A 55,792-nucleotide genomic window follows, 5' to 3' on the forward strand; every position below is an offset into this window, starting at 1 on the left:
GGGGCGACGCTCCTACGATCGGCGGAAATGCCGCATTCGTGTGGGGGCCGCGACCTCGCGGCGAATGGTGGTAGCGTTGGAGTGTTGCGGAGTGGCCGCAATCGTTTTCGCGCCGGGGGCGACGCTCCTACGGTCGGCGGAAATGCCGCATTAGCGTAGGAGCCGCGACCCCGCGGCGAATGGTGGTCATACCGCGGTTTCTGCAGGATGGCTGCTATCGATTCGCCCCGAGGTCGGGGCTCCCACGGATCTGAGGGCCCACGCGATCCTGTAGCCGCGACCCCGCAGGCCGGGGGAAAATCACGGCATGGCCGCAACCGTTCGCGCCGCGGGCGACGAGCCTGCGGAGCCCGTGGCGGCTGTTTTCACTTGAGGCTTTCAACCCTGACCGGCACTACGCCGGAGCGGATCATGTCCAGCGACTCCGCCGCCTTGCGCGACACATCGATGATGCGCCCACGCGAGAAAGGGCCGCGGTCGTTGATGCGCACCACCACGCTGCGGTCGTTGTTGAGGTTGGTGACCCTGACCCGGGTGCCGAAGGGCAGCGTGCGATGGGCGGCGGTCATGGCGTTCTGGTCGAAGCGTTCGCCGCTGGCGGTCCTGTTGCCGTGGTGCGCCTTGCCGTAATACGAGGCCTTGCCGTCAGCGCGGTAGTCACCGGGTACACCGCCTCCAAAGCTGCTACAGCCGGCGAGCAGGCTGAACAGCACCAGCAGAACCGATAATCGACGCATTGCTCTTCTCCATTTCCCATACGGCAGACACAAAAACGCCGGGCAACCCCGGCGTTTTCAAATCGCTCAGCCTTCGAGCTTTTTCTTCAGCAGTTCGTTCACTTGCCCCGGGTTGGCCTTGCCCTTGGAGGCTTTCATGGCCTGACCGACGAAGAAGCCGAACATCTTGCCGCGCTTGGCTTCGTCGCTGGCGCGGTACTGTTCGACCTGCTCGGCATTGGCGGCCAGCACCTCGTCGAGCATCTTTTCGATGGCGCCAGAGTCGGTGACCTGCTTGAGGCCCTTCTTCTCGATCACCTCATCCGCCGTTGCGCCTTCACCAGCGGCCAGGGCTTCGAAGACCATCTTGGCGATCTTGCCGCTGATGGTGTTGTCCTTGATACGCAGGATCATGCCGCCCAGTTGCTCGGCGGAAACCGGCGACTGATCGATCTCCAGATTGTCCTTGTTGAGCAGGCTGGACAGCTCGCCCATCACCCAGTTGGCCGCCAGCTTGGCGTCGCCACAGGTTTTCTCGACGGCTTCGAAGTAGTCGGCCAGCTCACGGCTCGCGCTCAATACGCTGGCGTCGTAGGTGGACAGCGCATATTGGCTTTCGAAGCGCTCGCGTTTTTGCGGCGGCAGCTCGGGCAGCTTGCCGCGCAGGTCGTCGAGGAAGCTCTGCTCGATCACCACCGGCAGCAGGTCAGGGCAGGGGAAGTAACGGTAGTCGTTGGCTTCTTCCTTGCTGCGCATGGACTTGGTTTTGTTGGCTGCTACGTCATACAGAACGGTTTCCTGCACGATTTTGTTGCCGGACTCTATTTCGTCGATCTGCCACTCGATCTCGGTATTGATCGCGCGCTCAATAAATTTGAAAGAGTTGACGTTTTTAATCTCGCGACGGGTGCCGAACTCGGCCTGGCCTTTCGGGCGTACCGACACGTTGCAGTCGCAGCGCAGCGAACCTTCGGCCATATTGCCGTCGCAGATGCCGAGGTAGCGCACCAGGGCGTGGATCGCCTTGACGTAGGCCACCGCTTCCTTGGCGGAGCGGATGTCCGGTTCGGAGACGATTTCCAGCAGCGGTGTGCCGGCACGGTTTAGGTCGATGCCACTCATGCCCTGGAAGTCTTCGTGCAGGCTCTTGCCGGCATCTTCTTCCAGGTGCGCGCGGGTGATGCCGATGCGCTTGACGGTACCGTCTTCCAGGGTGATGTCGAGGAAGCCCTTGCCGACGATGGGGTGGTCCATCTGGCTGGTCTGGTAGCCCTTCGGCAGGTCCGGGTAGAAGTAGTTCTTGCGGGCGAAGACGTTACGCTCGGCGATCTCGGCGTCGATGGCCAGGCCGAACTGGCAGGCCATGCGCACGGCTTCGGCGTTGAGCACCGGCAGGGTGCCGGGCATGCCGAGGTCGACCAGGCTGGCCTGGGTATTGGGCTCGGCGCCGAAGGTGGTGGCGCTGGCCGAGAAAATCTTCGATTGAGTGCTGAGCTGAGCGTGGATCTCGAGCCCGATCACTGTTTCCCATTGCATATCTTGATCCTTCCTCAGAAGCCGCTCGGTGCTTGTTTGTGCCAGTCGCTGACCTGCTGGTACTGATGTGCGACGTTCAGCAGGCGGCCCTCCTGGAAGTAGTTGCCGAGCAACTGCACGCCGACCGGCAGACCGTCGACGAAGCCCGCAGGCATCGACAGGCCCGGGATCCCGGCGAGGTTGGCGGTGATGGTGTAGATGTCTTCCAGATAGGCCGACACCGGATCCGCGTTCTTCTCGCCCAGTTTCCAGGCCAGGTTCGGCGTGGTCGGGCCAAGGATCACGTCGACGTCCTTGAAGGCGGCGACGAAGTCGTTCTTGATCAGGCGGCGGATCTTCTGCGCCTTGAGGTAGTAGGCGTCGTAGTAGCCAGCGGACAGCGCGTAGGTGCCGACCATGATGCGGCGTTTCACTTCTGCGCCGAAGCCTTCTTCGCGGGAGCGCTTGTACAGGTCTTGCAGGTCCTTCGGGTTTTCGCAGCGGTAGCCGAAGCGCACGCCGTCGAAACGCGACAGGTTGGAGCTGGCTTCCGCCGGAGCGATCACGTAGTAGGCCGCAATGGCGTGCTGCAGGTTCGGCAGGCTGATGTCCTTGACGGTGGCGCCGAGCTTTTTCAGCGCCTCGACCACGGCCAGGATCTTCTCGCCGATGCGGGCGTCGAGGCCGGCGCCGAAGTATTCCTTCGGCAGGCCGATGCGCAGGCCGCTCAGGGGCTGGGCGAGGGTGGCCAGGTAATCATCCACCGGCTGATCGACACTGGTCGAATCCTTCGGGTCGAAACCGGCGATGGCGCCGAGCAGCAGGGCGCAGTCTTCGGCGGTGCGGGCCAGCGGGCCGCCCTGGTCGAGGCTCGAGGCGTAGGCGATCATGCCCCAGCGCGAAACGCGACCGTAGGTCGGCTTGATGCCGGTCAGGTTGGTCAGCGCGGCCGGCTGGCGGATCGAGCCGCCGGTGTCGGTGCCGGTGGCAGCGGGCAGCAGGCGTGCAGCCACCGCGGCGGCCGAGCCACCCGACGAGCCGCCAGGTACGCGGGTCAGATCCCAGGGGTTCTTGACCGGGCCATAGTGGCTGGATTCGTTGGCCGAGCCCATGGCGAACTCGTCCATGTTCAGCTTGCCCAGGCTCACGGTCCCTGCGGCGGCGAGCTTCTCGACCACGGTGGCATCGTAGGGGGCCTTGAAGCCGGTGAGGATCTTCGAGCCACAGCTGGTCAGCACGCCCTTGGTGCAGAACAGGTCCTTGTGGGCGATCGGCGCGCCGAGGAGCGAATTGTTTTCACCAGCGGCGCGGCGCTGATCGGCGGCCTTGGCCTGCTCGAGGGCGAGGTCGGCGGTCACGGTGATGAAGCTGTTGAGCTGCGGATCGAGCTGTTCGATACGCGTCAGCAGGCTCTGGGTCAGCTCGGTGGATGAGAACTGCTTGTCGGCGAGTGCGCGAGCGATCTCGGCCAGGGTCATTTGATGCATGGCAGGGCGCTTTCCTTACTCGATGACTTTGGGAACCAGGTACAGGCCGCTTTCCACGGCTGGGGCGATGGCCTGATAGGCGTCGCGCTGGTTCGCTTCGGTAACGGCGTCGGCGCGCAGGCGCTGAGTGGTCTCCAGCGGATGCGCCAGAGGCTCGATGCCGTCGGTATCGACCGCCTGCATGCTGTCGATCAGGCCGAGAATGTTGTTCAGGGTTGCGGTGGTGTGTGGCAGTTCGCCTTCACTCAGGCCCAGTCGGGCCAGGTGTGCGATCTTTTCCACCTCGGAGCGTTCAAGCGCCATCGGGTTCTCCTATAAAGGCAGCCACCAGAGGGCTGCCAGTGAAAATATGAGCGGTTGCCATGCACGGGGGGCAGGGAACGGATGCGTCTGGCCGGCGGTCAAAGGCGGCGATATGTGGCTTGGGGCGAGCCTGGTAGCGCATGACAGGGTTTCGCCGCTGTCGCCGCCAGTGTCGAAGATGCCTCAAAGCCGCGGAAAAACAGGCAATCTAACATATTGGTGCCTTGCTCAAAATCCCTGCCGTTGTTAGAGTTTGCCGCACTTTTTTACCTGCGTGTTTTCTTGCGCTGTATCTTTACCCACGCGTTGCCTAGGGTCCCTATCCCATGTTCAAAAAACTGCGTGGCATGTTTTCCAGCGATCTGTCGATTGACCTGGGCACTGCCAATACCCTTATTTATGTTCGCGAGCGCGGCATCGTCCTGAACGAGCCGTCGGTCGTCGCCATCCGTACCCATGGCAATCAGAAAAGTGTTGTAGCCGTCGGCACCGACGCCAAGCGCATGCTTGGTCGTACGCCAGGCAATATCGCCGCCATCCGTCCGATGAAGGACGGTGTGATCGCCGACTTCAGCGTCTGCGAAAAGATGCTTCAGTACTTCATCAACAAGGTTCACGAGAACAGCTTCCTGCAGCCTTCGCCGCGCGTGCTGATCTGCGTGCCGTGCAAATCGACCCAGGTCGAGCGCCGTGCCATCCGTGAATCCGCGCTGGGTGCCGGCGCTCGCGAAGTGTTCCTGATCGAAGAGCCGATGGCCGCTGCCATCGGTGCCGGCCTGCCGGTCGAAGAAGCCCGTGGTTCGATGGTCGTCGATATCGGTGGCGGTACCACCGAAATCGCGCTGATCTCCCTGAACGGCGTGGTTTACGCCGAATCCGTACGGGTCGGTGGCGACCGTTTCGACGAAGCCATCATCACCTACGTACGCCGCAACTACGGCAGCCTGATCGGCGAGTCCACCGCCGAGCGCATCAAGCAGGAAATCGGTACCGCCTACCCGGGTGGCGAACTGCGTGAAGTCGACGTACGTGGTCGCAACCTGGCCGAGGGCGTGCCGCGCAGCTTTACCCTCAATTCCAATGAGGTGCTCGAGGCGCTGCAGGAATCTCTGGCGACCATCGTTCAGGCGGTCAAGAGCGCCCTGGAGCAATCGCCTCCAGAGCTGGCTTCGGATATCGCCGAGCGCGGCCTGGTGCTGACCGGTGGCGGTGCGCTGCTGCGCGACCTGGACAAACTGCTGTCCCAGGAAACCGGCCTGCCGGTGATCGTCGCCGAAGACCCGCTGACCTGCGTCGCCCGTGGCGGCGGCAAGGCGCTGGAAATGATGGATCGCCACACCATGGATCTGTTGTCCACCGAATAAGGCGCACGCCTTTCGCTGCAGCAGTCAGGACGCCGCATGCAGCTCCCGGAAATCAGTCGTCGATGTTTCGGCGCGATGTTTCCGGGAGCGCGGTATCCTGCCATGCGTTGCCGGAGCACCTGGCAAGGGAAAACCACGGACGGCTAGTCCATTCCCTGCGTTCTGAGCCTGATCGGCTGCTGTCCGTGCCCAGGTAGCAACGCGGCTTGCGCTGAAACGTCAACAGACCCTAGCTGCGAGGTAATCGCCATAAAGCCGCTATTCGCCAAAGGTCCTTCGCTCGGTATCCGCCTGTTGGTGTTCGCCGTGCTGTCGTCTGCGTTGATGGTCGTCGATGCTCGCCTGACCGTTCTGCAGTCGGTACGCAGCCAGATTGGCCTGATCGTCGAGCCGGTGTACTGGCTGGGGCGTTTCCCGGTGACCCTGTGGGAAAGCGCGACCCAGGAGCTCAGCTCGCGCAACGAGCTGGCGGCCGAGAACGAGAAGCTCAAGGCCGAGCAATTGATGATGCAGCGTCGCCTGCAGAAGCTGGCCGCGTTGACCGAGCAGAACGTGCGCCTGCGCGAACTGCTCAATTCGTCTGCCCTGGTCGATGACGAGGTGCTGGCCACCGAACTGATCGGTATCGACCCCAACCCCTTCACTCACCGCATTCTCATCGACAAGGGCGAGAAGGATGGTGTCGTGCTTGGTCAGCCGGTGCTCGATGCCCGCGGGCTGATGGGCCAGGTGGTCGAGGTCATGCCGTACACCTCTCGCGTCCTGTTGCTCACCGATACCACCCACAGCATTCCGGTGCAGGTCAACCGCAACGGCCTGCGCGCCATCGCCACCGGCACCGGCAACCCGGAGCGCCTGGAGCTGCGTCATGTCGCCGATACCGCGGATATCCGCGAGGGCGATCTGCTGGTCAGTTCCGGCCTGGGGCAGCGCTTCCCGGCCGGTTACCCGGTGGCGACGGTGACCGAGGTGGTGCATGACTCCGGCCAACCCTTCGCCATCGTCCGTGCCGTGCCGACCGCCAACCTCAATCGCACCCGTTACATGCTGCTGGTGTTCACCGACCCGCGAACGCCGGAACAGCGCGCTACCGAGTCGGCCGAAGCCCAGGAAGAGGTCGACCGCAAGGCGCTCGAAGGCGAAATGCCGTCCGAGGCCATCACGCCGCCTGCCGATGAACCAAGCCCGGCGCCTGCCAACGGTGAGGAGGCCAGCCAATGATCGCTGCTCGCTCGAACAATCTCTGGGTGATCTGGGCCAGCATGGGGCTTGCGCTGTTGCTCAGCGTGTCCACCCTGCCGCGCTTCATGGAGATCGGTCGGCCGCTTTGGCTGGCGCTGTTTCTCACCTACTGGGTGCTGGCCGTACCGCACCGTGTCGGCATGACCAGCGCCTGGTGCGTCGGTCTGCTGGCTGACGTGCTCAACGGCACCCTGCTGGGGCAGAACGCGCTGATCCTCACGTTGACCACGTTCATGGTGCTGAGCCTGCATCAGCGTTTGCGCATGTTCCCCATGTGGCAGCAGAGCATGGTGCTGCTGGTGGTGTTCGGCGTGGCGCAACTGGTGCAGTTGTGGCTCAACGCATTGACCGGCAACCGGCCGCCGATTCTGGTGTTCATACTGCCCGCGCTGGTCAGTGCCCTGCTCTGGCCGTGGGTCTGTACCCTGCTGCGTGCAGTGCATCGTCGTCTGGGTGTCAACTGAAACGCGCTGCGGCGCCTGCTTGTGAGACGTCTGCATGGCAACGCTTTACCTGGCTTCCGCTTCACCGCGCCGCAGTGAGCTGCTGACGCAGATCGGCGTTGCCTTCACCACCCGGATCGTGCCCATCGATGAAACGCCGCAGCCTGGCGAGGCGCCGGCGACCTACGTCGAGCGCCTGGCACGGGCCAAGGCGGCGGCGGTGCTCGATAGCCTGCCCGAGCGTGAGGGTGCGGTGGTACTGGGTTCCGATACCGCAGTGGTGCTCGATGGGCGCATCCTCGGCAAGCCTCTCGACCGTGACGATGCGGTGGCCACGCTGACCGCCTTGTCCGGCCGTGAGCATCAGGTGCTCACCGCCGTCGCGCTGATCAGCGACGAGCGCAGCAGCGCACGGGTGGTGACCAGCAGCGTACGCTTCAAAGCGCTCGAGCAGACACAGATCGAAGCGTATTGGGCCACCGGTGAGCCGCGCGACAAGGCAGGCAGTTATGGTATTCAAGGGTTGGCTGCGGTCTTCGTCAGCCAGATGCAGGGCAGTTATTCAGCGGTGGTCGGCCTGCCGTTGTGCGAGACTGCCGAACTGCTCGCGGAATTCGCGATTCCGTGCTGGCAATGACTGCCAGCGCATAACCCAGAGGTTGCAGGCCGCGATGGGCCGGGCTCGACTGAGTCTGCCGCTGCTTTCAGCTTCATCTCAAGCAGAGATGGGCGCATGAGTGAAGAGATTCTGATCAACATCACGCCGATGGAGTCGCGCGTGGCGGTGGTGGAAAACGGTGTCCTGCAGGAAGTGCACGTCGAGCGCACCCAGCGTCGCGGCATCGTCGGCAACATCTACAAGGGCAAGGTCGTGCGCGTGCTACCCGGCATGCAGGCAGCCTTCGTCGATATCGGCCTGGAGCGGGCGGCGTTCATTCACGCCTCGGAAATTTCCAGCCGTGAAGGCAGCGCGGTGGAAACCATCAGCGCGCTGGTGCACGAGGGCCAGAGCCTGACGGTGCAGGTCACCAAGGACCCCATCGGCAGCAAGGGCGCACGGCTGACCACGCAGTTGTCCATTCCCTCGCGCTATCTGGTGTACATGCCGCGCACCAGTCACGTGGGCATTTCCCTGAAGATCGAAGACGAATCCGAGCGCGAGCGCCTCAAGCAGGTGGTCGCCGACTGCGTGGCCGCCGAAGGCATCGCCGAGGCCGGTGGCTTCATCCTGCGCACTGCCGCCGACGGCGCGCGTGCCGAAGAGATCCTCGTGGACATCCGTTACCTGCGCCGCCTGTGGGCGCAGATCGGCGAGCAGATGAAGAGTGCGCCGACCCCCTCGGTGATCTACGAAGACCTCAGTCTGGCCCTGCGCACCCTGCGCGACCTGGTCGGCCCGCGTACCGAGAAGATTCGCGTCGACTCCCGGGAAACCTTCCAGAAGATCACCGGGTTCGTTGCCGAGCTGATGCCGGAGATCTCCGATCGCCTGGAACATTATCCGGGCGAGCGGCCGATCTTCGACCTGCATGGCATCGAAGACGAGATCCAGAAGGCACTGGAGCGCAAGGTGCCGCTCAAGTCCGGTGGCTATCTGATCATCGACCCGGCCGAGGCGATGAGCACCATCGACGTGAATACCGGCGCCTTCGTCGGCCATCGCACGCTCGAAGAAACCATTTTCAAGACCAACCTCGAGGCGGCCACCGCCATCGCCCGGCAACTGCGCCTGCGCAACCTGGGCGGGATCATCATCATCGACTTCATCGACATGGAGGACGAAGAGCATCAGCGCCAGGTGCTGCGCACCCTGGAAAAGCAGCTGGAGCGAGATCACGCCAAGACCAACATCATCGGCATCACCGAGCTCGGCCTGGTGCAGATGACCCGCAAGCGCACCCGGGAGAGCCTCGAGCAGGTGCTGTGCGAGCCGTGCAGTCACTGTCAGGGCCGCGGCAAACTGAAGACGGCGGAAACCACCTGTTACGAGATCTTCCGCGAGATCCTTCGCGAGGCCCGCGCCTACCAGCCAGAAGGCTATCGCGTGCTGGCCAACCAGAAAGTGGTCGACCGCCTGCTCGACGAGGAGTCGGGCAACGTCGCCGACCTCGAAGCATTCATTGGACGAACCATCAAGTTCCAGGTCGAAACCATGTACTCCCAGGAACAATACGATGTGGTGCTGCTATAACGGGGCCCGGCCGGGCCGGGGCGTGAACTGAATGGAGCGGCTGGGGCTGGCCTTCGCCGCGCTGCTGCGTTGGAGTCTGGGGCTGTGCGCCCTGGGTTTGGTGCTGGCCGCCTTTTACGTGAGCCTCGGTCGTCAGCTGGTGCCGCTGGTCGCCGAGTACCGGGAAGAGGCGCAAGCCCAAGCCACCCAGGCACTGGGCTTGCCGGTCACCATTGGCGCACTCGAAGGTCACTGGAGCGGTTTCTCGCCATTGCTGACGGTGCGCGATCTTCGCCTTGGCGAGGGTGATCAGGGCCTGGCTCTTGAGCATGTGCGGGTGGTGCCCGACCTGCTTGGCAGTCTGATGGCCTGGCAGCCGCGTATCGCCGAGCTGCAACTCGACGGCCTGAACCTGACGCTGCGCCAGGACGCGCAGGGCGCATGGCGCGTGGAAGGTCTGCCTCAGCGGCAGAATCAACCCCCGCTGGACATCGCCAAGGTGCTGCGCCAGTCGCAGATGGTCAGCCGCATTGCGCTCTTCGACAGCCAGGTGAGCGTTCAGGCTCAGGGTCTGAAACCCTTCAGCCTTACCGCCATCAACCTGAGCCTGAGTAATGGCAGCTCTCGCCAGCGTCTGGATGCCCGTGTGCAACTGCCGGACGGTCAGCCACTCGCCCTGCAGGTGCGTACGCGCATGCAGGCCGAGCACTGGCAGGACATGCGCGCCGAGTTCTACCTCAGTGCACCGCAGAGCGACTGGGCCACCTGGCTGCCGCCAGCCCTGACCCGCGAGTGGCACCTCGATCACTTGCAACTCGGTGGCGAGGCGTGGGGGCTCTGGGACAAGCGCAACCTGCAACGTGCCGTCACCCGCCTGCACGCCCCGCAGTTGGCAGGGCGTTATGGCGAGCGCAAGGCCGTGGCACTGAACGACCTGTCCCTGAATGCTTATTTCGAGCGCAACGAGGGCGACTTCGATCTGTTGCTCGACGACTTCGCCTTCAGCCGTGGCGACGACCGCTGGGGCGAGGCGCGTATTGCCCTCGGCCATCAGGCGGCCAGTGGCGAGCAGTCGCAGCGCTGGAGTCTGAGCGCCGATCGCCTCGACGTCGGGCCCCTGGTGCCTTTGGTGGAGGGCCTGGCACCGATGCCGGAAGCTGCCCTGGACCTGCTGCAGACCCTCAAGCCCCATGGTGCCTTGCGCAACCTCAATGCCAGCTTCCGCCCCGAGTTCGAAGGGCCGGAGCGCCTGCAGTTCTCAGCCAATCTGGAGCGTGTCGGCTTTTCCGCCTGGCACGCCTCGCCTGCCGTCGAGAATGGCAGCGGCAGCATCACCGGCGATCTGGGCCAGGGCGAGCTGAAGGTCGACAGCGAAGATTTCTCACTGCACCTCACCACCCTGTTCCCAAAAGCCTGGAAGTACCAGCAAGCCAAGGGCCGGCTGACCTGGACGCTCGACGATCAGGGCTTCACCCTGCGCGCGCCGTACCTGCAGGTGGAAGGCGAGGAGGGCAAGATCGCCGGCGATTTCCTGATTCGCATGCTCAAGGATCCCGAGCGCGAGGACTACATGGATCTGCGTGTCGGCATGCGTGACGGCGATGCGCGGTTCACCGAGAAGTACCTGCCGACGCCAGTGCTCAGTCCGGCCCTGGACGAGTGGCTGAAAACCGCGATTCGCGGTGGCAAGGTGGAAGAAGGCTATTTCCAGTACCAGGGGTCGATCAACCGCAACCCGGATCCTGCCGTGCGCAGCATCAGCCTGTTCTTCGCGGTGCAGGACGCCGAGCTGGCCTTCCAGCCCGGTTGGCCAGCGCTGCACGATGCCCGTGGTCAGGTGCTGATCGAGGACAGTGGCGTTCGGGTGCGCGTCTCCGAAGGACGTATCCTCGACAGCCAGGTGCGTGAGGCCTATGCCGACATCCCTCATGTCGAGGCTGGAGAAACACCGCACCTCAAGCTCAAGGGCAAGCTGCAGAGCAGTGTCGGCGATGGCTTGAAGATCCTTCAGGAAACGCCCCTCGGGGTTGCCGATACCTTCGCCGGTTGGAAAGGCACAGGTGCCCTGAGTGGCGCGCTTGATCTGGATATCCCGCTGCACAAGGGCGAACAGGCCAACGTGGTCGTCGACTTCAGTGCCGACAAGGCGTCGCTGAAAATCAGCAAGCCGGCGCTGGAGCTGAGCGACGTGACCGGAGACTTTCGTTTCGACACCAGCAAGGGCCTTAGCGCACCCTCGATCAGTGCCCGCGCGCTGGGCCATGCGGTGACCGGCAAGGCCATTGCCGATGGCCGGCCCGGTCATTCGCGCAGCCGCATCGAGGCCAATGGCATCATTCCCCTGGCCAATCTCACTGGCTGGCTGGGTGTCAAGCAGCCGTTGCCTGCCCAGGGAAATGTGCCGTATCGCTTGCGCCTGAGTCTCGAGGGGGCGGACAGCCAACTGCGTGTCGACTCCAACCTCAAGGGCCTGAGCATCGGCCTGCCTGCGCCGTTCGGCAAAACCGCCAGCGAGGAACGCTACGCCGACTGGCGCATGACGTTTGGCAGTGGCGAGCAGCGCTACTGGCTCGATTACGCCAATGTCGCCAGCTTTACCCTGGCAGCGCCGCCCGGGCAGTTCAACCAGAGCCGTGGCGAGCTGCGCCTGGGCGACGGCCCGGCGATCCTGCCAACCGCGCGTGGCGTGCGGGTTCGCGGTCGGGTAGCGGAAGTGAACCTGGCGGCTTGGCAAGAGGCCATCAAACCCTACGAGCAGACTTCGCGTCAGGATGCCCAACAACTGTTTACCGATGCCGAACTGCGCATTGGCCGTTTCGAGGGGCTTGGTCAGAAGCTCGACGATCTCGACGTCGGCTTCCGGCCCATCGATGGCGGCTGGTCGCTGAGTGTGGACAGTGCGCTGGCCAAGGGCCGTGTCGACCTGTTCGAGGCCAGTGGTCGGCCTATCGTCGCCGATCTGGAATATGTGCGTCTGCCTGCCGCCAAGCCGAAAACCGCTGATGCGCCGGAGCCCGAGGCGCCGGACCCGTTGGCTGATTTCGATCCGCGGCAGATTCCGGCGCTGGATCTGCGCGTCGCCCATGTGTTCCAGGGTGAAGACGACATGGGCGCCTGGTCGTTGAAAGCCCGTCCGGATGCCCAGGGCGTGCAGTTCAGCGATCTGGATATCAACCTCAAGGGATTACGCCTTGGCGGTGCCATCGGCTGGCAGGGCGTGCCGGGGCAGACGCGCAGCTGGTACAAGGGGCGCATGCAGGGCGAAAAGCTCTCCGAAGTCCTCAAGGCCTGGGGCTACGCCCCCTCGGCGACCAGCGAGAGTTTCCGTCTGGACGCCGATGGGCACTGGCCCGGCTCACCGGCCTGGTTCAGCCTCAAGCGTTATTCGGGCAGCCTCGATGCGGCGCTGCGCAAGGGCCAGTTCGTCGACGTGCAGGGCTCGGCGTCGGCGCTGCGGGTGTTCGGCCTGCTCAATTTCAATTCCATTGGCCGCCGTCTGCGCCTGGACTTCTCCGATCTGCTCGGCAAGGGCCTGAGTTATGACCGGGTGAAAGGCAATCTGAATGCAACGGATGGCGTGTTCGTCACTCAGGAGCCGATCACCATGACGGGCCCGTCGAGCAATCTGGAATTGAATGGCACCCTGAACATGATCGACCAGGGCATCGATGCCAAGTTGCTGGTGACCCTGCCGGTCACCAACAACCTGCCGCTGGCCGCGCTGATCGTCGGCGCTCCTGCCATTGGGGGGGCCCTGTTCATCGCCGACAAGCTGCTCGGTGACCGCGTGGCGCGTTTCGCCAGCGTGCAGTACGACGTCAAGGGCACCCTGCACGATCCGCAATTGACCTTCGACAAACCGTTCGAGAAACCCAACTGACCCTGGAGGCCAGCATGTCTTTCGCCGTGATCCAGATGGTCAGCCAGGACGATATCGCCGCCAACCTGCTGCAGGCCCGTCGCCTGCTCGAAGAAGCGGCCTCCAGCGGCGCGCGCCTGGCGGTGCTGCCGGAAAACTTCTCGGCCCTCGGGCGGCGCGATGCCGCCGACCTGGGGCGTCTGGAAGCCAGCGGTCAGGGCCCTGTGCTGCCCTGGTTGAAACGCACGGCACGTGACCTCAACTTATGGATAGTGGCCGGCACCCTGCCGTTGCCGCCGGCCAGCCAGCCGAATGGCAAGCCAAGAGCCTGCTCGCTGCTGCTCGACGATCAGGGGCAAACCGTCGCCCGTTACGACAAGCTGCACCTGTTCGACGTGGATGTCAGCGACAGCCGTGGCAGCTATCGCGAGTCGGACGATTACGCCCACGGCGAGCAGCTGGTGGTCGCCGATACACCCGTTGGGCGTCTGGGTTTGACCGTATGCTATGACCTGCGCTTTCCTGAACTCTATGGGGCCCTGCGTGAAGCGGGTGCCGAGCTGATCAGTGCGCCGTCGGCGTTCACCCGGGTCACAGGTGCCGCCCACTGGGATGTACTGATCCGCGCACGTGCAATCGAAACCCAGTGCTACCTGCTGGCGGCAGCTCAGGGCGGCGTTCATCCTGGCGGTCGGGAAACCTATGGCCACGCGGCCATCATCGACCCCTGGGGACGCAAGCTGGCGGAACGGGCGGATGGCGAGGCTGCGTTGCTGGCCGAGCGCGATATCACCGAGCAGGCCGCTATCCGCGAGCGCATGCCGGTAGTGCGACACAAACGATTTTTCGCTGCGGCGCAGCCGCGGCAGCCTGATGTGGAGACGTTATGAGCGACATGTTGTTGACCGTCAGCGAGCAGATGCTGAGCCCTGGCGGGCTGACCCTGGAGCATTTGCCGGGGGTACTCGGCGAACTGGCCGGCCCTGGCATCGATGCCGCCGACCTGTACTTCCAGACCCAGGTGTCCGAAACCTGGGTGCTGGAAGATGGCATCGTCAAGGAGGGCAGTTTCAATCTCGATCAGGGCGTCGGCGTGCGCGCCCAGTCCGGCGAGAAGACCGGCTTTGCCTATAGCAATGCGATCACCCCCGATGCCTTGAGCCAGGCCGCCCGCGCGGCCCGTTCCATTGCCCGCGCCGGGCAACAGGGCCGCGTGCAGGCCTTTGCCGCGACCCAGGTAACGCCGTTGTACGCGCCGGAGAACCCGCTGGATGTCCTGGACCGCGCTCAGAAGGTGGAGCTGCTCAAGCGTGTCGATGTGGCTACCCGTACGCTGGACCCGCGTATCAAACAGGTGACGGTGAGCCTCGCCGGTGTCTGGGATCGCATTCTGGTCGCCGCTACCGACGGCAGCCTGGGCGCCGACATTCGCCCGTTGGTGCGTTTCAACGTCAGCGTGATCGTCGAGCAGAACGGTCGTCGCGAGCGTGGCGGGCATGGCGGCGGCGGGCGAACGGACTACAGTTATTTCCTCAATGAGGACCGTGCCATGGGCTACGCCCGTGAAGCGCTGCGTCAGGCGTTGGTCAACCTCGAAGCGGTTGCCGCTCCGGCTGGCACCTTGCCGGTGGTGATGGGCGCCGGCTGGTCCGGCGTACTGCTGCACGAGGCGGTCGGCCACGGTCTGGAGGGGGACTTCAACCGCAAGGGCAGCTCCAACTACAGCGGCAAGATCGGCCAGCAGGTGGCTTCCAAGCTGTGCACCATCGTCGATGACGGCACCCTGGCGCAGCGCCGCGGCTCATTGAGCATGGACGACGAAGGCACGCCTACCCAGTGCACCACGCTGATCGAGAACGGTGTGCTCAAGGGCTACATGCAGGACAAGCTCAATGCTCGACTGATGGGTGTGGCACGTACCGGCAACGGCCGTCGCGAGTCCTATGCGCACCTGCCGATGCCTCGCATGACCAATACCTACATGCTGGCCGGCGAGAGCGACCCCGAGGAGATCATCCGTTCGGTGAAGAAGGGCATCTATTGCGCCAACCTGGGCGGTGGTCAGGTCGACATCACCAGCGGCAAGTTCGTGTTCTCGACCAGCGAGGCGTACCTGATCGAGGACGGCAAGATTACCGCTCCGGTCAAGGGTGCGACCCTGATTGGCAACGGCCCGGAAGCCATGAGCAAGGTGTCCATGGTCGGCAACGACCTGGCGCTCGACAGTGGCGTCGGCACCTGTGGCAAGGACGGCCAGTCGGTACCGGTTGGCGTGGGCCAGCCGACGCTGAAGATCGATGCGATCACGGTCGGCGGAACCGGCGCGTGAAACCGCTACCGGCCTCGAGCCACGCTGCGCGATATCCAGCGCTCGTGGCTTGCGGCGTGTGGCCTGCTGCTGTCTTAACGCAGCCCGCGCTGGGTTTCGTCGAGATCGCGGATGTACTTGAAGATCTTGCGTGACGAGGCGGGAGCCTTTTCCTGAGCCGCTTCATGCTGGGCATGGCGGATCAGCGCACGCAGGTGTTGGCGGTCGGCTTCGGGGTACTCGACGACGAATTTTTCGAGCACTTCGTCGTTGCCGGCGATCAGACGATCACGCCAGCGTTCGAGGTTGTGGAAGCGCTCGTTGTACTGGCGCGTGGAGGCGTCCAGCTGATCGAGGAGCGTCAGGATCGCTTCGATGTCCTGATCGCGCATCAGCTTGCCGATGAACTGCATGTGGCGTTTTTTTGCCGCATTGGCGGTGTGCTTTGGCGATTCTTCCAGAGCACGGCGCAGGCCATCGGTAAGCGGTAGCTTGTTCTGCAGATCAGGCTTGAGGCCTGCCAGACGCTGGCCTAGCTCCTGTAACGCGTGGAACTCACGCTTGACCTGGGTTTTGCTCTTCTCGCCGGAGAAGTCGTCGAGGTAATCAGACATTTTGCGGTGATCCAATGGGAAACGCCGCCATGATAGCAGCAAGTTTCTTGCCGTATGCGCGACCAGAGTCGTTGCCGCTGCGGCTATCGTTCAGGAGTCGTTATGAGTGAAGTGGAAGTAGTCGGGCCGGGTGCACTACCGGGCCTTCAGGCGCAGGTCGAACAGATTCTCGCCGAGGCGAAGAAGCAGGGCGCAAGTGCCTGCGAAGTGGCGGTATCGGTGGAGCAGGGGCTGTCCACCAGCGTGCGCCAGCGTGAGGTGGAAACCGTCGAGTTCAATCGCGATCAGGGCTTCGGCATCACCCTTTACCTCGGCCAGCGCAAGGGCTCGGCCAGCACCTCGGCCACCGGCGAGGCAGCGATCCGCGAAACCGTGGCGGCGGCCCTGGCCATCGCCAGGCATGCATCCGAAGACGAGAGCGCCGGTCTTGCCGACGCTGCGCTGATGGCTCGCGATCTGCCGCAGCTGGATCTGTACCACGCCTGGGACATCACGCCGGAGCAAGCGATCGAGCGTGCGCTGGTCTGCGAAGCGGCGGCATTCGACGCCGATCCACGCATTCGCAATGCCGATGGCACCAGCCTGGGAACTCACCAGGGTTGCCGTGTATACGGCAACAGCCACGGCTTCATCGGCGGCTACGCCAGCACCCGGCATAGCCTCAGTTGCGTGATGATCGCCGAAAGCGACGGGCAGATGCAGCGCGACTACTGGTATGACGTGAACCGTCAGGGCGAGCTGCTCGCCGATGCCGCGAGCATCGGGCGTCGCGCCGCCCAGCGAGCGGTCAGCCGCCTCGGTGCCCGCCCGGTGCCAACCTGCGAAGTGCCCGTGCTGTTCTCCGCGGAACTGGCCACCGGCCTGTTCGGCAGCTTTCTCGGGGCGATCTCCGGCGGCGCACTGTATCGCAAGTCATCGTTCCTCGAAGGAACCCTGGGCGAGCAACTGTTTCCCTCCTGGCTGAACCTCGACGAGCGCCCGCACATTCCCCGTGCCATGGGCAGTGCGGCATTCGACGGCGATGGCCTGGCCACCTATGCGAAACCTTTCGTGGAGGGCGGCAGGCTGGTCTCCTACATTCTGGGCACCTACGCCGGGCGCAAACTGGGTATGCCCAGCACCGCCAACGCCGGAGGGGTACACAACCTGTTCGTCAGCCATGGCGATGAAGATCAGCAGGCGCTGATCAAGCGCATGGGCCGTGGGCTGCTGGTCACCGAGTTGATGGGCCACGGTCTGAACATGGTCACCGGCGACTACTCCCGCGGCGCGGGCGGCTACTGGGTGGAGAATGGCGAGATCCAGTTCGCCGTGCAGGAGGTGACCATTGCCGGCAACCTGCGTGACATGCTCAAGCAGATCGTCGCGGTCGGCAGCGATCTGGAGCTGCGCAGCAATATCCGTACGGGCTCGGTGCTTATCGAGAAGATGACCGTCGCGGGCAGTTGATTCGAGTGGGCGCTGCAGGCGCCCGATCGTCGAGGCGCTGACGTTTTCGTTGCCACCCCTGAAAACGTCAGCGGACTCTGGCTAGCCACGCAATGTGGTGGTGCCCGTCTTTTCACTCTGTTTCCCTAATACTGAACGCAGATGGCGGCGTATTGCCGGCCGTTCGGCCATTTTCTCTTTCTGCATCTTTGCCATTGGGCGCAGCCGCGGTGCTGCGCGACGAGACCAATGGCGCTTCACATCAATTCGGTATTGATTATTCTTTCTATATAGGAATTAATATTATTAGCTTTTAAAAGGTGAGCCATGAGATTTCGCTCGAGCAATACGCCCTGCCTGGATTGTTGGTACTGGCTGGGTTTTCGGATCCGTTGCGGGCTGCTTCCCGATGAACCAAGGCTGCTCGAGTTGCACTGGGCACAGGGGCGACAACTGGTCGAGCATGGCCGTCTGTGCCCCTGGCGGATGTCGCTGACCACCCTGAATCTGCTCATGGATACCGCCTGCGATACGGCGCTGCCCTGGCACTGGCGCAGTGTCTGCCTCGATCACGCCTACCGCTCCCTCTACGCGCTGCAGCACCTGGCGACCAATCGCGATCAGCAACACAGTCTGAATCGCGTTCGCAACCGTCTGGCCACCTTGCGCATGCAGCCCTCTCTTTCGATGTCCGAATTGGCAGAAGGAAATCCCTATGAGTAACACCCGGATAGAACGCGACAGCATGGGCGAACTGGCCGTCCCCGCCGAGGCCCTCTACGGTGCCCAGACCCAGCGTGCGGTCAACAATTTCCCGGTATCGGGGCTGGCCATGCCCAAGGCGTTCATTCGTGCGCTGGTACTGGCCAAGGCCGCCGCTGCCCGCGCCAACGTGGATCTGGAGCAGATCCTGCCTGCCCAGGGCGATGCCATCGTTTCAGCGTGCCAGCAACTGCTGGCCGAGGATTTCATGCGTCACTTCCCGGTGGATGTGTTCCAGACCGGTTCCGGCACCAGCTCCAACATGAATGCCAACGAAGTGATCGCCACCCTGGCCACGGGCATTCTCGGCGAGCCGGTGAACCCCAACGATCACGTCAACTGTGGTCAGAGCAGCAACGACATCATCCCCACCACCATCCATGTCAGTGCCGCCATCGAGGTCAGCGAGAATCTGCTGCCGGCGCTCGGTCACCTGCTCAAGGTGCTCTGCGAGAAGTCTCTCGAGGTGCAGCCCTTCGTGAAGACCGGTCGTACGCACCTGATGGATGCCATGCCGGTGCGCATGAGCCAGGTGCTCGATGGCTGGGCGCAGCAAATCCAGGGCAATATCCAGCTGCTCACCAGCCTGCTGCCCGCCCTCCAGGCCCTGGCCCAGGGTGGTACAGCGGTCGGTACCGGCATCAACGCGCATCCGCGATTTTCCGAACTATTCTGTCAGGAGCTCAATGCGCTGACAGGTCGGCAATTCACCCCCGGCACCAACTTCTTCGCGCTGATCGGCTCTCAGGACACAGCGGTGGCGCTGTCCGGGCAACTGAAGACCACGGCAGTGTCGTTGATGAAGATCGCCAACGATCTGCGCTGGATGAACTCCGGCCCACTGGCCGGCCTCAGTGAGATCGAACTCGAAGCGCTGCAGCCTGGTTCCTCGATCATGCCGGGCAAGGTCAATCCGGTGATCCCGGAAGCCACCGCCATGGTCGCGGCTCAGGTCATCGGCAATGACACCACCATCGCGGTGGCGGGGCAGTCCGGGAATTTCGAGCTGAACGTGATGTTGCCGGTGATCGCTCACAATCTGCTCGGCAGCATCGAGTTGCTGGCCAATGCCAGCCGCCTGCTGGCGGATCGTGCCATCGCCAGCTTCAAGGTCAACGAGCCGAAGCTCAAGGAAGCACTAGGCCGCAACCCGATTCTGGTAACGGCGCTGAACCCGCTGATCGGTTATCAGAAGGCGGCGGAAATCGCCAAGAAGGCGTATCGCGAAGGCCGGCCGATCATCGACGTGGCCGAGGAAATGACCGATCTGGGGCGTGCCGAACTGGAGCAGTTGCTCAACCCGGAACGCCTTACCGAAGGTGGTCTGTAATCGTTGAAACCGCCGCGCAGGTCATCTGGCCTGCGCATTTTCGTCTCAGGGCGAGGAGGCAATCCATGGAGCAGTGGAAGCGACTCATCCAGGCGGGTAACCGCTACTTCGCCGAGGGTTCCTGGGTCGAGGCGCGGGAACAGTATCTGCAAGCGCTGGCGCTTGCTCAAGTGCTGTTCGAGCGCTGGCGGGATGCCGATGCTGCGGTGGCGGCTTTCGTCGTTTCTCAGCACAACCTGGCCGATCTGCAACTGATGATCGGTCATCCGGAAGGCTCCGCGGAGCACCTCTGTGCCTGCCATGAACACCTGTTGCGCTGCATGGACAGTGAGCATCTGTCGCCGTCCTTGCGCCAGGCCGCACTCAATCACAGCGGCCGAACCTACACCAGTCTGTTGAACTTTGTCGCCGAGCACGGGGCCTACCCCCGTACGGATCGATTGTTGGGCGCCCATGCGCCTGGCGATGCTTCACCGGCAGAACGCCCAGCGTCTGTCGTTCGTCAGTACCATTAGAGGAGTGAAAACCATGCCGTATAGCCTGCCTGCTCTGCCTTACGCCTACGATGCCCTGGAGCCGCACATCGATGCGCAAACCATGGAAATCCATCACAGCAAGCACCACCAGACCTACGTCAACAACCTCAACGCTGCCCTGGAAGGCAACTCGCTCGGCGAGCTGCCGGTCGAAGAGCTGCTGACTCGCCTCAAGGACGTGCCGGAAGACAAGCGCGCTGCGGTGATCAACAACGGTGGTGGACATGCCAACCACTCGCTGTTCTGGACCGTGATGAGCACCAGCGGTGGTGGCGAGCCTCAAGGCGAACTGAAAACTGCCATCGACAGCCAGCTGGGTGGTCTGGAGGCTTTCAAGGAAGCCTTCACCAAAGCCGCACTGACCCGCTTCGGCAGTGGCTGGGCCTGGCTCAGCGTGACGCCGCAGAAGAAACTGGTGGTCGAGAGCACCGGTAACCAGGACAGCCCGCTGATGAACGGCAACACGCCGATCCTCGGTCTGGACGTGTGGGAGCATGCCTACTACCTGCGTTATCAGAACCGTCGTCCCGAATACATCGGTGCGTTCTACAACGTCATCGATTGGGCCGAAGTCGCACGCCGCTATCAGGCCGCTCTGGCCTGATCGCATGCCCATGAGCCCACATCGAGTGTGCCTATGAGCCCGCTGCACGAGTTGATTGCGGCCAATGGCCGTTCCTTTCGCTATGCACTGGGCCTGATGCTGCTCGTTGGCGGCGGGACCATTCTCGCCCTCAAGGTCTGGAGTGGTTTGCAGAGCCGGCTTTCGCCGGCTCTGTGGTATGCCTGGCAAGGTGGCATGCTGTGCGCTCTTGGCACGGCTCTGGGCGCCTTGCCGGTCATTTTCATGCGCAGCATTTCGGCACGTTCGTACACGGCCATGCTGGGTTTGGGCGGGGGCATGATGCTCGCTGCCAGTCTTTTCTCACTACTGCCGCCGGCTTTTCAGCTGGCTGACGAGCAGGGCCTGACCAGCAGTCAGGGCTCATTGCTGGTCGCCGCGGCAGTGGTACTGGGTGCTGGCGCCTTATGGGGGCTGGGCCACGGGTTGTCCCGTACATCGCGAGCGCGGGTAAATCAGGGCGTCGGGTCGAGCGTCTGGCTGTTCGTCATCGCCATCGTGTTGCACAACGTGCCGGAGGGCATGGCGGTCGGCGTGGCGGCTGCAGCCAATCTGGCGAATGCCGACGGTTTGACGCTGGGGATTGCGTTGCAGGACGTGCCCGAGGGGCTGATCATTGCCTTGGTGCTGGCCGGGGCGGGCATGTCGCGCTACAAGGCGGTCTTCTGCGGTGCGGCGTCCGGGTTGGTAGAGCCGCTGTTCGCCGTGCTTTCGGCCTGGCTGGCCGGTGCGTCGTTGCAGCTGCTGCCCTGGGGGCTGGCGATGGCCGCGGGAGCGATGCTCTTCGTGGTGCTGCGCGAGATCATTCCCAAGCTGTATCGGCGCGCTGACGTGCCGCCAGCCTCGCTGGGGTTCGCATCGGGGTTCGTGCTGATGCTGGTTCTGGGCAATGCCCTGAGCGTCTGAGAGCGGTTACTCGCCTTCGTCGAAGTAGTTGTTGATCAAGTCGATCAGCGCCTGCAGGGCTTCCTCTTCCCGTTCGCCCTCGGTCGCCAGATGCACGGTGGTGCCCTTGCCGGCGGCGAGCATCATCACCGCCATGATGCTCTTGCCGTCCACCAGGCTGTCGACGCTGCGCCCGATTTTCACCTGGCAGGGAAAGCGCCCTGCGACTCCGACGAACTTGGCGGCGGCACGCGCATGCAGGCCGAGTTTGTTGATGATGGTGATTTCACGGGCGGGCATCGCGGCAATTCCTTAACTGAGGTCGCGGTGGCGGATCTGAACGTTCTTCAGCAGCGGTTTGAGGGCGTGGCCCAGGCGGTTGGCGAGATACACCGAACGATGATGGCCACCGGTGCAGCCGATCGCAACGGTGACGTAGGAGCGATTGCTGGCAGCGAAGCGCGGCAGCCATTTGTGCAGGTAGGCGAAGATGTCCTGGTACATGTCCTGGACGTCCTCCTGGGCTGCGAGGTATTCCTCCACCGGCTGTTCGAGGCCCGTGAAGTCACGCAGCTCGGGCTTCCAGTAGGGGTTGGGCAGGCAGCGCACGTCGAACACCAGGTCCGCATCCACTGGCATCCCCCGTTTGAAACCGAAGGACTCGATCAGGTAGGCGGTGCCCGGCTCCGGCTGGTTGAGCAGGCGCAGCTTGAGGGTGTCGCGCAGTTGGTAGAGATTCAGGTGAGTGGTGTCGATCTTGAGGTCGGCACGGTCGATGATCGGGCTCAGCAGCTTGGTCTCGTCGACCATGGCCTCGGCCAGCGAGCGCTGGTCGTTGGTCAGCGGATGACGCCTGCGCGTCTCCGAAAAGCGCTTGAGCAGCGTTTCTTCGCTGGCATCCAGGTACAGGACATCGCAGCGGATATTGCGGCCGCGCACTTCGTCGAGCAGTTCGGAGAAACGCTTGAGCTGGCTGGGCAGGTTGCGTGCGTCTATCGACACCGCGACTTGCGGGTGCAACAGCTCGGTGTGCAGCAACGCCCGTTCGGCCAGCTCGGGAAGCAGGCCGGCAGGCAGATTGTCGATGCAATAGAAGCCGTTGTCCTCGAGCACGTCGAGAGCGGTGCTCTTGCCCGAGCCGGAACGGCCGCTGACGATGATCAGGCGCATGGGCTCATCCTGTGTAGGGCTATTGGCCGTTCTGCACGTTCACTACGGTCTGGTACAGCGATTGACTGTCCTGAGCCTGGCGCAGTCGCTCGCGAACGTCCTCGCGGTCGAACATGCTGGCGATCTGGCGCAGCAGTTCCAGGTGCTCATCGGTCGCTGCTTCGGGAACCAGCAGCACGAACAGCAAATCGACAGGGGCGCCATCGATTGCGTCGAAATCCACCGCGGCGTCGAGTTTCAGCAGCGCACTGATCGGTGAGCTGCATCCGGGCAAGCGGCAATGAGGAATGGCGATGCCATTTCCGAAACCGGTCGAGCCGAGTTTCTCCCGGGCGATCAGGCTTTCATAGATGGTCTGGCCATCGAGATCGGGCAGGTCGCGCGCGATCACGGCAGCTATCTGTTCGAGTACACGCTTTTTACTGCCGCCCGGCACGTTCACGAGGGAACGGCCGGGGGTCAGGATATTTTCAAGTCGGATCATAGGAGAAGGACGAGGTCAGCGGGCCATTGCGCCCTGCTGGCGGTCGAGCTGTTTTTCCTTGTGCTTGATGAGTTGGCGGTCAAGTTTGTCGGTCAGTAGATCGATGGCGGCGTACATGTCTTCATGCTCGGCATTGGCCACCACTTCGCCTCCGGCGATGTGCAAGGTGGCTTCGACTTTCTGCTTGAGCTTCTCGACCTCCAGGATGACCTGCACATTGGTGATCTTGTCGAAGTGCCGCTCGAGACGTCCGAGCTTTTCCTCGATGTAGCTGCGTAGTGCGTCTGTCACATCCAGCTGGTGCCCACTGATGTTGACTTGCATACCGCTTCTCCTTGTTGCCGTGTGTGAGTGGCAGGCTATACACCTGCCGCAGGAACACTGGGGCTCTACTACAAGGCCGCTCACATCAGTCGTTTGCGTTCGCTCGAAGGCGCTATACCGAGCGATTCACGGTACTTGGCGACTGTGCGGCGCGCCACTTGAATGCCCTGTGCTTCCAGTAAACCAGCGATCTTGCTATCGCTCAATGGCTTTTTCGCATTTTCCGCGGCGACCAGTTTCTTGATGATCGCGCGGATCGCGGTGGACGAACATTCGCCGCCTTCGGAGGTGCTGACGTGGCTGGAGAAGAAGTATTTCAGCTCGTAAATGCCACGCGGTGTATGCATGTACTTCTGGGTGGTGACGCGTGAGATGGTCGACTCGTGCATGCCCACCGCTTCGGCGATGTCGTGCAGTACCAACGGCTTCATGGCTTCGTCGCCGTAGTCGAGGAAGCCGCGCTGGTGTTCGACGATCTGCGTCGCGACCTTCATCAGGGTTTCGTTGCGGCTCTGCAGGCTCTTGATGAACCAGCGTGCTTCCTGCAACTGATTGCGCATGAAGGTGTTGTCGGCGCTGGAGTCGGCGCGCTTCACGAAACCTGCGTACTGCGCGTTGACGCGCAGGCGCGGCATGGCCTCCTGATTGAGTTCCACCAGCCAGCGATCGTTGTGCTTGCGCACGATCACGTCAGGCACCACGTACTCGGGCTCGCTCGATTCGATCTGCGAACCGGGGCGCGGGTTTAGGCTCTGAATCAGCTCGATGACCGGGCGCAGCTCGTCTTCCTTGAGCTTCATGCGGCGCATCAGCTGGCTGTAGTCGCGGCTGCCGAGCAGGTCGAGGTAGTCACTGGTGAGGCGCTGGGCCTCGCTCAGCCAGGGGGTATTGGCCGGCAGTTGGCGCAGTTGCAGAAGCAGGCACTCGCGCAGGTCGCGGGCGGCGATGCCGGAAGGCTCGAACTGCTGGATGCGGTGCAGCACGGCTTCGACTTCATCGAGCTCGACATCGAGTTCGGGGTCGAAGGCGTCGGTGATTTCTTCGAGGGTTTCCTCGAGGTAGCCCTGACCATTGATGCAGTCGATCAGCGTCACTGCGATGAGGCGGTCCTTGTCGGACATCGGCGCCAGGTTGAGTTGCCAGAGCATGTGACTCTGCAGGCTCTCGCCGGCAGAGGTGCGAGTGGTGAAGTCCCACTCGTCGTCGTCATTGCTTGGCAGGCTGCTGGCGCTGGTCTGATAGACGTCTTCCCAGGCCGTGTCGACCGGCAGTTCGCTGGGGATCCGCTCGCCCCATTCGCCTTCTTCCAGATTGTCGACGGTCTGGGTGTTTTCCTGGAAAGTTGGTTCCTGAAATTTCTCTTCCTGAGCGGCCGCCGTGGGTGCGCTTTCCGCGCCGTCGGCCATGGGGTCCGAATTGTCGAAGTCGTCGCCTTCTTCCTGACGCTCGAGCATCGGGTTCGACTCCAGTGCCTCCTGGATCTCCTGTTGCAGATCCAGCGTGGACAGTTGGAGCAGGCGAATGGCTTGTTGCAGCTGCGGTGTCATCGTCAGCTGCTGGCCCATTTTCAGGACTAGCGATGGTTTCATTGCAGACCTTATCTGGCGTCTGTGCGCGATCCACGACAGGGCGCCAAAGCGCCACTAGGAAGCAAATTATATGCCTGAATCCGAGTGCTTTGCCTAGAGCCCGTTACCATTTCATTACGACCCTGTCGTGGGTAGCGGGCGCTGGGCGTTCATCGGCGGGAAATTCGTTACAGGCGGAATTCGTGGCCCAGATAGACTTCCTTGACCACCTGGTTGGCCAGGATCGCAGCGGAATCGCCTTCGGCGATCAGTTGACCATCGCTGACGATGTAGGCGGTTTCGCAGATATCCAGAGTTTCGCGCACGTTGTGGTCGGTGATCAGCACGCCAATGCCTTTGGCCTTGAGGTGGTGAATGATTTGCTTGATGTCACCGACCGAGATCGGGTCGACGCCGGCGAAGGGCTCATCGAGAAGGATGAATTTCGGCGAGGTGGCGAGGGCGCGGGCGATTTCGACGCGGCGGCGTTCGCCACCCGAGAGGCTCATGCCCAGGTTGTCGCGGATGTGCGTGATGTGGAATTCCTGCAGCAGGCTTTCCAGCTCCTGCAGACGCTGCGCACGGTTGAGGTCCTTGCGCGTTTCCAGGATCGCCATGATGTTGTCGGAGACGCTCAGCTTGCGAAAGATCGAGGCTTCCTGAGGCAGGTAGCCGATACCGGCGCGAGCACGGCCATGCATGGGTTGGTGGCTGACGTCGAGATCGTCGATCAGCACGCGGCCCTGATCGGCCTGAACCAGGCCGACGATCATGTAGAAGCAGGTGGTCTTGCCGGCGCCGTTGGGGCCGAGCAGGCCGACGATCTGCCCGCTTTCGATGCTCAGGCTGACGTCGCGAACGACCTGGCGACCCTTGTAGCTTTTTGCCAGATGCTGGGCTTTCAGTGTTGCCATCGTTATTGGCCCTGCTCGGCGGCGGGTTTCTTCTGCGGCTGAATCACCATGTCGATGCGCGGGCGCGGGGTCGACACGTTGGTGCCCGTGGCGCGACCAGCATTGACGATCTGACGCTGGGTGTCATAGACGATCTTCTCGCCTTCGAAGGTGTTGCCTTCCTGAACCACCTTGGCCTGGTCGATCAGCACGATGCGTTCATTGGCCGCGAAGTATTGGATGGTCAGGCCGTAGGCCTTGACGATCTGCTTGTCGGCAGACGGCTTCTGCTCGTAGTAGGCCGGTTTGCCCACCGAGGTGAACACGTCGATATCGCCCTGTGCATTCTGGGTGATGGTGACGGTGTCGCCAGTGATTTTCAGGGTGCCCTGAGTGATGACGACATCGCCGCGGTACACCGCCACGCCTTGCTTGTCGTCCAGCTCAGCACTGTCGGCCTGCACGCGGATCGGTTGATCGCGGTCGCTCGGCAGAGCCCAGGCGCTTGCGCTTCCGAGCGTGGCGCCGAGGCTGAGAAGTAGGGGGAGGGTTTTAACGAACCTCATGCTGGCCTCTTACGTTGGACTGCAGGAGCATCCTGCCGTCATTCAAGTACGCTTTCATTCCTTGTGCCGTGGTCACCCCGTTGGCCGCGTCGATTCTAACGGCTTGCTGGGTCTGCGCATATTCCTTCTGTGGGAATACGGTCAGGCGGCTGGTGGTGAGTATAGTGGGGCGGCCTTTTTCGTCCGTGCGCTCCACGCGCACCTGATCGATCAATTCGACCTCTTCGCCATCCGGGCCTACCTCGCCACGGGCGCTGCGCACCTTCCAGGGAAGTTCGGTGCCGCGGAACAGATTCATGCGCGGCTCGGTCAGCAGGGTGACGTCGGTGCTCTGCACGTGCTCCAGGCGGTCGCTGGTCATGTCGCTCTGCACCTTGCCGTCGGGCAGGTATTGCACGCTGCGGGCATTCACGGCGTAGAAGTCGATCGGATTGTCCGGCCCGCTCTGCTGTGGCGCGCTGGAGAAACTGTCTGGATTGATGTTCCAGTACCCGGCGGCCACCAGCAGCAGTGCACCGAAGGTCAGCAGGACGGGAGTGATGAATTTGCGCAGCATCGGCAGGCCCTAGAGGTAGGCGGACTGGGCGGCTTCGAGAGTGCCCTGGCCGCGCATGATCAGTTCGCAGAATTCGCGGGCCGCACCTTCGCCGCCGCGCGCTTCGGTGACGCCGTGGGCATGCTCGCGCACGAAGCCGTTGGCGCTGGCTACCGCCATGCCCAGGCCGACGCGGCGAATCACCGGCAGGTCCGGCAGGTCATCGCCCAGGTAGGCCACCTGTTCGTAGCTCAGGCCCAGTTCGGCGAGCAGCTCGTCGAGCACGTCGAGTTTGTCTTCACGGCCCTGATACAAGTGCTGGATGCCCAGGTTCTGAGCGCGGCGCTCGACCACCGGGGTCTTGCGACCGCTGATGATTGCGGTGCGCACGCCGGAATTGATCAGCATCTTGATGCCCTGGCCGTCCAGGGTATTGAAAGTCTTGAACTCGCTGCCATCGACCAGGAAGTACAGCTTGCCGTCGGTAAGCACGCCGTCGACGTCGAAGATCGCCAGTTTGATTGCGCGAGCGCGCTGTAGCAGGTCGTTCATCACATGACCCCCGCGCGCAACAGGTCACCAAGGTTGAAGGCGCCTACCGGGTAACCACTGGTGTCGATCACCACCAGTGCGCTGATCTTGTTGTCTTCCATTATCTTCAGGGCCTCGGCAGCGAGCATATCGGCACGAGCGGTCTTGCCGTGCGGGGTCATGACGTCGTCGATGCGCGCATCACGTACATCGATGCCTTTGTCCAGGGCGCGGCGCAGGTCACCGTCGGTGAAGATCCCGGCCAGACGACCGTCGTTTTCAAGGACCGCGGTCATGCCCAGGCCTTTCTGGGTCATTTCCAGCAATGCATCACGCAGGCTGGTGCCGCGTTTGACCTGCGGCAGGCTCTCGCCCGCGTGCATGACGTTCTCGACCTTGAGCAGCAGGCGGCGACCCAGGGCACCGCCCGGATGGGAGAAGGCGAAGTCTTCGGCGGTGAAGCCGCGGGCCTCCAGCAGCGCGATGGCCAGGGCGTCGCCAAGTACCAGCGAGGCGGTGGTGGAAGAGGTCGGCGCCAGGTTGAGTGGGCAGGCTTCCTTGGCTACGCGGGTGTCGAGGTTGACTTCGGCAGCCTTGGACAGCGGCGACTCCGGGTTGCCGGTCATGCTGATCAGGGTAATGCCGAGGCGCTTGATCAGCGGCAGCAGTGTGACGATTTCGGCCGTGGAGCCCGAGTTGGACAGCGCGAGCACGACGTCGTCACGGGTGATCATGCCCATGTCGCCGTGGCTGGCTTCGGCAGGGTGCACGAAAAATGCGGTGGTACCGGTGCTGGCCAGGGTGGCGGCGATCTTGTTGCCGATATGCCCTGATTTGCCCATGCCGACCACGACCACGCGGCCCTTGCTGGCGAGAATCAGCTCGCATGCCTTGACGAAATCGGCGTCGATACGAGGCAGCAGCTCTTGCACCGCCTCGATCTCGAGGCGGATGGTGCGCTGTGCGGAATCAATCAGGTCGCGGGTCTGGTTCATGCTCTGCTTGGGCTGCTGTACGAAAAAGACAGGGATTATAGCGGGAAAGACTACAGGACTCATCATTCATGGCGCTGCGCAAAAGTGGCAAAGCTGTCACAAGCCTGAACGTCGGTCTTGCTCGGCTTTGGCGGCCATTGGCGCGAATGCTATAGTCCGCTGCCATTTTTGGCCCGCATGGCCGATCGCCGTGCCCTTATTCCGATGCTGGGCGTCTGATTAGGAAGGCAGTACGCAATGGAGTTCCGATGAGCGCCGAAAATCAGTACGCGGTCGAGTTGAAAAACGTCAGTTTTCAACGCGGCGAGCGGCACATCTTCAAGAACGTCGACATATGCATACCGCGGGGCAAGGTCACCGGGATCATGGGCCCCTCCGGGTGCGGCAAGACCACCTTGTTGCGGCTGATAGCCGCCGAGCTGCGCCCGAGCGCGGGTCAGATACACGTCAACGGCCTGAATCTGCCCGACCTGTCGCGCAGCGAGCTGTTCGACATGCGCAAGCAGATGGGCGTGCTGTTTCAGAGTGGCGCGTTGTTCACCGACCTCGACGTGTTCGAGAACGTGGCGTTCCCGTTGCGGGTGCATACCCAGCTCCCCGAAGAAATGATTCGTGACATTGTCCTGATGAAACTGCAGGCAGTCGGCTTGCGTGGTGCCATCGAATTGATGCCCGATGAGCTGTCCGGCGGTATGAAGCGGCGCGTCGCGCTGGCCCGGGCGATTGCCCTGGATCCGCAGATTCTGATGTACGACGAGCCGTTCGTCGGCCAGGACCCGATCGCCATGGGCGTGCTGGTGCGCCTGATCCGTCTGCTCAACGATGCCCTGGGTATCACCAGCATCGTGGTCTCCCACGATCTGGCGGAAACCGCGAGCATCGCCGACTACATCTATGTGGTCGGTGACAGTCAGGTGCTGGGGCAGGGAACGCCTGCCGAGTTGCGCGACTCCGAGAATCCACGGGTGCGCCAATTCATGCAGGGCACGCCAGACGGGCCGGTCCCGTTTCATTTTCAAGCGCCGAGCTACCACGACGATTTACTGGGGGGGCGCTGATGCGCAGGACATCTACACTCGAACGCGTACGCCTGTTCGGGCGTGCGGGTATCGACGTGGTCGCCTCGCTGGGGCGTTCGACGATCTTTCTGCTGCGCGCGCTGTTCGGTCGCGGTACGTCGGGCAACTCGCTGCAACTGCTGATCAAGCAGCTGTATTCGGTGGGCGTGCTGTCGCTCGCGATCATCGTGGTTTCCGGCCTGTTCATCGGCATGGTGCTTTCTCTGCAGGGGTTCAGCATTCTCGCCAAGTACGGGTCCGAGCAGGCGGTCGGGCAGATGGTCGCCCTGACTCTGCTGCGTGAGCTGGGGCCGGTGGTCACTGCGTTGCTGTTCGCCGGTCGAGCCGGTTCCGCGCTGACCGCCGAGATCGGCAACATGAAATCCACCGAGCAGCTATCGAGCCTGGCGATGATTGGTGTCGACCCGCTCAAGCACATCGTCGCACCGCGACTGTGGGCGGGCTTCATCTCCATGCCGCTGCTGACCATGATTTTCAGCGTGGTCGGTATCTGGGGCGGGGCGATGGTCGCCGTCGACTGGCTGGGCGTCTACGAAGGCTCGTTCTGGGCCAATATGCAAAACAGTGTTTCGTTCCGCGAAGACGTGCTCAACGGGATAATCAAAAGCCTGGTCTTCGCCTTCGTCGTTACCTGGATCGCGGTGTTCCAGGGCTACGACTGCGAGCCCACCTCCGAAGGTATCAGCCGCGCCACCACCCGTACGGTGGTGTATGCCTCGCTGGCCGTATTGGGGCTGGATTTCATTCTGACCGCTTTGATGTTTGGAGATTTCTGATGCAAAACCGCACGATGGAAATCGGTGTCGGCCTGTTTCTCCTGGCCGGCCTGCTGGCCCTGCTGCTGCTGGCTCTGCGTGTCAGCGGCCTGGCGCCTGGCAACGCCGTCGACACCTACAAGGTCTACGCGCACTTCGACAACATTGCCGGCCTCACCATGCGCGCCAAGGTGACCATGGCGGGGGTGAGCATCGGTCGGGTGACGGCGATCGATCTGGATCGTGACAGCTACACCGGGCGCGTAACGATGGAACTAGACGGCAGTGTCGACAATCTTCCGGTGGACTCCACCGCGTCGATCCTGACTGCAGGGCTGCTCGGTGAAAAGTACGTGGGGATCAGCGTCGGTGGCGATGAAGAGCTGCTGGCCGACGGCGGAACCATCCATGACACCCAGTCTTCTCTGGTGCTCGAAGACCTGATTGGCAAATTCCTGCTCAATTCGGTCAATAGGGATCAGGACAGCCAATGAGGTACCCGATGATGATCAAGACCGTGCGCAACAGCCTTGTCGCTCTGCTGGCCGCACTGCCCTTGCTGGCAGTGGCCGCGCCTGCCGCCCATGAAGTGGTGCAGCAGACCACCGAGACCCTGCTGGCCGATCTCAAGGCCAACAAGGAGCAGTACCGCAGCAATCCCGACGCGTTCTACAACTCGCTCAACGAGATCCTGGGGCCGGTGGTCGATGTCGATGGCGTCGCCCGCAGCGTGATGACGGTGCGCTACTCGCGTGAGGCCACACCCGAGCAGATGACCCGTTTCCAGGAGAGCTTCAAGCGCAGCCTGATGCAGTTCTATGGCAACGCGCTGCTCGAGTACAACAACCAGGACATCCGTGTGCTGCCTGCTTCCGGCAAGCAGGACCCGCAGCGCACCTCGGTCAACATGGAGATTCGCGACGGCAAGGGCACGGTCTATCCGCTGTCGTACACCATGGTCGCCATGGACGGGACCTGGAAGCTGCGTAATGTGGTGATCAACGGCATCAACGTCGGCAAGCTGTTCCGTGACCAGTTCGCCCAGTCGATGCAGAACAACCGCAACGATCTGGACAAGGTCATCGACAGCTGGGCCGATACCGTCGCCCGCGCACGCCAGGCCCGGGGGGCATCGTGAGTTCAGCGGCTATCTTCGAGCAGGCGCCAGGCGTTCTGGCGCTTTCCGGCATCCTCGATTATCAGAGTGGTCCGGCCCTGCGCGAGCAGGGTGGCCGGCTGATCCAGGCCACCCAGGCGCCCGCCTGCGTGATCGACTGCGCGGCGGTTGAGAAGTCCAGCAGCGTCGGGCTTTCCCTGCTGCTCTGCTACACCCGCGATGCCCGAGCTGCCGGCAAGACACTGAGCATTCGCGGTCTGCCCAGGGACATGGCCGGGATCGCCAAGGTGTGCGAGCTTCAGCACGTACTGCCCCTGGAGGCCTGAAGGCACTCTGCGAGCGGCGGCGATGAGCTTCTCGCGGTGGCGTTCGATACCGGGAATTTCTCGTCAGATTTTTTGGTATGATGCTCGCCCCATGTCTACAGGCTCGTGCCGAACGCGGCTGGTGGATCGTGAAGCCAGCATCGTTGCTTCCCGACCTTTCCCGCACTTGCAGCACAGACGCTTGTACACAGATGTCGCCATGCGACGTTCACGCTTATTGAATACGTTGATCGAGGTTGAGCATGCAGGCCCTTGAGGTAAAAAGTTTCTTGGAGACCAAACTGCCGGACGTTCAGGTAGAGGTCGACGGCGAAGGCTGCAACTTCCAACTCAACCTGATCAGCGACGAGCTGGCCGGCCTCAGCCCGGTCAAGCGTCAGCAGCAAATCTACGCTCACCTCAATCCCTGGATCGCCGATGGCAGCATCCACGCCGTGAGCATGAAATTCTTCAGCCGTGCCGATTGGGCCGCGCGTTCCTGAGACGACGAGTTAGCTATGGATAAATTAAGCATTACTGGCGGCGTGCGTCTCGACGGTGAGATCCGCATTTCCGGTGCAAAGAACTCCGCACTGCCGATCCTGGCTGCGACCCTGCTCGGCAGCGCGCCGGTGACCATCTGCAACCTGCCGCACCTGCATGACATCACCACGATGATCGAGCTGTTCGGACGCATGGGTATCGAGCCGATCATCGACGAGAAACTCAGCGTCGAAGTCGATGCGCGCACCATGAAGACCCTGGTCGCGCCCTACGAGCTGGTGAAGACCATGCGCGCTTCGATTCTGGTACTCGGCCCCATGGTCGCCCGTTTCGGTGAGGCCGAAGTGGCGCTGCCTGGCGGTTGCGCCATTGGCTCGCGTCCGGTCGACCTGCACATCCGTGGTCTGGAAGCGATGGGCGCGATCATCGATGTCGAAGGCGGTTACATCAAGGCCAAGGCGCCTGAAGGCGGCCTGCGTGGCGCGCACTTCTTCTTCGATATGGTCAGTGTGACCGGCACCGAGAACATTCTGATGGCCGCCACCCTGGCCAAAGGGCGCACGGTGCTGGAAAACGCCGCTCGCGAACCGGAAGTGGTCGATCTGGCCAACTGCCTGATCGCCATGGGCGCGAAGATTCAAGGTGCCGGTACCGACACCATCACCATCGACGGCGTTGAAAGCCTGCATGGCGCGCGCTTCAACGTGATGCCCGACCGTATCGAAACCGGTACCTACCTGGTGGCCGCTGCCGCCACCGGTGGCCGCGTCAAGGTCAAGGATGCCGACCCGAGCACCCTGGAGGCCGTGCTGGCCAAGCTGCAGGAAGCCGGCGCCGAAATCACTACCGGGCCCGACTGGATCGAGCTGGACATGAAGGGCAAGCGACCGAAGGCCGTGAGCCTGCGTACCGCTCCCTATCCGGCGTTCCCGACCGACATGCAGGCGCAGTTCATTGCCCTCAATGCCATTGCCGAGGGCTCTGGCACGGTGATCGAGACGATTTTCGAAAACCGCTTCATGCACGTGTACGAAATGAGCCGCATGGGCGCGCAGATCCAGGTCGAAGGCAACACGGCCATCGTCACCGGTACCGCGCAGCTCAAGGGTGCTCCCGTAATGGCCACCGACCTGCGCGCTTCGGCGAGCCTGGTCATCGCCGCGCTGGTCGCCCAGGGCGACACGGTGATCGATCGCATCTACCACATCGACCGTGGCTACGAATGCATCGAAGAGAAACTGCAATTGCTGGGGGCGAAGATTCGCCGCGTGCCGGGCTGACCACATGCTGACCATTGCCCTGTCGAAAGGCCGTATTCTCGATGACACCCTGCCGCTGCTCGCGGCGGCAGGCATCGTGCCGACCGAGAATCCGGACAAGAGCCGCAAGCTGATCATCCCGACCACCCAGGACGACGTACGTCTGCTGATCGTCCGTGCCACTGACGTGCCGACCTACGTCGAGCATGGTGCTGCCGACCTCGGTGTCGCTGGCAAGGACGTGTTGCTCGAGTACGGTGGCCAGGGGCTCTACGAGCCACTGGACCTGCGTATCGCTCGTTGCAAGCTGATGACCGCCGGTGCCGTGGGTGCGGCCGAACCCAAGGGCCGCCTGCGCGTGGCCACCAAGTTCGTCAACGTCGCCAAGCGCTACTATGCCGAGCAAGGCCGGCAGGTCGACATCATCAAACTGTACGGTTCCATGGAACTGGCGCCGCTGGTTGGCCTGGCCGACAAGATCATCGATGTGGTCGACACCGGTAACACCCTGCGTGCCAACGGTCTGGAAGCTCAGGAACTGATCGCCCACATCAGCTCGCGTCTGATCGTCAACAAGGCCTCCATGAAAATGCAGCATGGCCGCATCCAGGCCCTGATCGACACGCTGCGTGAAGCGGTCGAGACGCATCATCCGCATTGATCCTCTCCCGCGCGGCCTTCGGGCTGCGCAGTGCCTATCCGTGTCATAGCCAAATTCTCAGGTGCCCGCACGGTGGGCTTGCTACTCTAGCGGCGCCTGAGAACACGCCATCCAGATGAGGCTTTCGCTATGACCGCTCCAGTTGCCATTCGCCGACTCAACGCTGCCGACCCGGATTTCGCTCATCATCTGGATCATCTGCTGAGCTGGGAAAGCGTCTCGGACGACGGCGTCAATCAGCGCGTGCTGGATATCATCAAGGCCGTGCGTGAGCGTGGCGATGCTGCGCTGGTCGAGTTCACCCAGCGTTTCGATGCCCTTGAAGTCGCCTCCATGGCTGACCTGATTCTGCCGCGCGAGCGTCTGGAACTGGCGCTGACGCGCATTACCGCGGAGCAGCGCCAGGCGTTGGAAATCGCCGCCGAGCGGGTACGCAGCTACCACGAAAAGCAGAAGCAGGATTCCTGGACCTACACCGAAGCCGACGGCACGGTGCTGGGCCAGAAGGTCACGCCGCTGGATCGTGCAGGGCTGTACGTGCCGGGCGGCAAGGCATCCTACCCGTCGTCGGTACTGATGAATGCCATTCCGGCCAAGGTCGCCGGAGTACCCGAGGTCGTGATGGTGGTGCCAACGCCCCGTGGCGAGATCAACGAAATCGTTCTGGCTGCCGCGGCGATTGCCGGGGTCGACCGGGTCTTCACCATCGGGGGGGCACAGGCTGTCGCAGCGCTGGCCTATGGCACCGAGAGCGTACCGCCGGTGGACAAGATCGTCGGCCCGGGCAACATCTATGTGGCCACTGCCAAACGTCATGTATTCGGCAAGGTCGGTATCGACATGATCGCCGGGCCGTCGGAAATCCTCGTCGTGTGCGACGGCCAGACCGACCCGGACTGGATCGCCATGGACCTGTTCTCCCAGGCCGAGCACGACGAAGACGCGCAGTCGATTCTGGTCAGCCCGGATGCGGCGTTCCTCGACAAGGTTGCCGAGAGCATCGCCCGCCTGCTGCCGAGCCTGGAGCGGGAGGCGATTGCGCGAACTTCAATCGAAGGTCGCGGCGCGCTGATCCTGGTCGCGGACATGGGCCAGGCCATCGAGGTGGCCAACCGTATCGCGCCAGAACACCTGGAACTCTCGGTCGAGAACCCGGAGCAGTATCTGCCAGAGATTCGCCATGCTGGCGCCATCTTCATGGGCCGTTACACCGCCGAAGCACTGGGCGATTACTGTGCGGGGCCGAACCACGTATTGCCTACATCGGGCACTGCGCGTTTCTCGTCGCCGCTGGGGGTCTACGACTTCCAGAAGCGTTCGTCGATCATCCACTGTTCGGCCGAAGGTGCGTCCGAGCTCGGCAAGGTGGCCTCGGTGCTGGCCCGTGGCGAGTCGCTGACCGCCCATGCCCGCAGTGCCGAGTACCGCATCAAGAACTGACCCAACGACCCAACCGAATTCGAGGAGAGCGGGCAGATGAGCAAATTCTGGAGCCCCTTCGTCAAAGACCTGGTGCCATACGTACCGGGTGAGCAGCCCAAGCTGAGCAAGCTGGTCAAGCTCAACACCAATGAAAACCCCTACGGCCCGTCGCCCAGGGCCATCGCCGCCATGGGCGAGGCGCTCAACGACGACCTGCGTCTGTACCCCGACCCCAATGGTGATCGCCTGAAGCAGGCAGTCGCCCAGTTCTACGGCGTAAAGGCCGCTCAGGTATTCGTCGGCAACGGTTCTGACGAAGTGCTGGCCCATGCCTTCCACGGCCTGTTCCAGCACGGCAAACCGTTGCTGTTCCCCGATATCAGCTACAGCTTCTACCCGGTCTACTGCGGCCTGTATGGCATTCAGGCCGAACCGTTGGCGCTGGACGAGCAGTTCCAGATCCGCGTCGAGGATTATGCGCGGCCCAACGGCGGCATCATTTTCCCCAACCCCAACGCCCCCACTGGCTGCCTGCTGGCCCTGGAAGCCATCGAGCGGTTGCTGCAGGCCAACCCGGATACCGTGGTGCTGGTGGATGAAGCCTATATCGACTTCGGCGGCGTCTCGGCCATCGGCCTGGTCGACAAGTACCCGAACCTGCTGGTCACCCAGACCCTGTCCAAGTCACGTTCCCTGGCGGGCCTGCGGGTTGGCCTGGCGGTCGGGCACGTGGACCTGATCGAGGCGCTGGAACGGATCAAGAACAGCTTCAACTCCTACCCGCTGGACCGTATTGCCATCGCCGGTGCTGCGGCTGCGTTCGAGGACCGCGCCTACTTCGAGCAGACTTGTGCCGCGGTGATCGACAGCCGCGAAAAGGTCACCGCTGGTTTGCAGGCACTGGGGTTCGAGGTGCTGCCTTCGGCTGCCAACTTCATCTTCGCCCGTCATCCGCAACGTGATGCTGCCGGTATCGCGGCTGCACTGCGTGAGCAGGGCGTGATCGTGCGCCACTTCAAGCAGGCGCGCATCGCCCAGTTCCTGCGTATCAGCATCGGTTCGCCGGAGCAGAACCAGGCGCTGCTGGAGGCCCTGGCGGCGCTCTGAGGTTTGCGGGCAGCATGAAAAAGCCAGGGCAGATGCCCTGGCTTTTTCGTTTTAGTGTCGGCGCCGGCTTGGTCTCGAGCGGCAGTACGCACCACCGGTGTTGCCATCGCCATTCGCCGCGAGGTCGCGGCTCCTGCAGCTGCGTAGGAGCGTCGCCCACGGCGCGAATCGGGCGATGGAACCTCAGGCTCGATGCCGCTGACCGGCTCGAGCGTCGACCATCAGTGATGATGCCCCTGGCCGATGAACGTCAGCGAGGTGAAGTAGCCACGGCTGTCGATATCGGCGTCACCTTTCACCGGCTGGCTGGCCTCGGCGGCGATGATGTTCAGGCCTTCGTTGCGAATCACCACATGCGCTTCGCCCTTGGCATTGGTGGTGGCGCTGACCTGATCCGGTGCACTGCGATAGTCGCCGATCAGCTTGATGTCGGCAGCTGGCTTGCCGTCGACCAGCACACGGACCGGCAGTGGCTTGCCGACACCGACTTCGATGGGGTCGGCCAACGGCACGATCACCATGCGCAGGTCTTTGAGGTCAGGCAGGCGGGCACCTTCCTGATAGATGGCCAAGCTGTATTTGTAGGTATGCAGTGCTTCCACGGCGTTCGGGACGTGGCTGCGGCCCTGGTTGATCCATTTGCCATCCGCGGTCTTCGACCAGGCACCATTATCCAGCGCCACGGCCAGCGACGCTGGTGCGCTCAGCGGCTTCAGGCGGGCGTGGTCGGCGAGGCGCTCGATGGTCACCGGAATGCTCTTGCCGGCGCCATTGAAGGCCCAGGCGCGGCTGACCTTGTCGGCCTTGAACGCGTCGTCTTCGGCACCGTGGCCGTAGACCACTTCGATATTGCCGCGACGTTGCTCCGTCCACAGGCCGTGGGCGCCGGCTTGGCCGGCGACGACCAGAAGTGCCAGTAGAGCGGCGGTTTTGCTTGAGATGCGCATGATGCGTCCTTTCGATCAGAGGTTGAGAGTCAGGCTGACGCTGACATTGCGAGGTTCGCCCGGAACTACCCAGGCGCTGTTGAACGAGCGCTCGTAGTATTTGCGGTCCAGCAGGTTGTTGAGGTTCAGGCCCACGGTGACTTCTTCGCTGGCCTTGTAGTGGGCCAGCAGATCGACCGTGCTGTAAGAGGGCAGGGTGAAGTTGCTACCCGCCTGGCCGGAGCGCTCGCCGACGTAGTTGAGGGCTGCGCCGATGTCGGAGCCGCGCAGGGCTCCATTCTGGAACTCGTACACACTCATCAGGCTGGCGCTGTTGCGAGCGATGCCGAGCAGGTCGCTACCTTTCGGCAAGGCCGCGTCGCCTTTGGTTACCTCCGCATCGATGTAGGCGTAGGCACCGATGACCCGTACGGCATCGCTCAACTGGCCGCTGAACTGCATGTCGAGACCCTGGCTGCGTGCTTCGCCGGCGGCAACGCTTTCGCCCAGAGCATCGGTGGTGATGACGTTTTCCTTGTCGATCTGGAACAGCGCGATGGTCGCGCCGAGGCGTCCGTCGAGCAGGTCGAGTTTCACCCCGGTCTCGTAGCCCAGGCCCTTTTCCGGTTTGTAGACCTGGCCCTGTGTGCCAATGCTGTTGGGTTTGAACGAGGTCGAGGCATTGGCGAATACGCCGACCTGCGGAGTCAGTTGATAAAGCAGGCCGAGGCGCGGTGTAGCGACGTCCTTTTCCTGGCTGTTGCTGACGCGCGTCGCACGGTTCAGTGAGGTCTGTTCAACATGCTCCAGGCGTACTCCGACCAGACCACGCAGGCGCTCGGTAAAGGCGATCTGATCCTGAAGGTTCAGGGCGTAGCTTTCGGTGCGCTCGTGGAAGTCGTTGGCACGGGTCAGCGCTGGCTTGGCCTGGCCGTACACCGGGTTGTAGATATCCAGGCCGTAGCTCAGCAGGGTCGCGCTCTGTGGATACTTCTGACTGTTGCGGTAGTTCTCGTACTCCAGGCCAATCAGCGTCTGGTGCTGCCAGCCGGCGAACTCGAAATCACCATGCAGTTCGGCCTGGGTGATGTTGTCGTTCCACTCGAAGTCACGCTGGCGATAGAAGCGGCTGATAGTGGTGCCCACCAGTGTCTGAGGTTCCGAGCTGTTTCCCTGCAGTGTGCCCTGGGTGTAGTGGTTGGCCAGGCGCAGCTTCCAGGTGTCGTTGAGGTAGTTCTCGAGGGCCAGATCCAGGGTCTGGTTGTCATTGCGAATTTCGCCATCGTTGGGCTCACCGACGTAGGTCGAGCGTTTGACCGAGCCCAACTGACCGTTCACGGCCGGGATGCCGCGGTCGAACACGGATTCGGTGCGCGAAAACTCGGCATCCAGCATCAGCCGGGTGTCCGGGGAGATCTGCCAGCTCAGTGACGGGCTGATGATGCGTCGCTCGCTGGTGACGTGATCGCGGAAGCTGCCGTTGTCCTCGATGGCCATGTTGACCCGGGAAAGCAGGCTGCCGTCTTCGGTAAGCGGAGTGTTAACGTCCAGGCTGCTGCGGTAGCGGTCCCAGCTGCCGGCACTCAGCGAGAGGGTGGTGAATGCTTCTTCTTGCGGACGTTTGGTGACGATGTTGACCAGGCCGCCAGGGTCGCCGCGGCCATAGAGACTGGCAGCGGGGCCCTTGAGAACCTCGATTCGTTCGATGTTGGAGGTGTCCGGCGAGCTGTAGCTGCCGCGGTTGATCGCAAAGCCGTTCTTGTATAGCTCGCCTGTGGTGAAGCCCCGTACGCTGTAGTTGAGGAAGGTCAGCCCGCCGAAGTTGTTCTGCCGCGAAACGCCCCCGGCGAAGTCCAGCGCGCGGTCGATACGCGTGGTATTGAGATCCTTGAGCACCTGAGCCGGTACCACCTGAATGCTCTGTGGGGTATCGCGGATGTCGGTGTCGGTGCGGGTAGCCGTTGCCGATCGTGTGGCGCGGTAGCCCTGTACCGGGCCGTCGGCGGACTCCTGGCGATGTTCGGCGTTGATCACGCTCTCATCCAATAGCAGCGTGTCGGCGTTTTCGGCGTACGTGGGGATGCTCAGCAGGCTGAACGGTAGGCTGGTTAGCAGGGCGAGGGAGCGACGCAAGATGCAGGTCCTTGGCAGGTTAAAAACGTAATAACATTACATTTTAATGCTGTCAGGTTGCAACTACAGGTTGCGATATCGCTAGCTGTGTCTTATTCGGGGAGTTGCGCTGTACCGGTCTTCAGGCCGAAGCCAAGCGGTAGATGTGGCAGGTCAGGGAGGGCTGGGCGAGCGGCCTTTCACGTTCAGCGTTCCTGGCCGACCGCCGCTCGGTCACGCGATACCTATCGCTGCAACGTTTAGTTGCTGTTGGTCGCGACGGGAGGGCGCACGCCGATTTCAGCGCTCAGTTCCATCATCTTGCCGTTACGCATGACTTCGATGCGAATCGTCTCGCCCGGTTTGGCGCGCGCGACCTGGTTCATCGAGCGGCGGGCATCGCCGGCGGGTTCGCCATCGATCTTGAGAATCAGGTCATTGGGCTGCAAACCGGCCTTCTGCGCCGGGCCGTTGCGGTAGATGCCCGCGACGATGATGCCCTGACGGCCTTCGAGGCCGAAGGATTCGGCCAGCTCCGGGGTCAGCGGCTGCACCTCCAGGCCCAGCCAGCCGCGAATCACCTGGCCATGCTCGATGATCGCCTGCATCACTTCCATCGCCAGCTTCACCGGGATGGCGAAGCCGATGCCCTGGGATCCGCCGGACTTGGAGAAGATCGCCGTATTGATGCCGACCAGATTGCCATAGGCGTCGACCAGCGCACCGCCCGAATTGCCGGGGTTGATCGCCGCGTCGGTCTGAATGAAGTCTTCGTAGGTATTGAGGCCCAGCTGATTGCGCCCCGTGGCGCTGATGATGCCCATGGTCACGGTCTGACCAACGCCGAACGGGTTGCCAATGGCCAGGGTGACATCACCGATGCGGATATTATCGGAGCGCCCCAGAGTCATCGCCGGCAGGTCCTTGAGGTCTATCTTCAACACCGCCAGGTCGGTTTCCGGGTCGCTGCCAATCACGCGGGCCAGGGTTTCACGGCCATCCTTGAGCGCTACCACGATCTGATCCGCGTTGGCGGTCACGTGGTTGTTGGTCAGCAGATAACCCTCGGGGCTCATGATCACCGCGGAGCCAAGGCTGGACTCCATGCGCCGCTGGCCAGGCAGGCTGTCACCGAAGAACTTGCGAAACTGCGGGTCTTCGATCAGCGGGTGGGTCGGTTTGCTCACGTACTTGGTGGTGTACAGGTTGGCCACCGCTGGCGATGCGGTGTTCACTGCACTGGCGTAGGAGGCTGGGCCCTCCTGGGTGCGTGCATAGGCGGGCGCCTGGCGGAACTGCACATCATGCATCGGCAGGCCCACCAGTTGCGGGTACTGCTGCATGATCAGCAACGACACCAGAATGCCGACCAGTAGTGGCCAGCCGAAGAAACGCAGGGCCTTGAACATCTATACAATCCTGAGGGTTGCGAGGCCCTGATCGGGCCCTTAAGGTGCGCCATTATAGAGAACCGCGCCAAGAAAGCAGCGGTTCGCAACAGCTCGTGAGGAAACTGTATGGCCATTGCTCTGACGACCCTGGTGGAAGACGCCGAACGCTATCTCGGCGCTTCACGCATCAGCGATTATTGCCCCAACGGCCTGCAGGTCGAAGGGCGGCCACAGGTGCAGCGCATCGTCAGCGGCGTGACCGCCAGCCTGGCGCTGATCGAAGCTGCCGTCGAGGCCCGTGCGGACGTGCTGCTGGTGCACCACGGCTACTTCTGGAAGGGCGAGAACCCCTGCATCACCGGGATGAAGCAGCGCCGTCTGAAAACACTGCTGGCCAATGACATCAGCCTGCTGGCCTATCACCTGCCGCTGGATGTACATGCCGAGGTGGGCAACAACGTGCAGCTCGCCCGGCAGTTGGAGATTACCGTCGAGGGCCCGCTGGAACCGGACAACCCACGTACCGTCGGCCTGGTCGGTTCGCTGGCACAGCCCATGAGTGCCCGGGACTTTGCCCGCCGCGTGCATGACGTGCTGGGGCGAGAGCCATTGCTGGTGGAGGGCGAGGGAATGGTCAGCCGCATTGGCTGGTGTACGGGGGGCGGGCAGGGTTACATCGATCAGGCCATCGCCGCGGGCGTCGACCTCTATCTGACCGGAGAAGCCTCCGAGCAGACCTATCACAGCGCCCGGGAAAACGCTGTCAGCTTCATCGCTGCCGGGCATCACGCGACCGAGCGTTACGGCGTTCAGGCGTTGGGTGACTACCTGAGCCGGCGCTTCGCCATCGAGCACCTGTTCATCGATTGTCCGAATCCGATCTGAGCCCTGAACGGTAACCGGGCACTAGGCGCCCGGTTACCGTAGTGGGGGTGAGACTCAGAAGTCGTAACGAACCTTGGCACGCAAGGTGTCGGCATCGAAGCCCGAACGGCCGACGTGCTCATAGCCCGCACCGAGGCTCAGCGCCCCGACGCGGTAGTTGAGCCCCAGGGTCGCTTCGTAGCTGTCACGCGCCGGCTTAGCGCCGTTGCTCACGAACGACGAGCCGCCAAGCAGGTAGGACGAGGTACTGCTGACCTGATCGGCTGCGAAGTCGTGATAGGCCATCAGCTTCAGTTCCGGTTCCAGCGTGCCCTGGCCAACGGAGAACTGGCTGGCCAGACGCGCACCCGCGCCCAGTTCGATCACCTCGTTGCGCTGGCTGGAGACGTCCAGTGCCGCGGCCGAGCCTTTTTCACGGTAGCTGTCGATGTCCAGTCGGCTGTAGCGTGCTGCCACGCGAGGCTCCAGGGTCAGCGGACCGGCACTCAGGCCGTACCCGGCTTCCAGGTTGAGGCCGAGCGACTTGCTGTCGAAGTCACCTTTGGCACGGGTACCGGCAATGTTGCGCTTGCTGGTGTTGTCGTGGAAGCCGTAGCTGATGCTGGAGTCGACGAAGAACTGGCCATGCTCGAAGCCCGAGTAGAGGCTCAGCACCTGGCTGTCGATGTCGGACTTGTTGCCGTTGCGGCCTGTCACGCTGGTGTCCAGGTTGCTGTAGGCGACGCCCAGCGTCCATTGCTCGTTCAGCTTGCCATCCACACCGAGGCTGAGCCCGCGGCTATCGGCATCGTAACCGGCGATGCCGTCACGGCGACCCTGACGCAGGTCCGTGTCATGACCCTGGGCCCAGAATCCGCCCTGGCTGAGCGGGGAGCCCGAGGATTCGCCGCGCAGTGCCGAGGTACGGGAGCCCACGGCGCCCGAGACCAGATTGTGCGTGGCGCGGGTGGCGGCCTGGAGGGCACCATCGGCTTGCGGTGCGAGCTGCTCGCTCAGTGTCGCGAGCTGAGCGTCGTCGGCGTTGGCGAATGCCTGGAATACAGGATCGTCGTTATCCAACTGCCCCATGACACTTGCATAGAAGGGCTGGAAAGCGCGGCTGGCATTCGGGCTGCTGCCAGCATGCTCGATGAGCTCACCGGCTTGCTGGCCTGATACGGTGCTGACTGTTGCCAGAACTTCGGTGTCCGTGACTCTGGATGCGTTGATCGTCAGTAGGGGGGAGCTGCTGACAACCTGCGGACCTGCGCCGTCATACTCGAGTATTCCGGCTTCGATTAGTTTGTACTCCTTGCCAGAAGCCCGAAACGCTTCAGATGTCGGGCGCAGAGCGATGCTGCTCGTAGGAGCAAAGTAGGCGTCGTCGCGCACCGTGACAATGGCACGGTTGGGATCAGTGGCTTCGCTGAGGTTCAGCTGCAGCACGGTGCCCCTGTTCATCTCCAGATAGCCATCCAGGGTGACGTGAGGTTGAGTCAGCGTCAGGTGGCCGGCCGAGCCGAGAGGACTATCCTCGGCGTTATATACATCCACGCCGCCGAATCTGAGTGCATCTATATGGGTACCCTCGAAGACCGCTGTACCCGTCACATCTATGTACGACACGCCCGAGATGTTTCCTTTGATCGTTCCACCCGCCAGTCGTAGACGAGATGGTGCTGTACCCTCCGAATAGATCGCATACTGGCCGCCCTCGATCAGGCCACCGTTCTGCTGGATCACAGGAATGTTGAATTGTGCACTGCTGGGATAGTTGAGATAGATGCCAACGCGCTCGCCACTGACAGTGCCGCTGTTGACGATATCGCCACCGATGCGACCACCATCGACAAAGATACCTACAGAGTCGGCGCCCTTCGCTGAAATCGTACCGCTGTTATCGAGAGCGCCACCAATCTGCCCGTGAGAGATCTCGATGCCACGTGCAGTTGCGCCATCCTCGGCCACTGCGGTCACGTCGATGGTGCCGCTGTTGAGCAGGTCTCCACCGATGCGCGCCTTGTTGTCATCACCGTCATAGGCGCGAAGGTCGATACCGGTCGCTTCATAGCCGCTAACGGTAACGCTGCCGCTGTTGTTCAAGGTGCCATGGACGATGCTGCTGCCAATGGTGATGCCGCCCGCTTCACTGAGATTGGAGGTATCGCCGATGCCGGTAATACCTATCGCTCGGAGGGTTCCAGCGTTGGTCAGTTCAGCCAATTCGCTTTGAAAATTGACCAAAATAGCATTGGCTTCATCACCGGTTGTCTCGATCACGCCGCTGGCAGTGTTTTCCAGCTTGGCGCCGGACAAGTCGCTATTGCTCAGTGCGATGCCTCTGGCAAGGTCTGTGCTGGATACCTCGATCCGACCGCTGTTGCTCAAGCTGTTGCCCAGGCTCGTCTCATACAGGGCCAGCCCAGCGGGCATCGCGTTATCCAGCCCTTGGCTCAAGGGGTGGAGGAACTGGCTATCGCGGATGTTGATGACCCCTTCGTTGCTGATCCCGCCGCTGATTCGTGCATGACCGGCGTTGATACCGACGGCAGCGAAACCGTCGGTAATCAGGCTGCCTCTATTGACCAGAGCACCGTCGATTGTCACCTCATCATTCGGGCCTCGGCCCAGGGTGACCGGCCGCGCATATTGGGCCTGGTCATTCTCGGCGCCAGTGGCAATGATCGTGGCATCGAGCGTCAGGTCGCCCTGCACATGGGTACCTGGCTGCAGCGTGATTGCACTGGCTGGAGTGGTCAGTTCACCGCTGATGGTCAGGCCGTCTGCAATGACCTCGTTACCCCAGCTCTTGGGGCCGTCGTCGATCTGGTAGGTTTCTGCCTGGGCCGAAAGGCTGGCGGTGGTGATGGCGATAGCGAGAAGGGAATAGGACAAAGGGCTAGATTGCATGTGGCTCTCCTTGAGCGCGGCAGCTGGAATCCAATGGCGCGGCGAGCTGGGAGCTCGCTCCCCGGTAGGCGAGGTTGCGTTGTGGCGTAGGTTGGTTTGCAGCCACGTGAGTGTCAAGGCTTTGACGTGCGGAGTGCTTTGCGCTTCGCAAAACCGGAAGAATGCACTTCTCATTTGAGGCAGACGGGGTGTGACCCGAGCCTGAAGTTTCGAACGATTGTTCGTATTGCCGGCAGCGATGGGCAGCCTGTTTCAGTGGAATAAAGCTAGATCGTTTCGATCTAAGTGCCTCCCTGAATAGAATGAGGCGCTGTGCTAGAGTGCGCGCTCGTCCAAGGCCCGCCGGCCTGAATAAAATACCGTGATCCCGTGAGTAGCCATGCTCGACAAACTGACGCACTTGAAACAGCTCGAGGCGGAAAGCATCCACATCATTCGTGAAGTGGCCGCCGAATTCGACAACCCGGTGATGCTCTATTCCATCGGCAAGGATTCCGCCGTGATGCTGCATCTCGCGCGCAAGGCCTTCTTCCCCGGGAAGCTGCCTTTCCCGGTGATGCACGTGGATACGCGCTGGAAATTCCAGGAGATGTACCGTTTCCGCGACAAGATGGTCGAGGAAATGGGCCTGGATCTGATCACTCACGTCAACCCTGACGGCATCGCTCAGAACATCAATCCGTTCACCCACGGCAGTGCCAAGCACACCGATATCATGAAGACCGAGGGCCTCAAGCAGGCGCTGGACAAGCATGGTTTCGATGCGGCTTTCGGCGGTGCCCGCCGTGACGAGGAAAAGTCCCGGGCCAAGGAACGTGTCTATTCGTTCCGCGACAGCAAGCACCGCTGGGATCCGAAGAACCAGCGCCCGGAGCTGTGGAACGTCTACAACGGCAAGGTCAAGAAGGGCGAGTCGATCCGCGTGTTCCCGCTCTCCAACTGGACCGAGCTGGATATCTGGCAATACATCTACCTCGAGCAGATCCCGATCGTGCCGTTGTACTTCGCCGCCGAGCGCGATGTCATCGAGAAGAACGGTACGCTGATCATGATCGACGACGAGCGCATTCTCGAGCACCTCAGCGATGACGAGAAAGCGCGCATCGAGAAGCGCAAAGTGCGTTTCCGTACCCTTGGCTGCTACCCGCTGACCGGCGCCGTGGAGTCCGAGGCGACCAGCCTCACCGACATCATCCAGGAAATGCTCCTGACCCGAACTTCCGAGCGCCAGGGCCGCGTGATCGATCACGACGGTGCCGGTTCCATGGAAGAGAAAAAACGTCAGGGGTACTTTTGATATGTCGCACCAATCCGAACTGATCAGCGAAGACATCCACGCCTACCTGGCGCAGCACGAGCGCAAGGAACTGTTGCGTTTCCTGACCTGCGGCAACGTCGATGACGGCAAGAGCACCCTGATCGGGCGCCTGCTGCACGACTCCAAGATGATCTATGAAGACCATCTGGAAGCCATCACTCGCGATTCGAAGAAGAGCGGCACCACCGGCGAGGAGGTCGATCTGGCGTTGCTGGTCGACGGCCTGCAGGCCGAGCGCGAGCAAGGCATCACCATCGATGTCGCCTACCGCTATTTCTCCACCGCCAAGCGCAAGTTCATCATCGCCGACACCCCCGGCCATGAGCAGTACACGCGCAACATGGCCACCGGTGCTTCGACCTGCGACCTGGCGATCATCCTGATCGACGCCCGTTACGGCGTGCAGACCCAGACCAAGCGCCATAGCTTCATCGCCTCGCTGCTGGGCATCAAGCACATCGTCGTCGCCATCAACAAGATGGACCTGAAGGGCTTCGATGAAGGCGTGTTCGAGCAGATCAAGGCCGATTACCTGTCCTTCGCCGACAAGATCAACCTCAAGCCCACGTCGCTGTTCTTCGTGCCCATGTCGGCGCTCAAGGGCGACAACGTGGTCAACAAGTCCGAGCGCTCGCCGTGGTACAGCGGCCAGTCGCTGATGGAAATTCTCGAGACCGTGGAAGTGGCGGGTGACCGCAATTTCGATGATCTGCGTTTCCCGGTGCAGTACGTCAACCGCCCGAACCTGAACTTCCGCGGCTTCGCCGGCACCCTGGCCAGTGGCATCGTGCGCAAGGGTGACGAAGTCATCGCCCTGCCATCGGGCAAGGGCAGCAAGGTCAAGTCCATCGTCACCTACGAAGGCGAGCTGGAGCAGGCCGGTCCAGGCCAGGCGATCACCCTGACCCTGGAAGACGAGATCGACGTATCGCGCGGCGACATGCTGGTGCATGCCGACAACCGTCCCCAGGTGGTCGACAGCTTCGATGCCATGCTGGTGTGGATGGCCGAAGAGCCGATGCTGCCGGGCAAGAAGTACGACATCAAACGTGCCACCAGCTACGTGCCGGGCTCCATCGCCAGCATTGCCCACCGGGTCGATGTGAACACCCTGGAGGAGGGCGCTGCGAGCAGCCTGCAGCTCAACGAAATCGGCAAGGTGAAGATCGCCCTCGATGCGCCGATCGCCCTGGATGGTTATGCCCACAACCGCACCACCGGTGCCTTCATCATCATCGATCGGCTGACCAATGGCACCGTCGGTGCCGGGATGATCATCAGCGATGCGCGCGTTTCCGGTTCCGGCCACCACAGCGAATCCGGCCATGTCTCCACCGAGGAGCGTGCATCGCGGTTCGGCCAGCAACCGGCCACCGTGTTGTTCAGCGGCCTGTCTGGCGCGGGCAAGAGCACGCTGGCCTACGCGGTAGAGCGCAAGCTGTTCGACATGGGCCGCGCGGTGTACGTGCTCGACGGCCAGAACCTGCGCCACGACCTGAACAAGGGTTTGCCGCAGGATCGTGCTGGGCGTACCGAGAATTGGCGTCGTGCCGCCCACGTGGCGCGTCAGTTCAACGAAGCCGGTCTGCTTACCCTGGCCGCTTTCGTGGCGCCTGATGCCGAGGGGCGCGAGCAGGCCAAGGCGTTGATCGGTGCCGAGCGCTTGATCACCGTCTACGTGCAGGCTTCACCGCAGGTGTGTGCCGAGCGCGATCCGCAAGGTCTGTATGCGGCGGGCGGCGATAACATCCCGGGTGATTCCTTCCCCTACGATGTGCCACTGAACGCGGATCTGGTGCTCGACACCCAGAGTCTGTCGGTAGAAGAGGGCGTCAAGCAGGTGCTGGCCATCCTGCGTAGCCGTGGCGCTATCTGACAAAGGCAGCTGCAAGTGCCAAGCTTCAAGCCGCAAGTAAATGAAGTACGGCGTAACCGTCCTTGCTTTGCTTAATGCTTGAAGCTAAAAAAATGCCCGCTCTCCTTGGAGGCGGGCATTTTTCATTGCGGGCGGCTGGATCAGATGCCGTTACCGCGGGCGCGTTCGCGCTCGTTGGTTTCCATCTGCTCGCAGGTCAGGAAGCCTTTGCTGTCGACGCGATCGGCGGAGTTGAAGGCAACGTAGTAGGGCTGCTCTTTGCCGTCACGGTTGAGCACGTAGTTGTTGCAGGTGCCCGGAAGAAGCGTGCGGGTCATTTCCGAGGAGGGTGGGCCGCCCAGTTCCAGAACGGTCGACTTGCTCATGTCCTTCTCGACCTGCTTGACCAGCGGCTCGTTGCGGTAGGTGATGTGGTCGACCGGATTTTCCGGCTTGCCGGCACAACCGGTAAGGACGGCCAGAACGCATGCGGCACCCAGACTTTGCTTGAACATGGTGTATTTCCCTTGTGATGAACCTGACCATTTTTTCGAGCCTGGCGGGTGTGGATAAGTTCGTCCTAAATCACCCGGGGTTCGCTTTGGTCATGCCCGCATGGCATTCACGGGCCACAGCGGGGGTTCATTCAGGGCTGCGGCGTTCAGCGCTCGGTTGCCGGCTGTTGCAGGCTGCTGTCCACGGCTTCGCCCAGAATGGGCGCCGGGCCGCGGCTTGGCAGGGCAAGCGCATTGGCGCTCAAAAGGCTCAGGGTCAGGACGATGGTCAGGGCTTTCATGGTGTACCTCTTTCTCTCTGCATACGGTGTTTCACGGAACCATGCTAAGGGCGAGGCAGTCAGGGATGAAGTCGACTGTCTCGATAGTGGCCATCGACAATCATGATGTGCTTTCCCTGGCGTTCCCCCGATGCTGTCTTTCGCCGGGTGGCGCCCCTCCATGGAGACTGAAATGGGTCATCGTGCAGTTCCCCGGTATCCACTGGTGCTGGTTCCAGGCTTTCTGGGTTTCGTCAGCCTGTTTGGTTTCGAATACTGGTATGGCATCGTCACAGCCCTGCGCAACCAGGGTGTGGACGTCTATCCGGCGCGTTTGTCGGCGGTACATGCCACCGAGCTTCGTGGCGAACAGTTACTGCTGCAGATCGCCGAGGCGCGGCGCCGCAGTGGTGCGGAAAAGGTGCATTTGATCGGCCACAGCCATGGTGCTCTGGTGTGTCGCTACGCCGCTGCGCACCGGCCGGAATGGGTGGCGTCGGTGACTTCTCTGGCTGGCCCGCATCAGGGGTCCGAGCTGGCCGACCACATCGAGCGCAAAGCTGCACCGGGCAGCCTGCGCGGCACGCTGCTGCAGTTGGGCGTGCATGTGCTGGCACGGCTGGTGACACTGTTCGATAGCGGTGCTCGCGGCGCGAGCATGCCGATCAATGCCACCGCCGCCCATCGTTCGCTGACCACCGAGGGGGTCGGCATCTTCAACCACCAGTATCCGCAGGGCCTGCCATCGGTCTGGGGCGAAGAGGGGCCGGAGGAGGTCAATGGCGTGCGCTATTACTCCTGGTCCGGCACCTTGCAGCCGGGGATTACCGATCAGGGTGGCAACCGCCGCGACCTGTCGAACTGGTTCTGCCGCCGTTTCGCGCGAACCTTCGTACGTGAGGCCGGGCAGTGCGACGGCATGGTCGGTCGTGTCAGCTCCCACCTGGGCAAGGTGATTCGCGACGACTACCCGCTGGATCATCTGGATATCGTCAATCAGCACTTCGGCCGTGCCGGCGAGGGCGTCAACCCGGTCAGCCTGTACATCGAGCACCTGCGCAGGCTGCACGACGCCGGGCTGTAGCTCTGCCGGCGCCGATGCCCAGGCATCTCTCAGGGCCGTGACGCGAGAACCTGGGCTGGCCCCAGGCTTACTGCTCGGCCTGCGCCGCCTTCAGGGTCTCATGGGCCGGTGCAGCGTAGATGCCCACTTCCACCGCCAGCTCCAGCACCCGTGGCAGATCGCTGGTGTACACCAGTACGGCTTGCAACTCATCGTCCAGCGGTTCGCTGAAGTCGACCAGCACGTAGCCCTGGGTTTCCTTGGACAGGCTGCTCAGCTGCACCTGAATGCGGTTCAGGGCCTTCAGTGGCTCGACCTTGTGCAATTGCTTGGCGGTGAGGACGAAGCTCACTTCCGGGCCGAACGATTCGGTGATCTGGCGAAACAGCTCATCGTAGCTGTCGGCCTGGAACAGCACGGTGTCGGGCAGGTTGCCCACCACCATCCATTCACCCAGCGGGATGGGAAAGCTGTCGTCGTAGTTGATGTCCGGGTTGGCCGCCAGAAATGCCTGTGGGTCAGCGTAGGCCTGGGCAGCCTCGTCCGCGATACGGGTGATTTCGTCCTGCGGCAGGCAGCCCGAGCTGATTTTGCCGATGAGTTCTTCGAGCTGGGCGCGCATGGCAGATTCCTGATCCTGGGTTGGGGGCGCAAGGCTGCCCTTTACCGGCGATCAGCGCAACTGACTTTCCGCCAGGTTACGTGTCCGCGGGATGCGGGTTGCATCCCAGTGGCGTGCGCTCCACAGCAATAGCTCGTCGGCGCTGGCGTACGCGAGCTCGCTCGGCGCCTGCTGGCCCAGCGCGCGCAGGGCGCGAATCAGCAACGGGGTGGCCTGATCTTCAGGCAGGGGCGGTGAGCGATAGGATTTGCCGAGCTTGTGGCCATCGGGCTGGATGATCAGCGGTACGTGCAGGTAGCGCGGCTGAGAGAGCCCGAGCAATTCCTGCAGATAGAGTTGCCTTGGCGTCGAGTCGAGCAGGTCGGCACCGCGTACCACGTTGTTGACGCCTTGCCAGGCATCGTCCAGCACCACGGCGAGCTGGTAGGCGTACAAGCCATCACGACGACAGATGACGAAGTCGCCAACCTCCTGGCCCAGGTGCTGGCTGTACTCGCCCTGTACCCGGTCGATGAAGCGATAGGTCAGCTGTGGCACGCGCAGGCGGATAGCGGCGTCATGGCGGCCATGGCCGGCATTGCCGCAGTAGCCCGGATAGACGCCGCCGTTGCCTTCCAGCTTCTTGCGTGAGCAGGTGCAAGCGTAGGCCAGGCCCTGATCGAACAGGCGCTGCAGCAGCGCTTCGTACTCGGCATGGCGCTCGCTCTGGCGAACCAGTTCGCCGTCCCAGTGCAAACCGTAGCGTTCGAGGGTCTGCAGAATCGCGCTCTGTGCGCCGGGGACTTCCCGGGGCGGGTCGAGGTCTTCCATGCGCAGCAGCCAGCGGCCGCCGACGGAGCGGGCATCGAGGTAGGAGGCGAGGGCAGCGACCAGCGAGCCGAAGTGCAGATAGCCACTGGGCGTAGGGGCGAAGCGACCGATATAGGGGGTGTTTTGCATGGCGGGGTGTTTGGCAGGGCGAAACGAAACGGGGCGCCTGAGCGCCCCGTTGTTCGATCGACTCAGGAGCCGACCTGTTTTTCCTTGATTTCCGCCAGGGTCTTGCAATCGATGCAAAGGGTGGCGGTTGGGCGGGCTTCCAGACGGCGGATGCCGATCTCGACGCCACAGGAATCGCACCAGCCGTAATCTTCGTCCTCGATCAGTTGCAGCGTTTCGTCGATCTTCTTGATCAGCTTGCGCTCACGGTCGCGGGCACGCAGTTCCAGGCTGAACTCTTCTTCCTGGCTGGCACGGTCTGCCGGATCCGGGAAGTTGGCTGCTTCGTCCTGCATGTGGTGCACGGTACGATCGACTTCCTGCATCAGCTCCAGCTTCCATTTGTTCAGGATGCCGGTGAAGTGGGCGCGCATCGCCTCGCTCATGTACTCCTCGCCCTTGGTTTCCTTGTAGGGTTCGAAGCCACGAATCAATTGGCCGTTTGTTGCTTTTGCTTTGATGGGCATGGATGACCGCCTCTCACTCTCTCTAATCCACCGCGCAGGGAATGTGTCCGTTGCCGTTTACAATAACGGCCCTGCGACTGCAAGCCGGCGAACTTACCAGATCGACTCAAGCCGCGCCACTCCCGGATGTCGTGGTTATGCGTCTTGGTCCGATAGAGCGTTGCCAGCGGCTTTGCCAGGGCGCTACGGGCTTTGTCTATCTGCCGAACGGATGGCTGCAATCGCAATGTAAACACGTGTTTCAGTGGTGCGTTGGCACGGTATGACCGGGCGGCCCTGATAGAATTCCACCTTTAATAGGTTTCCCAAGGCATTTCCCCATGGCTCAGCTCTACAGCGCCCGCAGTCGCGCGATCGAACCGTTCCACGTAATGGCACTGCTGGCGCGGGCCAATCAATTGCAGGCCGAGGGCCATGATGTCATTCATCTGGAAATCGGCGAGCCGGACTTCACCACCGCCGCGCCCATCGTCGCGGCCGGGCAGGCTGCACTGGCGGCAGGCCATACCCGCTATACCGCCGCTCGCGGCTTGCCCGCCCTGCGTGAGGCAATCGCCGCTTTCTATGCGCAACGCTACCGGCTGAGCATAGACCCACAGCGCATCCTCATCACCCCGGGCGGCTCCGGTGCGCTGTTGCTGGCGGCCAGCCTGCTGGTCGATCCCGGCAAGCATTGGCTGTTGGCCGACCCGGGCTATCCCTGCAATCGGCATTTTTTGCGTCTGGTGGAAGGCGCTGCGCAGTTGGTACCGGTCGGGCCCGAGGAGCGCTATCAGCTGACCGCTCGGGCGGTGGCCGATTGCTGGAACGCCGACAGTGTCGGCGCCTTGCTCGCCTCGCCTGCCAACCCCACCGGTACCTTGCTGAGCGCTGCAGAGCTGGCGTCGCTTTCCCGGGCGCTCAAGGCCCGTGGTGGTCACATGGTGGTGGACGAGATCTATCACGGCCTGACCTATGGCGTGGATGCCAGCAGCGTACTGGAGGTGGATGACGACGCCTTCGTGCTCAACAGCTTCTCCAAGTATTTCGGCATGACCGGCTGGCGACTGGGCTGGCTGGTGGCGCCCGAAGAAGCAGTGGGGGATCTGGAAAAACTGGCGCAGAACCTCTACATCAGCGCGCCGAGCATGGCCCAGCATGCCGCGCTGGCCTGTTTTGAGCCGCAGACCCTGGCGATTCTCGAAGAGCGCCGTGCCGCCTTTGCCGAGCGCCGTGACTTCCTGCTGCCAGCGCTGCGCGACCTGGGCTTCGGCATCTCCGTGGAGCCGCAGGGCGCCTTTTATCTGTATGCCGATATCAGCGCCTTCGGTGGCGATGCTTATGGGTTCTGCCAACACTTTCTGGAAACCGAGCATGTCGCGTTCACCCCGGGCCTGGACTTCGGTCGTCATCAGGCAGGGCATCACGTGCGCTTCGCCTACACGCAGAGCCTGCCGCGCCTGGAGCAAGCGGTCGAACGCATTGCCCGCGGCCTGAAGACGTGGAGCGCCAATGCGATTTGATCCGCCGCTCGAAGAAGGTCGCCTGCTGCGTCGCTACAAGCGTTTTCTCGCCGACATCGAAACCGCCAGCGGCGAACTGCTGACCATCCACTGTCCGAACACCGGCTCGATGCTCAACTGCATGAGCGAGGGCTGCCGGGTCTGGTTCAGCCGCTCCAGTGACCCCAAGCGCAAGCTACCGGGCACCTGGGAGATCGGTGAAACGCCCCATGGTCGGCTGGCCTGTATCAACACCGGGCGTGCCAATGGGCTGGTCGAGGAGGCGCTGCGCGCCGGGGTTATTTCCGAGCTGGCGGGCTTCACCGCGCTGCGCCGTGAGGTGCCTTATGGCGTGGAGCGCAGTCGGGTGGACTTCTGCCTCGAATACGCCAGCGGTGTGGCTTTCGTCGAGGTGAAGAGCGTGACCCTGGGCTTCGCCGACAGTGCCGTGGCGGCCTTCCCGGATGCGCGTACCGAACGCGGCACCAAGCACCTGCGTGAGCTGGCCGCCCTGGCACGCAGTGGCGTGCGCGCGGTGCAACTGTATGGCGTGAACCTGTCGGGTATCGAGGCGGTGCGACCTGCCGGGGAAATCGACCCGGCCTACGCGGCGGCCCTGACCGAGGCGGTGCAAGCCGGTGTCGAGGTGCTGGCCTACGGTGTGGATATCTCGCCGCAGGGCATCGAGGTGGTACGGCGCCTGGATGTAGTGCTGGCTTGAGAGTGCTCCCTCCAGGCGACGACGCTGCGTTCGCGTCAACATGCCTCCGTGGCCGGGCCTCGAGCGAAGCGATACCCGGGTTCTGACCTACAGATCGACCCAGATCCCGTCCAAATCCTCTTTGCTGCTGATCACGTGCAGAGCATCGCCCTCGCAGGGCCCGGCCACGCACTCGCCGGACTCGATCAGGAACAGCGCACCATGCCGGGCGCATTGAATCAGGCTGGCGCTGGGGTCGAGGAACTGGTCCGCCTGCCACTCGAGCGGCACGCCGCGATGCGGGCAACGGTTGCGGTACACGAACACCTCGCCACCCTTGCGTACGGCGAACAGCTGCGTACCTGTAACGGAAAAGCCCCGGCTTTGAGCTTCCGGAAGCTCGTGCGGGGCGCATAGACGAATCATCGAAGTCTCCAGGCCTGAGCGGGGATTATCCCGGATCGGCCTGGCGATGGAAGGGGGCGCGCGTCCTTGCGCGAATGGGCTCAGGTTGCGCTGTTCATATTTCCCAGATCAGGTTGAAGGCTGCGTGGCGTCCCGGTTGGGAATAGCGCCCGAGGCTCGAGCTGTTCTCGGTAAGGCTGCGTACGTCGCCCCATTGCCAGTACTGCTTGTCCGTCAGGTTGAACAGGCCCGCGTTGACCGATACGCCGGAACCGATATTCCAGTAAGCGCTGAGATCGAGGGTGCCGTAGCCCGAGGGCTCGAACTGGTTGGCGATCTGCGTTTGGTCGACACGCTTCTTGGCGGCCGCCACCGTCCAGGTCAGCTCACCGCCGAACTGGCCGCTCGGCGCATCGTAGCCAAGGCCGAGCACCGCCTTGAGCGGGTCGACGCTATTGATCGGTTGCCCGGTTGCCTCGTCCTTGCCGCGTGCATAGGCGATGGCGCTACGCAGATGGCTGCCGGCAGGCATGCCGAAGCTCTCGAGCAATAGCTCACCGCGGGCCTCCGCACCACGGATCGTGACGCGATCAAGGTTCTGATACTGGAAAGTCATGCGTCCGGCGCCGGTCGGGTCGCTGGCCAACGTCATCTGCTCGATGAAATCATCGTAACGGTTGTAGAACAGTGCCACACCGAAGGCGCCGCTATCGTACTGACCGCGCAGGCCGATCTCGTAACTGTCGCTGGTCTCCGGTTTCAGGCCGGGGTTGGCGATGGTCTGGTAGTTGCGGGCGAAGTTGATGAACTCGCCAAAGATGTCCACGGGATTCGGCGCTCGGAATCCTGCCGCGTACTGACCGTAAACGCTGTGGGCATCGTCGATTTGATAGGTGATGCCGAGTTTCGGCGAGATGGCCTCGTCCCGATAGTCCGATGGGTTGCGGTTCACCGGTTGGCTGTTCAGATAGTGCTGAGTGACCTTCGGTTTCATCTCGTAGTGGTCGTAGCGCAGGCCAGGCAGCAACGTCCAGCGGCCTATCTCGATATTGTCCTGAACGAAGAA

At 62.6% G+C, this 55,792-nt stretch carries 56 protein-coding genes (1 of these 56 cut by a window edge); 30 read left to right on the top strand and 26 right to left on the bottom strand.

The annotated features are described in order from the left end of the window. Positions 1 to 365 precede the first annotated feature (365 nt). The 4 genes from QRN22_RS21195 to gatC form a co-directional block, all read right to left on the bottom strand. Positions 366 to 737 (bottom strand): septal ring lytic transglycosylase RlpA family protein, encoded by a 372-nt coding sequence (locus tag QRN22_RS21195; RefSeq protein ID WP_042554787.1) that lies wholly within the window; start codon positions 735 to 737, stop codon positions 366 to 368. 66 nt (positions 738 to 803) lie between these two features. Continuing rightward, positions 804 to 2,252 carry an Asp-tRNA(Asn)/Glu-tRNA(Gln) amidotransferase subunit GatB gene (gene gatB / locus QRN22_RS21200; RefSeq protein WP_042554788.1) on the bottom strand — a complete coding sequence of 483 codons (1,449 nt, stop codon included), beginning with the start codon at positions 2,250 to 2,252 and terminating at the stop codon, positions 804 to 806. A 14-nt stretch (positions 2,253 to 2,266) separates the two neighbouring features. Next, the gene (gatA, locus tag QRN22_RS21205; protein ID WP_042554789.1) at positions 2,267 to 3,718 is read right to left on the bottom strand and encodes an Asp-tRNA(Asn)/Glu-tRNA(Gln) amidotransferase subunit GatA; all 1,452 of its coding nucleotides are present in this window, start codon (positions 3,716 to 3,718) and stop codon (positions 2,267 to 2,269) included. Between the two features lie 15 nt (positions 3,719 to 3,733). Beyond that, positions 3,734 to 4,021 carry an Asp-tRNA(Asn)/Glu-tRNA(Gln) amidotransferase subunit GatC gene (gatC, locus tag QRN22_RS21210; protein WP_042554790.1) on the bottom strand — a complete coding sequence of 96 codons (288 nt, stop codon included), beginning with the start codon at positions 4,019 to 4,021 and terminating at the stop codon, positions 3,734 to 3,736. A 326-nt stretch (positions 4,022 to 4,347) separates the two neighbouring features. Between gatC and mreB the strand changes: the two genes are divergently transcribed. From mreB to tldD, 8 genes are all read left to right on the top strand, one after another. Further along, entirely contained in the window at positions 4,348 to 5,385 is a 1,038-nt protein-coding gene (gene mreB, locus QRN22_RS21215; protein ID WP_042554791.1) for a rod shape-determining protein MreB, read from the top strand. Positions 5,386 to 5,670: 285 nt separating this feature from the next. After that, positions 5,671 to 6,606, top strand: coding sequence for a rod shape-determining protein MreC (gene mreC, locus QRN22_RS21220; RefSeq protein ID WP_042554792.1), 936 nt, complete (start codon positions 5,671 to 5,673; stop codon positions 6,604 to 6,606). Then, positions 6,603 to 7,091 carry a rod shape-determining protein MreD gene (gene mreD, locus QRN22_RS21225; RefSeq protein ID WP_042554793.1) on the top strand — a complete coding sequence of 163 codons (489 nt, stop codon included), beginning with the start codon at positions 6,603 to 6,605 and terminating at the stop codon, positions 7,089 to 7,091. The genes mreC and mreD overlap by 4 nt, the downstream gene beginning before the upstream one ends. Positions 7,092 to 7,125: 34 nt before the next feature. After that, positions 7,126 to 7,707: a Maf family protein gene (locus QRN22_RS21230; RefSeq protein ID WP_042554794.1), complete on the top strand. Its 582-nt coding sequence runs from the start codon at positions 7,126 to 7,128 to the stop codon at positions 7,705 to 7,707. A gap of 96 nt (positions 7,708 to 7,803) precedes the next feature. Beyond that, entirely contained in the window at positions 7,804 to 9,261 is a 1,458-nt protein-coding gene (gene rng, locus QRN22_RS21235) for a ribonuclease G (RefSeq protein ID WP_042554795.1), read from the top strand. 31 nt (positions 9,262 to 9,292) lie between these two features. Next, positions 9,293 to 13,120: a YhdP family protein gene (locus QRN22_RS21240; RefSeq protein ID WP_042554796.1), complete on the top strand. Its 3,828-nt coding sequence runs from the start codon at positions 9,293 to 9,295 to the stop codon at positions 13,118 to 13,120. Positions 13,121 to 13,134: 14 nt separating this feature from the next. Continuing rightward, positions 13,135 to 13,989, top strand: coding sequence for a carbon-nitrogen hydrolase family protein (locus tag QRN22_RS21245; RefSeq protein WP_042554797.1), 855 nt, complete (start codon positions 13,135 to 13,137; stop codon positions 13,987 to 13,989). After that, entirely contained in the window at positions 13,986 to 15,428 is a 1,443-nt protein-coding gene (gene tldD / locus QRN22_RS21250) for a metalloprotease TldD (RefSeq protein ID WP_042554798.1), read from the top strand. The genes QRN22_RS21245 and tldD overlap by 4 nt, the downstream gene beginning before the upstream one ends. 74 nt (positions 15,429 to 15,502) lie before the next feature. Here the strand turns inward: tldD and yjgA are convergent, their stop codons facing one another. Beyond that, on the bottom strand, positions 15,503 to 16,021 hold the full coding sequence (gene yjgA / locus QRN22_RS21255; protein WP_042554799.1) for a ribosome biogenesis factor YjgA: 519 nt from the start codon (positions 16,019 to 16,021) through the stop codon (positions 15,503 to 15,505). Positions 16,022 to 16,123: 102 nt separating this feature from the next. Here yjgA and pmbA point away from each other — a divergent pair, with 102 nt between their 5' ends. The 6 genes from pmbA (at position 16,124) to QRN22_RS21285 (ending at position 21,605) form a co-directional block, all read left to right on the top strand. Then, the gene (gene pmbA, locus QRN22_RS21260; RefSeq protein WP_042554800.1) at positions 16,124 to 17,470 is read left to right on the top strand and encodes a metalloprotease PmbA; all 1,347 of its coding nucleotides are present in this window, start codon (positions 16,124 to 16,126) and stop codon (positions 17,468 to 17,470) included. 306 nt (positions 17,471 to 17,776) lie between these two features. After that, positions 17,777 to 18,172, top strand: a complete 396-nt coding sequence (locus QRN22_RS21265; RefSeq protein ID WP_231570190.1) for a FagA protein — start codon at positions 17,777 to 17,779, stop codon at positions 18,170 to 18,172. Next, positions 18,165 to 19,541: a class II fumarate hydratase gene (locus QRN22_RS21270; protein ID WP_042554802.1), complete on the top strand. Its 1,377-nt coding sequence runs from the start codon at positions 18,165 to 18,167 to the stop codon at positions 19,539 to 19,541. The genes QRN22_RS21265 and QRN22_RS21270 overlap by 8 nt, the downstream gene beginning before the upstream one ends. A gap of 65 nt (positions 19,542 to 19,606) precedes the next feature. Beyond that, positions 19,607 to 20,056: a DUF2753 family protein gene (locus QRN22_RS21275; RefSeq protein ID WP_042554803.1), complete on the top strand. Its 450-nt coding sequence runs from the start codon at positions 19,607 to 19,609 to the stop codon at positions 20,054 to 20,056. A 13-nt stretch (positions 20,057 to 20,069) separates the two neighbouring features. Further along, positions 20,070 to 20,681, top strand: a complete 612-nt coding sequence (locus QRN22_RS21280) for a superoxide dismutase (RefSeq protein ID WP_042554804.1) — start codon at positions 20,070 to 20,072, stop codon at positions 20,679 to 20,681. Positions 20,682 to 20,714: 33 nt separating this feature from the next. Continuing rightward, entirely contained in the window at positions 20,715 to 21,605 is an 891-nt protein-coding gene (locus tag QRN22_RS21285) for a ZIP family metal transporter (RefSeq protein WP_042554805.1), read from the top strand. A 6-nt stretch (positions 21,606 to 21,611) separates the two neighbouring features. On the opposite strand, the gene QRN22_RS21290 is transcribed toward QRN22_RS21285, so the two are convergent. The 10 genes from QRN22_RS21290 to QRN22_RS21335 form a co-directional block, all read right to left on the bottom strand. Further along, a complete protein-coding gene (locus tag QRN22_RS21290; protein ID WP_042554806.1) occupies positions 21,612 to 21,884 on the bottom strand; it encodes an HPr family phosphocarrier protein in 273 nt (90 codons plus the stop codon). A gap of 12 nt (positions 21,885 to 21,896) precedes the next feature. Next, on the bottom strand, positions 21,897 to 22,754 hold the full coding sequence (gene rapZ / locus QRN22_RS21295) for an RNase adapter RapZ (RefSeq protein ID WP_042554807.1): 858 nt from the start codon (positions 22,752 to 22,754) through the stop codon (positions 21,897 to 21,899). Between the two features lie 19 nt (positions 22,755 to 22,773). After that, entirely contained in the window at positions 22,774 to 23,238 is a 465-nt protein-coding gene (ptsN, locus tag QRN22_RS21300) for a PTS IIA-like nitrogen regulatory protein PtsN (protein ID WP_042554808.1), read from the bottom strand. Between the two features lie 15 nt (positions 23,239 to 23,253). Next, complete coding sequence (gene hpf / locus QRN22_RS21305) at positions 23,254 to 23,562, bottom strand: ribosome hibernation-promoting factor, HPF/YfiA family (protein ID WP_042554809.1); 309 nt, start codon at positions 23,560 to 23,562, stop codon at positions 23,254 to 23,256. Between the two features lie 80 nt (positions 23,563 to 23,642). Then, a complete protein-coding gene (locus QRN22_RS21310) occupies positions 23,643 to 25,151 on the bottom strand; it encodes an RNA polymerase factor sigma-54 (protein WP_042554810.1) in 1,509 nt (502 codons plus the stop codon). 167 nt (positions 25,152 to 25,318) lie between these two features. After that, complete coding sequence (gene lptB / locus QRN22_RS21315; protein WP_042554811.1) at positions 25,319 to 26,044, bottom strand: LPS export ABC transporter ATP-binding protein; 726 nt, start codon at positions 26,042 to 26,044, stop codon at positions 25,319 to 25,321. A 2-nt stretch (positions 26,045 to 26,046) separates the two neighbouring features. Then, entirely contained in the window at positions 26,047 to 26,589 is a 543-nt protein-coding gene (lptA, locus tag QRN22_RS21320; protein WP_042554812.1) for a lipopolysaccharide transport periplasmic protein LptA, read from the bottom strand. Next, positions 26,576 to 27,145: an LPS export ABC transporter periplasmic protein LptC gene (gene lptC, locus QRN22_RS21325; protein ID WP_042554813.1), complete on the bottom strand. Its 570-nt coding sequence runs from the start codon at positions 27,143 to 27,145 to the stop codon at positions 26,576 to 26,578. Before lptC ends, lptA begins: the two co-directional genes overlap by 14 nt. A 9-nt stretch (positions 27,146 to 27,154) precedes the next feature. Beyond that, entirely contained in the window at positions 27,155 to 27,676 is a 522-nt protein-coding gene (locus tag QRN22_RS21330; RefSeq protein ID WP_042554814.1) for a KdsC family phosphatase, read from the bottom strand. After that, positions 27,676 to 28,650: a KpsF/GutQ family sugar-phosphate isomerase gene (locus QRN22_RS21335; RefSeq protein ID WP_042554815.1), complete on the bottom strand. Its 975-nt coding sequence runs from the start codon at positions 28,648 to 28,650 to the stop codon at positions 27,676 to 27,678. Before QRN22_RS21335 ends, QRN22_RS21330 begins: the two co-directional genes overlap by 1 nt. Before the next feature lie 248 nt (positions 28,651 to 28,898). Between QRN22_RS21335 and QRN22_RS21340 the strand changes: the two genes are divergently transcribed. The 10 genes from QRN22_RS21340 (at position 28,899) to hisC (ending at position 36,859) form a co-directional block, all read left to right on the top strand. Next, positions 28,899 to 29,708, top strand: coding sequence for an ATP-binding cassette domain-containing protein (locus QRN22_RS21340; RefSeq protein WP_042554816.1), 810 nt, complete (start codon positions 28,899 to 28,901; stop codon positions 29,706 to 29,708). Next, complete coding sequence (mlaE, locus tag QRN22_RS21345; RefSeq protein WP_042554817.1) at positions 29,708 to 30,505, top strand: lipid asymmetry maintenance ABC transporter permease subunit MlaE; 798 nt, start codon at positions 29,708 to 29,710, stop codon at positions 30,503 to 30,505. Before QRN22_RS21340 ends, mlaE begins: the two co-directional genes overlap by 1 nt. Beyond that, complete coding sequence (gene mlaD / locus QRN22_RS21350) at positions 30,505 to 30,978, top strand: outer membrane lipid asymmetry maintenance protein MlaD (protein ID WP_042554818.1); 474 nt, start codon at positions 30,505 to 30,507, stop codon at positions 30,976 to 30,978. The genes mlaE and mlaD overlap by 1 nt, the downstream gene beginning before the upstream one ends. Positions 30,979 to 30,989: 11 nt before the next feature. Then, the gene (locus QRN22_RS21355; RefSeq protein WP_042554982.1) at positions 30,990 to 31,622 is read left to right on the top strand and encodes an MlaC/ttg2D family ABC transporter substrate-binding protein; all 633 of its coding nucleotides are present in this window, start codon (positions 30,990 to 30,992) and stop codon (positions 31,620 to 31,622) included. After that, positions 31,619 to 31,927 (top strand): STAS domain-containing protein, encoded by a 309-nt coding sequence (locus QRN22_RS21360; protein ID WP_042554819.1) that lies wholly within the window; start codon positions 31,619 to 31,621, stop codon positions 31,925 to 31,927. Before QRN22_RS21355 ends, QRN22_RS21360 begins: the two co-directional genes overlap by 4 nt. Before the next feature lie 242 nt (positions 31,928 to 32,169). Next, a complete protein-coding gene (locus QRN22_RS21365; protein WP_027909990.1) occupies positions 32,170 to 32,409 on the top strand; it encodes a BolA family protein in 240 nt (79 codons plus the stop codon). A 15-nt stretch (positions 32,410 to 32,424) separates the two neighbouring features. After that, complete coding sequence (gene murA, locus QRN22_RS21370) at positions 32,425 to 33,690, top strand: UDP-N-acetylglucosamine 1-carboxyvinyltransferase (protein WP_042554820.1); 1,266 nt, start codon at positions 32,425 to 32,427, stop codon at positions 33,688 to 33,690. A gap of 4 nt (positions 33,691 to 33,694) precedes the next feature. Further along, complete coding sequence (gene hisG, locus QRN22_RS21375) at positions 33,695 to 34,330, top strand: ATP phosphoribosyltransferase (protein ID WP_042554821.1); 636 nt, start codon at positions 33,695 to 33,697, stop codon at positions 34,328 to 34,330. 129 nt (positions 34,331 to 34,459) lie between these two features. After that, positions 34,460 to 35,770 (top strand): histidinol dehydrogenase, encoded by a 1,311-nt coding sequence (gene hisD, locus QRN22_RS21380; protein ID WP_042554822.1) that lies wholly within the window; start codon positions 34,460 to 34,462, stop codon positions 35,768 to 35,770. Positions 35,771 to 35,806: 36 nt separating this feature from the next. Further along, positions 35,807 to 36,859, top strand: a complete 1,053-nt coding sequence (gene hisC, locus QRN22_RS21385; protein ID WP_042554823.1) for a histidinol-phosphate transaminase — start codon at positions 35,807 to 35,809, stop codon at positions 36,857 to 36,859. A 221-nt stretch (positions 36,860 to 37,080) separates the two neighbouring features. On the opposite strand, the gene QRN22_RS21390 is transcribed toward hisC, so the two are convergent. The 3 genes from QRN22_RS21390 to algW all read right to left on the bottom strand — a co-directional run bounded on the left by QRN22_RS21390 (position 37,081) and on the right by algW (position 41,306). Beyond that, positions 37,081 to 37,806 carry a DUF4198 domain-containing protein gene (locus QRN22_RS21390; RefSeq protein ID WP_042554824.1) on the bottom strand — a complete coding sequence of 242 codons (726 nt, stop codon included), beginning with the start codon at positions 37,804 to 37,806 and terminating at the stop codon, positions 37,081 to 37,083. Between the two features lie 15 nt (positions 37,807 to 37,821). Then, complete coding sequence (locus QRN22_RS21395; RefSeq protein WP_082045833.1) at positions 37,822 to 39,900, bottom strand: TonB-dependent siderophore receptor; 2,079 nt, start codon at positions 39,898 to 39,900, stop codon at positions 37,822 to 37,824. Positions 39,901 to 40,157: 257 nt separating this feature from the next. Continuing rightward, positions 40,158 to 41,306, bottom strand: a complete 1,149-nt coding sequence (gene algW, locus QRN22_RS21400) for a Do family serine endopeptidase AlgW (RefSeq protein WP_042554825.1) — start codon at positions 41,304 to 41,306, stop codon at positions 40,158 to 40,160. Between the two features lie 108 nt (positions 41,307 to 41,414). Between algW and QRN22_RS21405 the strand changes: the two genes are divergently transcribed. After that, entirely contained in the window at positions 41,415 to 42,173 is a 759-nt protein-coding gene (locus QRN22_RS21405) for a Nif3-like dinuclear metal center hexameric protein (RefSeq protein WP_042554826.1), read from the top strand. A 54-nt stretch (positions 42,174 to 42,227) separates the two neighbouring features. On the opposite strand, the gene QRN22_RS21410 is transcribed toward QRN22_RS21405, so the two are convergent. After that, positions 42,228 to 45,062 carry an autotransporter family protein gene (locus QRN22_RS21410; protein WP_052493824.1) on the bottom strand — a complete coding sequence of 945 codons (2,835 nt, stop codon included), beginning with the start codon at positions 45,060 to 45,062 and terminating at the stop codon, positions 42,228 to 42,230. 379 nt (positions 45,063 to 45,441) lie between these two features. Here QRN22_RS21410 and cysD point away from each other — a divergent pair, with 379 nt between their 5' ends. Together cysD and cysN are read left to right on the top strand one after the other, a co-directional pair. Next, on the top strand, positions 45,442 to 46,359 hold the full coding sequence (gene cysD / locus QRN22_RS21415; protein WP_042554827.1) for a sulfate adenylyltransferase subunit CysD: 918 nt from the start codon (positions 45,442 to 45,444) through the stop codon (positions 46,357 to 46,359). 1 nt (position 46,360) lies between these two features. Further along, positions 46,361 to 48,256 (top strand): sulfate adenylyltransferase subunit CysN, encoded by a 1,896-nt coding sequence (gene cysN / locus QRN22_RS21420; RefSeq protein WP_042554828.1) that lies wholly within the window; start codon positions 46,361 to 46,363, stop codon positions 48,254 to 48,256. Between the two features lie 140 nt (positions 48,257 to 48,396). On the opposite strand, the gene osmE is transcribed toward cysN, so the two are convergent. Then, complete coding sequence (osmE, locus tag QRN22_RS21425; RefSeq protein ID WP_042554829.1) at positions 48,397 to 48,750, bottom strand: osmotically-inducible lipoprotein OsmE; 354 nt, start codon at positions 48,748 to 48,750, stop codon at positions 48,397 to 48,399. Between the two features lie 146 nt (positions 48,751 to 48,896). After that, positions 48,897 to 49,031, bottom strand: a complete 135-nt coding sequence (locus QRN22_RS21430) for a hypothetical protein (RefSeq protein WP_257026990.1) — start codon at positions 49,029 to 49,031, stop codon at positions 48,897 to 48,899. Positions 49,032 to 49,203: 172 nt separating this feature from the next. On the opposite strand from QRN22_RS21430, the gene QRN22_RS21435 reads away from it, so the two are divergent. Further along, the gene (locus QRN22_RS21435; protein WP_042554830.1) at positions 49,204 to 50,094 is read left to right on the top strand and encodes a lipase family alpha/beta hydrolase; all 891 of its coding nucleotides are present in this window, start codon (positions 49,204 to 49,206) and stop codon (positions 50,092 to 50,094) included. A 67-nt stretch (positions 50,095 to 50,161) separates the two neighbouring features. Here QRN22_RS21435 and QRN22_RS21440 read toward each other — a convergent pair whose 3' ends face one another. The 3 genes from QRN22_RS21440 to dksA all read right to left on the bottom strand — a co-directional run bounded on the left by QRN22_RS21440 (position 50,162) and on the right by dksA (position 52,140). Beyond that, a complete protein-coding gene (locus QRN22_RS21440; RefSeq protein WP_042554831.1) occupies positions 50,162 to 50,695 on the bottom strand; it encodes a hypothetical protein in 534 nt (177 codons plus the stop codon). A 51-nt stretch (positions 50,696 to 50,746) separates the two neighbouring features. Next, entirely contained in the window at positions 50,747 to 51,634 is an 888-nt protein-coding gene (gene gluQRS / locus QRN22_RS21445; RefSeq protein ID WP_042554832.1) for a tRNA glutamyl-Q(34) synthetase GluQRS, read from the bottom strand. Between the two features lie 62 nt (positions 51,635 to 51,696). Further along, positions 51,697 to 52,140: an RNA polymerase-binding protein DksA gene (dksA, locus tag QRN22_RS21450; RefSeq protein ID WP_042554833.1), complete on the bottom strand. Its 444-nt coding sequence runs from the start codon at positions 52,138 to 52,140 to the stop codon at positions 51,697 to 51,699. Between the two features lie 320 nt (positions 52,141 to 52,460). On the opposite strand from dksA, the gene QRN22_RS21455 reads away from it, so the two are divergent. Both QRN22_RS21455 and sfsA read left to right on the top strand, forming a co-directional pair. Next, a complete protein-coding gene (locus QRN22_RS21455) occupies positions 52,461 to 53,642 on the top strand; it encodes a pyridoxal phosphate-dependent aminotransferase (protein ID WP_042554834.1) in 1,182 nt (393 codons plus the stop codon). Continuing rightward, entirely contained in the window at positions 53,632 to 54,342 is a 711-nt protein-coding gene (gene sfsA, locus QRN22_RS21460; RefSeq protein WP_042554835.1) for a DNA/RNA nuclease SfsA, read from the top strand. Before QRN22_RS21455 ends, sfsA begins: the two co-directional genes overlap by 11 nt. 87 nt (positions 54,343 to 54,429) lie before the next feature. Here sfsA and QRN22_RS21465 read toward each other — a convergent pair whose 3' ends face one another. After that, entirely contained in the window at positions 54,430 to 54,747 is a 318-nt protein-coding gene (locus QRN22_RS21465; protein ID WP_042554836.1) for a Rieske (2Fe-2S) protein, read from the bottom strand. Between the two features lie 94 nt (positions 54,748 to 54,841). Continuing rightward, on the bottom strand, positions 54,842 to 55,792 hold the 3' end of the coding sequence (locus QRN22_RS21470) for a TonB-dependent hemoglobin/transferrin/lactoferrin family receptor (protein WP_042554837.1). Its footprint extends 1,254 nt past the window's final position; only the last 951 of its 2,205 coding nucleotides appear in the window; its start codon lies off the right edge, out of view; its stop codon occupies positions 54,842 to 54,844.

The sequence above is a fragment of the Pseudomonas sp. MEJ086 genome, assembly GCF_030209025.1.
Taxonomy (GTDB): domain Bacteria; phylum Pseudomonadota; class Gammaproteobacteria; order Pseudomonadales; family Pseudomonadaceae; genus Aquipseudomonas; species Aquipseudomonas fulva_A.

Coding starts and splice junctions, on each gene's coding strand:
- QRN22_RS21195 (WP_042554787.1), bottom strand. CDS start 737: ATGCGTCGATTATCGGTTCTGCTGGTGCTGTTCAGCCTGCTCGCCGGC.
- gatB (WP_042554788.1), bottom strand. CDS start 2,252: ATGCAATGGGAAACAGTGATCGGGCTCGAGATCCACGCTCAGCTCAGC.
- gatA (WP_042554789.1), bottom strand. CDS start 3,718: ATGCATCAAATGACCCTGGCCGAGATCGCTCGCGCACTCGCCGACAAG.
- gatC (WP_042554790.1), bottom strand. CDS start 4,021: ATGGCGCTTGAACGCTCCGAGGTGGAAAAGATCGCACACCTGGCCCGA.
- mreB (WP_042554791.1), top strand. CDS start 4,348: ATGTTCAAAAAACTGCGTGGCATGTTTTCCAGCGATCTGTCGATTGAC.
- mreD (WP_042554793.1), top strand. CDS start 6,603: ATGATCGCTGCTCGCTCGAACAATCTCTGGGTGATCTGGGCCAGCATG.
- QRN22_RS21230 (WP_042554794.1), top strand. CDS start 7,126: ATGGCAACGCTTTACCTGGCTTCCGCTTCACCGCGCCGCAGTGAGCTG.
- rng (WP_042554795.1), top strand. CDS start 7,804: ATGAGTGAAGAGATTCTGATCAACATCACGCCGATGGAGTCGCGCGTG.
- QRN22_RS21240 (WP_042554796.1), top strand. CDS start 9,293: ATGGAGCGGCTGGGGCTGGCCTTCGCCGCGCTGCTGCGTTGGAGTCTG.
- QRN22_RS21245 (WP_042554797.1), top strand. CDS start 13,135: ATGTCTTTCGCCGTGATCCAGATGGTCAGCCAGGACGATATCGCCGCC.
- tldD (WP_042554798.1), top strand. CDS start 13,986: ATGAGCGACATGTTGTTGACCGTCAGCGAGCAGATGCTGAGCCCTGGC.
- yjgA (WP_042554799.1), bottom strand. CDS start 16,021: ATGTCTGATTACCTCGACGACTTCTCCGGCGAGAAGAGCAAAACCCAG.
- pmbA (WP_042554800.1), top strand. CDS start 16,124: ATGAGTGAAGTGGAAGTAGTCGGGCCGGGTGCACTACCGGGCCTTCAG.
- QRN22_RS21265 (WP_231570190.1), top strand. CDS start 17,777: ATGAGATTTCGCTCGAGCAATACGCCCTGCCTGGATTGTTGGTACTGG.
- QRN22_RS21270 (WP_042554802.1), top strand. CDS start 18,165: ATGAGTAACACCCGGATAGAACGCGACAGCATGGGCGAACTGGCCGTC.
- QRN22_RS21275 (WP_042554803.1), top strand. CDS start 19,607: ATGGAGCAGTGGAAGCGACTCATCCAGGCGGGTAACCGCTACTTCGCC.
- QRN22_RS21280 (WP_042554804.1), top strand. CDS start 20,070: ATGCCGTATAGCCTGCCTGCTCTGCCTTACGCCTACGATGCCCTGGAG.
- QRN22_RS21285 (WP_042554805.1), top strand. CDS start 20,715: ATGAGCCCGCTGCACGAGTTGATTGCGGCCAATGGCCGTTCCTTTCGC.
- QRN22_RS21290 (WP_042554806.1), bottom strand. CDS start 21,884: ATGCCCGCCCGTGAAATCACCATCATCAACAAACTCGGCCTGCATGCG.
- rapZ (WP_042554807.1), bottom strand. CDS start 22,754: ATGCGCCTGATCATCGTCAGCGGCCGTTCCGGCTCGGGCAAGAGCACC.
- ptsN (WP_042554808.1), bottom strand. CDS start 23,238: ATGATCCGACTTGAAAATATCCTGACCCCCGGCCGTTCCCTCGTGAAC.
- hpf (WP_042554809.1), bottom strand. CDS start 23,562: ATGCAAGTCAACATCAGTGGGCACCAGCTGGATGTGACAGACGCACTA.
- QRN22_RS21310 (WP_042554810.1), bottom strand. CDS start 25,151: ATGAAACCATCGCTAGTCCTGAAAATGGGCCAGCAGCTGACGATGACA.
- lptB (WP_042554811.1), bottom strand. CDS start 26,044: ATGGCAACACTGAAAGCCCAGCATCTGGCAAAAAGCTACAAGGGTCGC.
- lptA (WP_042554812.1), bottom strand. CDS start 26,589: ATGAGGTTCGTTAAAACCCTCCCCCTACTTCTCAGCCTCGGCGCCACG.
- lptC (WP_042554813.1), bottom strand. CDS start 27,145: ATGCTGCGCAAATTCATCACTCCCGTCCTGCTGACCTTCGGTGCACTG.
- QRN22_RS21330 (WP_042554814.1), bottom strand. CDS start 27,676: ATGAACGACCTGCTACAGCGCGCTCGCGCAATCAAACTGGCGATCTTC.
- QRN22_RS21335 (WP_042554815.1), bottom strand. CDS start 28,650: ATGAACCAGACCCGCGACCTGATTGATTCCGCACAGCGCACCATCCGC.
- QRN22_RS21340 (WP_042554816.1), top strand. CDS start 28,899: ATGAGCGCCGAAAATCAGTACGCGGTCGAGTTGAAAAACGTCAGTTTT.
- mlaE (WP_042554817.1), top strand. CDS start 29,708: ATGCGCAGGACATCTACACTCGAACGCGTACGCCTGTTCGGGCGTGCG.
- mlaD (WP_042554818.1), top strand. CDS start 30,505: ATGCAAAACCGCACGATGGAAATCGGTGTCGGCCTGTTTCTCCTGGCC.
- QRN22_RS21355 (WP_042554982.1), top strand. CDS start 30,990: ATGATCAAGACCGTGCGCAACAGCCTTGTCGCTCTGCTGGCCGCACTG.
- QRN22_RS21365 (WP_027909990.1), top strand. CDS start 32,170: ATGCAGGCCCTTGAGGTAAAAAGTTTCTTGGAGACCAAACTGCCGGAC.
- murA (WP_042554820.1), top strand. CDS start 32,425: ATGGATAAATTAAGCATTACTGGCGGCGTGCGTCTCGACGGTGAGATC.
- hisG (WP_042554821.1), top strand. CDS start 33,695: ATGCTGACCATTGCCCTGTCGAAAGGCCGTATTCTCGATGACACCCTG.
- hisD (WP_042554822.1), top strand. CDS start 34,460: ATGACCGCTCCAGTTGCCATTCGCCGACTCAACGCTGCCGACCCGGAT.
- hisC (WP_042554823.1), top strand. CDS start 35,807: ATGAGCAAATTCTGGAGCCCCTTCGTCAAAGACCTGGTGCCATACGTA.
- QRN22_RS21390 (WP_042554824.1), bottom strand. CDS start 37,806: ATGCGCATCTCAAGCAAAACCGCCGCTCTACTGGCACTTCTGGTCGTC.
- algW (WP_042554825.1), bottom strand. CDS start 41,306: ATGTTCAAGGCCCTGCGTTTCTTCGGCTGGCCACTACTGGTCGGCATT.
- QRN22_RS21405 (WP_042554826.1), top strand. CDS start 41,415: ATGGCCATTGCTCTGACGACCCTGGTGGAAGACGCCGAACGCTATCTC.
- QRN22_RS21410 (WP_052493824.1), bottom strand. CDS start 45,062: ATGCAATCTAGCCCTTTGTCCTATTCCCTTCTCGCTATCGCCATCACC.
- cysD (WP_042554827.1), top strand. CDS start 45,442: ATGCTCGACAAACTGACGCACTTGAAACAGCTCGAGGCGGAAAGCATC.
- cysN (WP_042554828.1), top strand. CDS start 46,361: ATGTCGCACCAATCCGAACTGATCAGCGAAGACATCCACGCCTACCTG.
- osmE (WP_042554829.1), bottom strand. CDS start 48,750: ATGTTCAAGCAAAGTCTGGGTGCCGCATGCGTTCTGGCCGTCCTTACC.
- QRN22_RS21430 (WP_257026990.1), bottom strand. CDS start 49,031: ATGAAAGCCCTGACCATCGTCCTGACCCTGAGCCTTTTGAGCGCCAAT.
- QRN22_RS21435 (WP_042554830.1), top strand. CDS start 49,204: ATGGGTCATCGTGCAGTTCCCCGGTATCCACTGGTGCTGGTTCCAGGC.
- QRN22_RS21440 (WP_042554831.1), bottom strand. CDS start 50,695: ATGCGCGCCCAGCTCGAAGAACTCATCGGCAAAATCAGCTCGGGCTGC.
- gluQRS (WP_042554832.1), bottom strand. CDS start 51,634: ATGCAAAACACCCCCTATATCGGTCGCTTCGCCCCTACGCCCAGTGGC.
- dksA (WP_042554833.1), bottom strand. CDS start 52,140: ATGCCCATCAAAGCAAAAGCAACAAACGGCCAATTGATTCGTGGCTTC.
- QRN22_RS21455 (WP_042554834.1), top strand. CDS start 52,461: ATGGCTCAGCTCTACAGCGCCCGCAGTCGCGCGATCGAACCGTTCCAC.
- sfsA (WP_042554835.1), top strand. CDS start 53,632: ATGCGATTTGATCCGCCGCTCGAAGAAGGTCGCCTGCTGCGTCGCTAC.
- QRN22_RS21465 (WP_042554836.1), bottom strand. CDS start 54,747: ATGATTCGTCTATGCGCCCCGCACGAGCTTCCGGAAGCTCAAAGCCGG.